The following is a 57,671-nucleotide window of genomic DNA, read 5'->3' on the forward strand; positions in this document are numbered from 1 at the left end:
ATCCCCGCCTCGCTGGGCGGTCCGGGTCCGTCGCTGTCGATCGGCTACAACTCGGGCAGCATCGACGGCCGTACGGTCGCCACCTCGCAGCAGCCGTCGTGGGTGGGTGACGGCTGGGACACCGGTTCCAGCTTCATCGAGCGCACCTATGTGGCGTGTGCGGAGGACCGCAAGGCGGGCAGCGGGTTCAACAACCCCACCACCCACCCCACCGGTGACCTCTGTCATGGCCCTCCGATGGTCACGATGTCGCTGAATGGCTCGTCCACTTCCCTGGTCCTGAACGACGCGGACAAGAAGTGGTACCCGGCCAACCAGGACGGCTCGAAGGTCGAACTCCTCACCGGCGCCGAGAACGGCGACAAGGAGAAGGAGTACTGGGTCGTCACCAACAGCGAGGGCGTGAAGTTCCACTTCGGCCTCAACCGCCTGCCCGGCTGGGCCAGCGGCAAGCCGGAGACCAACTCGGCGCTCAATGTCCCGGTGTACGGCAACCACTCCGGCGAGCCCTGCTACAACACGTCCTACGCGTCGTCGGTGTGTGACCAGACCTACCGGTGGAACCTCGACTACGTCGTCGACCCGCGCGGCAACGCGCTGACGTACTGGTATGCCAAGGAGCGCAACTTCTACGGCTCCAACGTCACCACCACCGGCACCTCCACCGCCCGCGGCTATGACCGGGCCGGCTACCTCAAGCGCGCCGCGTACGGCCTGCGCTCGGACGACCTGTTCGCCCCGGCGCCGGCCGAGGTCACCTACAAGGCCGAAGAACGCTGCATCGTCACCAGCACCTTCGACTGCGCCGAATCCAAGCTGACCTCGACGGCCGCCTACGAGGTCGCGAAGAACTGGCCGGATGTCCCGGCCGACCAGCTGTGCGCCTCCGGGCAGACCTGTACCGACCGCTACACCCCCACCTTCTTCACCCGCAAGCTGCTCAAGAGCATCACCACCCGGGTGCTGAAGAACGGCGTGTCCACGCCCGTGGACACCTGGACGATGGCCCACTCCTTCCAGTCCACCGGCGACGGGGCGGTCAACGGCGAGTACCCGCTGTGGCTGAAGAGCATCCAGCGCACCGACGAGAACGGCGGCACCCTGGGCCTGCCCGCGGTGACCTTCATCGGCGTGCAGAAGCCCAACCGGGTCGACAACGACACCGACGGCAACCCCCCGTATCTGCGCTGGCGCATCACCCAGATCAACACCGAGACCGGCGCGCGCACCATGGTCGTCTACGCGCCCACCGAGTGCTCCAGCACCCCGGGCGCGGTGAAGCTCCCCAGCTCGCCGGACAGCAACACGATGCGCTGCTTCCCGGTCGTGGTGGAGACCAACGATCCGACCGATCCGACGGGGCTGAAGAAGAAGTACTCCACGGACTGGTTCCACAAGCACCGGGTGGACCAGGTCCGCGAGGAGGACAAGAACGGCACCTCGCCCACCCGTGAGGTCAACTACACCTACCTCGGCAGCCCGGCGTGGGCGTATGACGACGCCAGCGAGCTGACGAACAAGCCGGCCCGTACCTGGTCGGTCTACCGCGGCTACGGCGAGGTCCGCACCGTCCACGGCGTCGCCCCCGACGTGTTGACCCGTATCGAGACCCTCTACTACCGCGGTCTGGACGGTGACCTGAAGGCCGACGGCACCCGCCGCGACGTCTCCATCACCGCCTCGGACGACAGCACGGTCGACGACCACCGCATGCTCGCCGGCCAGGCCAGGGAGGTGCGCTACTACGAGGGCGTCAGCGGCGCCCTGCACTCGGCCACCATCACCACCCCCCACCTGCAGGGCCCGGTCGCCACCCGCGACCGCTCGGCGACGGGGGCGTCGGATCTCGAAGCGTGGATCCAGGGTCAGAAGTCGACGTCGTCGCGCACGATCCTGTCCGGCGGCCGTGGTGAGCGGAAGACGGCCGTCGAGCACGGCTACGACGCCGAGGGCCGTCTGGAGTGGACCTGGTCCAAGGGCGACCTCGCCAAGTCCGATGACGACACCTGCACCCGCTTCGAGTACCTGAACGACACCGAGAAGTGGTTCAAGTCCCAGCAGACCCGGGTTCTGACCGTCACGGCGGCGTGCAACACGCCGATCATGTTCGGCCCGGACAATGTCGTCTCGGACTCCAAGGTGGAGTACGACGCGGCCGGCAACGTCGTCAAGACGCTGTCGCTGTCGGGGTTCACGAACAACGTGCCGCAGTACACCACGCAGGGCGCGGCGACGTTCGACGCCTACGGCCGCATCACCTCCGCGACCGACGTCTACGGCAAGACCACCACTACCGCCTACACCCCCGCCTCGGGCGCGGTGGTGACCAAGACGGTCACCACCAACACCCTCGGCCACACCGCGACCACCGAGGTCGACCCCGGCCGCGGCCTGCCGCTGGTCCAGACGGACGCCAACGGCCGCAAGACCGTCATGGAGTACGACGCGCTGGGGCGGATGAGGAAGGTCTGGTCCCCGGACCGCGACCCGCTCACCACCACCCCGGACGCCGAGTTCGAGTACACGGTGGGCCGTGACGCCCCCGTGGTGATCACGAACAAGCGTCTGCTGGAGGACGGCACCTACCGCGTCTCCTACGACTTCTACGACGGCGCGCTGCGCCTGCGCCAGACCCAGAACCCGGCGATGAACGGCGGCCGGGTCATCACCGACACCTTCTACGACAGCCTGGGCCGGGTCTGGAAGGAGAACGGCGGCTACTACAACAGCGCCAGCGGCCCGGTCGCCACCATGTTCCCGCCGACCGACAACTCCGTGCCGTCCTCCACCGTGACGACGTACGACGGCGTCGGCAGGCCGACCGCCACCATCGCCCGCAGCAAGGGCGTGGAGACCTGGCGCACCAGCCTGACCTACGGCGGTGACTGGACGGCCGTCGACCCGCCGGCCGGCGACACACCCACCATGTCGATCATGGACGCGCTGGGCCGCAAAACGGAGCTGCGTCAGTTCAAGGGTGCGGGTCCGTCGGGTGACTACGACAAGATCACCTACGAGTACACGCGCAAGGGTCAGCTGGAGAAGGTCACCGACCAGATCGGCAACGTCTGGTCCCAGACCTACGACATCCGCGGCCGCGTCAAGACCATGACGGACCCGGACAAGGGCACGTCCGACCTCACCTACGACCAGGGCGACCGCGTCGTCTCGATGACCGACGGCCGCAGCCCGCGCCGCACGATCGCGATGGCCTACGACGCGCTGGGCCGCGTCACGTCCACGCACGAGGGCTCGCTCTCGGGCACGAAGCTGACGTCGCAGACCTACGACACCGTACCCGGTGCCCTCGGACTGCCCGCCGCTTCCACCCGGTATGTCGACGGCAACGCCTACACGCAGGCGGTCACCGCCTACGACACCGAGTACCGGCCCAAGTCGACCTCGGTGACGATCCCGGCCAGTGAGGGCAAGCTCGCCGGCACCTACACCTACACGAACACCTACACCCCCCGCACCGGTCTCCCGCAGACCACGACCCACCCCGCGGTCGGCGGCCTGCCCTCCGAGCGCATCTCCATCGGCTACAACGCCCTGGACACCGTCAACTCGATGGCGGTCGCGGGCCTGACGTTCGTGGCGGCCACCGAGTACACCTCGCTCGGCGACGTCGTCCGCACCAAGGTCGATTCGGCGGGCCGGGCGCTGATCACCAGCAACCTGTTCGACGAGCAGACCCGCCGGGTGACGCGCACGACGAACCACCAGGAAGTCGGCACGGTCGACACGGTCACGCTCAACGACGTGGTCACCGACTACGACGCCTCCGGCAACGTCATGCGCATCACCGACAAGACCGGCGACAACCCCACCGCCGCCACCACCGACGTGCAGTGCTTCGCCTACGACCACCTGCGCCGGATGACCGACGCGTGGACGGCGTCCGACGCGTGTGCGCTCAAGCCCGAGGCATCCGGACCGGGTTCGGCGCCGAAGGTCGGCGGTCCGGACGCCTACTGGCACTCGTACACCTTCGACGCGGCCGGCAACCGTCTGAGCGAGACCAAGCACGACCCGCTGGGCGACACGGCGAAGGACGTCAAGCGCACCTTCACCTACGCCACCGGCCTGCCCACCAAGAGCCGTCTGGCCAAGGTCACCACCACCGGCCCGCAGGGCCAGCGTGAGGACCTGTTCGGTTACGACGACGCGGGCAACACCACCACCCGCACCATCCAGGGCAACACCCAGAACCTGACCTGGGACCTGGAAGGCCACCTTCAGAAGGTGACCGCCGGAACCAAGGAGTCGTCCTACGTCTACGACGCGGGCGGCAAGCGCCTCATCAAGCGCGAGGCGACCGGCACCACCCTCTACCTGCCCGGCACCGAGCTGAAGCTCGATGCCGCCGGGAATGTCGCCAAGACCACCCGGTACTTCGCCCACCCGGCGGGCCCGGTCATGGTCAAGGTCGCCGAGGGCGGCACGGTCACCAAGTCGTACCTGCTGGCCGACCGCAACGGCACCGCGACGACGGCCGTCGACGCGGCGACCAAGACGGTCACCCGCCGCAAGCTGACCCCGTTCGGCGAGGACCGCGGCACCGCGCCCTCGATGTGGCCGGACGACAAGGGCTACCTCGGCAAGACCAAGGACGACACCGGGCTCACCCACATAGGCGCCCGCGAGTACGACCCGGCGCTGGGCCGGTTCATCTCCGTCGACCCGATGATGGACATCGCCGAGTCGCAGACGATGAACCCCTACGCGTACGGCAACAACAGTCCGATCACATTCTCCGACCCCTCCGGTCTGGCGATGTGCATCGACGAGAAGTGCACGCAGAGGGTCCAGACCGAGGGCAAGACCTTCGACCAGATCATCGAGGACGTCAAGGACTACTACCAGGCCGTGCCCCCGCCGCCGGCTAAGCCGACGACAACGGTCAGCGAGGCCGACGTCAAGAAGGCCACCTTCATCCGGCAGAAGTCCAAGGCCGACATCATCCTCGAGATCGCCGTCGAGGTCGCCAAGGGCATCAGCGGATTCGACGACATCAAGGCCTGCCTCGGCGGCGACGTCTGGGCCTGCGGCGCCCTCGCACTCGACGCCGCCATGCCCTTCGCCGGAAAGGCCAAACGCACCCTCAAGGCACTCGAAACCGCCTGGAAGATGTACAACCGCTGGGAGGACGAGGTCCGCTGGGCCGTCGGAACCCTGCGACGCGCCGACGACGAAGCCGCCGCCATGGCGAAGTACGCCGAGGACTACGCCGCCTGGGAGAAGAGAGCCGACGCCGCCAAGGCGGCGGCGAAGAAAGCCGACGACGCGGCAGCCGACGCGGCGAAGAAATCCGACGGCGGCGGAGGCGAGACCTGCCCTATCAGGAACAGCTTCACCCCCGACACCCACGTCCTGCTCGCCGACGGCACCAGCAAGCCGATCAAGGACCTGAAGCCCGGCGACCAGGTCATGGCGACCGACGAGAAAACCGGTGAGACCACCGGCAAGAACGTCGCCGCCACCATCACCGGCGACGGCGAGAAGCACCTCGTCCGCATCACCCTCGACACCGACGGCGACAAGGGAACCGCCACCGCCCCCATCACCGCCACCGACGGCCACCCCTTCTGGGTCCCGGCCCTGGACAAGTGGGTCGACGCCAAGGACCTCAAGCCCGGCCAGTGGCTCCGCACCAGCGCCGGCACCCACGTCCAGGTCACCGCCGTCCAGGCATGGACCCAGACCGCGAGCGTCCGCAACCTCACGGTCGCCGACTTCCACACCTACTACGTCCTCGCGGACACCACCCCCGTCCTCGTCCACAACTGCGGAACGAACGGGGAATCGATCCCCGTCACGCGAGGCAGTGGAAGGGTTTCCACGAATCCGGGCGAGTTCGGCGACATTCCGGACCCGCAGTCGGGTGGCTACGTCAGGCCGCGTGGTACGCGGCTCACGGAGGCGTCCGGTACGACGCGACGGGCCAGTCAGGAAGTGGGCGACGAAGCGCAGAGCCGTGCGTCGACCGTTTCGAGGGTGCCGACCTACGCGAACAAGATGGCAGATCTGGCGGACTCCACGGGTGCTTCGAGTGGCGTCGTAGAGTCAGTGGCTGCCGTGAGCATGGTGGCAGCAAGGTCCTGGCAGCTCTTCAGGAATTGGTGGAATGGACGCCGTACGTAGTTCAGCAAGGCGGATTCTGGATGAATTCCGTCAGTATCGCAGGCTGTCCCCGGATTCCCTGAGGAATGCGGGCTGGGAAAGTCTCCCCGGAGACACCACTCCGGCCACCGTGCTTCTGTTCGCGGCCAGGGCGGTTCTGCAGGTGCGTCAGGAGACGGGTGCCGATCCGCGGGAAGTGGTGAGCGCGGCCATCGGTGACGAAGCGGAGCGCGTGGGGATGGAATCCCTCGCGCAAGCGCTCGTCGGTGACATGGCGGCGGCTCGTGCCGCACGGCAGCACGGTGTCCGAGCTCTGGAATCCGTGGTCGCCCTGCTCGCGGCGCTGATCGAACTGGAAGGGGTGAGAGAGGAGGAGATCGACGAACTCCTGGCCCATGCGGCTTCGTTCGCCGAAGAGGCGGCGTCCGAGGAAAGGGGTACTCGTGTGAGTCGCCGCGGATCGGAGGCAGGCCCTTGGGACGAGAGCGAGGCCGGTGCGCGGGCAGGAGAGCTGATCGATCTCGGCGGCCTGAGGATCCCCCGTGAGACGGGCATCAGCGTCGAGCTGAACGAGGGGGGAACACCACCTCGGCCGCTGGCCGTCACGGTCCGCAAGGGGAGTACGGCACTGCAGATCCAGGCCTACTACTCCTCCGGCGAACCCCAGTGGGCGGCTGCCCGGGATCGCATCGCCCGGGACGTGCTGTCCCGGGGCGGGGAGGCGAAGGAGTGGTCGGGCAGGATCGGTCCCGAGCTGAGGTGTGTGGTGCCCGTCGAGACGGACAGCGTGAGCACGCGGCACATGCCTGTGCTGATGTTGGGCTGTGACGGTCCGGGCTGGCTGCTGCGCTGCATGGTGACGGGCTCGGACGCGGAGTCGGGTGCCCAGGAGACCTGGGCGTACTCCTACGTGGAACGGGTCGTCGTGGTGCCCTCGTACGTGCCACGGGAACGGCCCTCGCTCTCGCCGACGGGCTTCGGGTTCTCGCCGGTTCGTCCCGTCGAAGGCCCCATCCCTCTGCGGATGCCCGGATAGCTCGTCGACGATCCCTTCGAGTGCCGCCGCGCCGGGTGTGGGCAGCGGCGCTCGAAGGATCCTGCCCGTAGGAAGGGGGGCTCGTTCGCCTGTGTCATGAGGCGGGCGAGCCCCCTTTCGGTTCACTCGAAACCCCCCGGGCCGCCGTCGGTCCCACCGGACCGACGGCGACCCCGCCGGTTCGTTCGTCCCGCTTCGTTCGTCTCCGCCGGAGCGTGTCAGGGGAGGGGCGGGGGACCGAAGGCCCGGCGGGCGTGTGTGAGGAAGGCGCGGACGGCCGGGCTGTGGGCGGGTCTCCAGACCAGGGCGAGGAGGGCGGGGACGTCCACGTCGCGGAGGGGGAGGGCGGTGAGGCGGTCGGTGTGGGAAGCGGCCATCGAGGCGCTGAGGACGGCGACGCCGAGGCCGCGGACGGCGAGGTCGGCGATCGCGTCCGCCGCGCCCGCCTCCAGGGCGACGGCCGGGCGGAGGCCCCGCGCCGCGCACGCCTGGTCGAGGACGGCGCGCAGACCGGTGCCGGGGGGCATGGAGACGATCGGGTGGGCCGTCAGCTCGCGGAGGGAGAGGGCCTCCCGGCCGGCCAGGGGGTGACCGGGCGGGACGGCCGCGACGAGTCCCTCGCTGACGATCGTGAGCGCGTCGAGCCCGTCGGGGGTGGTCGCGGCGGCTCCGAGGAGCGCGAGGTCGAGGGTGCCGCCGCGGACGCCGTCGGCGAGCCGGGCGGAGGTGTCCTCCTGGAGCAGGAGCTCCACGCCGGGGTGCGCCCCGTGGAAGGCGGCGAGGGCGTCGAACAGCGGGGTGACGGTGCAGCCGACGACCATGCCGACGGTCAGCCGGCCCCGCACCAGCCCGGTCACCTCGTCCACCGCCCGGCCCACCGCCTCGGCCGAGGCGAGCGCCGCGCGGGCGTGCGCGAGCGCGGCCTCCCCGGCGACCGTGAGGGTCACCGCGCGGGCCGAGCGGTCGAACAGCTCCGCGCCCAGCTCGTGTTCGAGCCGCCGGATCTGCGCGCTGACGCCGGACTGGCTGATGTGCACCCGCTCGGCGGCCCGGGTGAAGTTCCGCTCCTCGGCGACCGCGACGAAGTACTCCAGCTGCCTCAAGTCCATGACCATAGATTCTAGTAGGCAGCAGAACCATCTGTTGGACTTCTGATCGGCCCCGCGTGAGGCTGGAGGCACGGAAACGAGGAAGCAGCCCAGGAGGAAACCGTGCAGGAGTACGAGAAGGCCATGCGGCCCGAGGACATCACCCGCCTCTTCGTCGAGCGGTCCAACGCCGGTGACGCGGCCGGGGTCGCCGCGCTGTACGCCGAGGACGCCGTGCTGGCCTACCCGCCCGGCGAGCTGACGGTCGGACGGGAGGCGATCCGCGAGCTGTGGGCGAAGGTGCTGGCCCACCGGCCGCGCTTTGAGCCGGAGGAGCCGCTGCCCACCCTGGTGAACGGCGACGTCGCCCTCACCTCGACCCCGCCGCGTGACGGCGCCGGCGCGCGGGCCCAGGTCGTCAGGCGCCAGACCGACGGCAGCTGGCTGCGGATCCTCGACCAGCCGGAGTTCGTCCCGCCGGCGCGCTGAGGCGGACGCACGCGCGCGGGGCGGTCAGGTGCGCCACCAGGGCTCCCGTACGAAACGGCTCCCCGTGCCGGTACAGCCCAGGCCGTTGGAGATCTCCTCCGCGTCCAGGTTCCAGCCCACCACCCCGTCGCCCTTGCGGCTCAGCTCGATCAGCCGCGCGTCGGCGGTACGGCTCCCGTCGGTGACCCGGCAGGCCACGATCGAGGTCCACGCCTGTCCGTCGAGCGCGGAGACGAGGAAGAGCGCCGGCAGGACGGCCACCGTGAGGAGCAGGGCCACCCACTGCTCCGCGCCCGCCGCCCGGCGCAGCCACGGCGGCGGGCGGTAGTCCGGATCGTGCGCAGTGCCGTGTGAAGTGCCGTGCGGGTCGTCGCGCGCGGTGCCGTGCGGGCGGTGCGGCCGCCGCCGCCCCGTCCGGTACTCCACGACCACGCCCTTGCGGAGCGCGTACGCGGCGAGCGCCGTGCCCAGGCCCCACCACGGCCCGAACAGGCAGGCGTCGATGACGCCGACCGCCAGCGGGTTCAGGACGGTGATCCCGGCCCTGCGCAGGTGCGCGAGCGGCCCCCGGCCGGTGGGGACGGCGCCGCGCGCCGCGAAGAGGGCGAAGACGACCCGGGAGACCACCACGGCGAGGACCGAGCCGAGCAGCGGATCGGTGATCACCATGCCGAGCAGCACGTCCGGCCAGTTCGCCGGCTCCATGCCGACGAACACGTCCCGCACCGCGTCCCCGCCGCCCACCGTGTACGCCACCTTGGCCACCGGCACGGCGAGCGCCAGCGCGATGAGCACGGTGTGCCCGGGGCCGCCCTTGCGGTCGGCCCGGCGCTCCTCCTCCAGGTCCCGGTCGGCCCGGCTGTCGGCCGCCCCGGTCAGGAGCCGCCGCCCGCGCCCACCGAGAGGACGACGGCGGTGGTCCGGCCGAGGGGCGTCGCGTACGTGACGCTGTCACCGGCCGCGTGCCCGAGCAGCGCCCGGCCGAGCGGGCTGTCGGCGGTCACCAGCGCCGGATCCTCCGCGTCGGCCGACTCGCCGATGTGCAGGGTCGACTCCGTGCCGTCGTCGAACCGCACGCCCACCGTGCTGCCTACCCCGATCGTCCCGCTCGACGGCGGCCCGGCGGCCGCCGCCTCCCGCAGCCGCCCCTCGATCTCCTCGATCCGCGCGTCCAGCCGGTCGGCCTCCGTGGCCCGCTGCAACTCGTCGGCCTGATCGGCCCGGTCGCCCGGTTCGTCGGCGTCGCCGAGCGTGGCGGCGACGTTCGCCCGCTCGGTGCGCAGCGCGGACAGTTCGCGGTTCAGCGCCGCGCGGGCGGCCTCGCTCATGGGCTCCGGTCCAGCGGTCATGACTGCTCCCGTCGTGCGGTGGCGGGGACGAAGAACGACGCTCACCATTCCGACACCACCGGAAAAGTCCGTCAAATCGCGCGAAGCGGTCGTGGGTGCGCCGAGGGCCTCGGAAAACCTCTGGCGCCCCCGGCGCCGGGGGCGTTAGCGTGATCGCGATGATCACTCACTCCTCACGCCGATGGGGGGTCCTCACCGCGCACGGAGCGTCCTGATGGACACATCCGTGCGGGAGGACACCCGCCTTTCCCTCTGGCGGCGCGTGCGTGCCTACGCCGTACCGCCCACCACGATCGAGACCGCCACCGCCCGCCGCCTCGCCGGCGACTGGGCCGGCGCGTGCGCCGCCGCCGGCGTCGACCTCTACCTGACCCCCCGGACCCTGGCCCGCACCCACGGCACCGACCTGGCCGCACGCGTCCGCGCCGACCTCCGCCGGCTCGCCCCCGACCTGCTCCGCTGGCACCTGCCCAGAACCGCCCCGGACGGCCTGCTCCGCCCCGGGACGACCCTCACCCTGGCCGTCTACGCCGACCACGAGGAACCCGGCGGGCACAGACCGCGCCCGGTCCACCTCGTGGCCCGCACCGCGCCCGCCTGGGCCGACGCCGGACAGCGGATCTCCCTCGCCCTCTGGGACGGCCCGCCCGCCGGCCCGGACCCGCGCCGGCGGAGCACGTACGACCCCGCCGCCGCGCCGCGCCGGCGGAGCCCGTACGGCCCCACCGCCGCACACCCCCACCCGCACCCCAGCCACCGCTTCCGGCTCGACCTCCACCGGCACCTGTGGGACGCCACCCGCGCCGGGGAACTCCGCGCCCGGTCCGGCGCGGACCTGCTGCCCGCCCTCCCGCCCTCACCGGGCGGCCCCCCCGGGCCCCGGCTGGGCCGTGGACCGCTGGGCGGCCGAGGCCCGCCTCCTGCTCGCCGCCGACGGCCGGACCACCGGCCCCGTCCTCGTACGCCTCGGAGCCCGGCACCGGATCCTCCTCACCCCCGAGCCGGACGGCACCGCCCGCACCGAACCCGCGCCGCCGGGCCGGGGACGATACGGACCCCGGGGCGACGGGACGGCCCGCCGGCCGGCCGTGCTCCCCGACGCGGCCACCTGGACCCCACCCGACCTCGCCCTGCTCCGCGCCGGACTGCTCACCCCCGACGACCTGCACCCGCTCGTCGCGCAGGCGCTGGCGCCCGGCCACGGGACCGGCCGCCGGACGGCCCGCGAGGACGGGCGGCGGCTCGTGGAGTGCCGGGGGAGCCGGCACCGCATCGGCCTCGTCGACGGCGTCCTCGTCCCCCTCGACCACGACCCCTCCGAACTCCGCCGCGAGGAACTCCTCATCGCCCTCGGCGGCACGCCCCTGCCCTGCCTGCGGGCGATCGACACCGCCCACCGCAGGCCCGACAGCCTCACCGGCATCCGCGAACGCCTCGCCCACGGCGACACCGCCGGCGCGCTCGCCGCCGTCGAGGCCCTCCTCGGACCCGGCGCTGCCCTGCGCGACGGCCCCCTGCGCGAGGCCCTCGAACGGGCCGCCGAGCGGAAGGTCCTGCACGGGCTCTACCGCACCGGCCTGCGCGCCACCGGCCCCGCGAACGCCGCCGAACCCCCGCCCGCACCCCGACCCGACCCGGACCGGGGCCGACTCCGGCGCCCCCGCGGCACCGGGTTCGGCGCCCGGGAGGCGCGCCGGGCCCTCACCCACCGCGCCCACCCGCGCCACGCCCTCACCCGCTGACCTGCGGCACCCGGCGTACCCGCCGTGCCCGCCGTGCCTGCCGTGCCCGCCGTGCCTCCGTACTTGCTGCACCCGCCTCACCCGCCGTACCTGACGCACCCGTCCACCGACGGCACCGTCTCCGCCCGCTTCCCTCCGCCGCCGTGCTCCGGCACGCCCGCACCCACCCCAGGTGATCACCCATGCGCACCCAGGCCACCCGTGCCACCCACTCCTCCGACCCCGCCCACATCTCCGACCCCACCCGTCCCTCCGTCCCCACCCACGCCACTCGCCCCCTCCCGCACCCCGTCACGGACGAACCCGCTCCGCTCGACGTCGCGGCCGACCTGCTCGCCCTCCTCGGCGACACCCGCACCGAGCCCCGCGCCGACGACCAGCTGGAGGCGCTGACCCTGGCGGTCGCCGCCGACCTGCCCGTGCTCCTGTGGGGCGAGCCCGGCATCGGCAAGACGGCGGCCCTCACCCGGCTCGCCGAGGAACTCGACCTGCCGCTCACCACCGTCATCGCCAGCGTCCACGAACCCACCGACTTCTCCGGACTGCCCGTCCTCGGCGACGACCCGGCCGTACGGGGCGTGGCGATGGCGCCGCCCGACTGGGCCGTCCGCCTCGTGCGGGAGGGCCGCGGCCTGCTCTTCCTCGACGAGCTGTCCACCGCCCCGCCCGCCGTCCAGGCCGCCCTCCTCCGGCTCGTCCTGGAACGCCGGGTCGGCGCCCTCACCCTTCCGCCCGGGGTGCGGATCGTGGCCGCCGCCAACCCCCGCGCCTCGGCCGCCGACGGCTGGGAACTGAGCGCCCCGCTCGCCAACCGCTTCGTCCACCTGCGCTGGACCCACGAACACGAGGTCGTCGTCCGCGGCCTCGGCGGCACCTGGCCCCGCGCCACCCTGCCCTGCCTCGCCCCGGAGCGGCTCCCCGAAGCCGTGGACCACGCCCGCCGGGCGGTCTGCGGACTGCTCGGCAGCCGCCCCACGCTGGTCCACCGGCTGCCGGGGGAGGAGACCCGCCGGGGCGGCCCCTGGCCGTCGCCCCGCAGCTGGGACATGACGCTGCGACTCCTCGCCTTCGCCGCCGTCGCCGGCTCCTCCCGCGACGTCCTCTCCCTCCTGGTCCGCGGCACCGTCGGCGACGGCCCCGGCTTCGAACTCCTCGCCTGGCTCGACCGGATGGACCTCCCCGACCCCGAGGACCTGCTCGCCGACCCGGCCGGGGCCCCGCTCCCCGAACGCGGCGACCGGCGCCAGGCCGCCCTCGAAGGCGTCGTGGCCGCCGTCCGCGAGCGTCCCGACCGCGACCGCTGGGACGCCGCCTGGGCCCTGCTCGCCCGCGCCGCCGAGACCGGCCCCCCGGACCTCGTCGTCGTGCCCGCCACCACGCTCGCCGCGCTCCGCCGTGACGACTGGGACGTCCCCGTCGCCATCGACCGCCTCGCCGGAGCCGTCGACCTCTCCCGGCGCGCGGTCCGGCCCGTCGCGGCCCGGGGGCGCCGGTGAACGCCCCCGTCCCCGCCCCCGCGGGCGTGGTCCCGGCCGCGGAGGCCCTGGACCACGACAAGCTGTACACCGCCCGCCTCTACGCGGTCCGTGTCCGCCCCTACCTGGCCACCGCCCTCTTCGCCCTCCGCGTGGTGCCCTCCCGGTCCGTCCCCACCATGGGCGTCGACCGCCACTGGCGGATGTACGTCTCCCCGGCCTTCGTCGACCGGACGCCGATGCGCGAACTCGCCGGCGTCTGGGTCCACGAGGTCGCCCACCTGCTCCGCGACCACCACGGCCGGGGCGACCGCCTCGCCCGCGACCTCGGCCTCGACGGCGAGGCCGACCGGCACCGGATGAACATCGCGGGCGACTTCGAGATCAACGACGACGTCTACGGCGCCGGCCTCCCGCGCCCCGCTGGCGCGCTGCGCCCCGAGATGCTCGAACTGGCCCCCGGGCTGCTCATGGAGGACTACGTCCGGGCCGTACGGATCACGCCGAACAGCCCGGGGATGGCCTGGCTCGACTGCGGCAGCGGCGCCGACGGCCGGGACCGCGCCTGGGAACTCGGCCCCGACGGCGCCGACGGCCTCACCCCGCAGGAACGCGCCGCCGTCGTGCACCGCGTCGCCCAGGGCATCAAGGGCCGCCCCGGCTCGGCCCCCGAGGCCTGGGAGCGCTGGGCCGAGGAGGTCTGCCACCCGCCCCAGCCCTGGCGCGAACTCCTCGGCGCGGCCCTCGGTGCCGCCGTCGCGGCCGGCACCGGCGGCGACTACACCTACCGCCGTCCCTCCCGCCGTGCCACCGTCCTCCCCGGCGTCGTCCTGCCCAGCCTCCGCCGCACCCCGCCCCACGTCGCCGTCGTCATCGACACCTCCGGCTCCGTCTCCGACACCGAACTCGGCAGCGCCCTCCTGGAGGTCGCCGCCCTCACCCGCGCCCTCGGAGGCCGCCGCGACCTCGTCTCCGTCATCGCCTGCGACGCCGCCGCCCACTCCGCCCAGCGGCTTTGCGCCGGCGCCGGCATCCCCCTCCTCGGAGGCGGCGGCACCGACCTCCGCGCCGGCTTCGCCCGCGCGCTGCGCCTGAACCCCCGGCCCGACGTCCTCGTCGTCTTCACCGACGGACAGACCCCGTGGCCCGAGGCCGCCCCTTCCTGCCGCACCGTCGTCGGCCTCTTCCCCCGACCGCCCGCCCCGGACGGGGAGGACGAGACGGACGGGGAGGACGACTACCTGACGCGACCGCCGGAGTGGGCGCGGGTGGTGGAGATCGGATGAGCCGGATGAGCCGGACGGGGCGGCTGGATCCAGCATCCAGCCTCCCGGATCCAGCACCCCGGATCCAGCACCCCGGATCCAGCACCCCGGATCCAACATTCCGGATCCAACATTCCGGATCCAACATCCCGGATCCAGCACCCTGGAACCGGACGAGGTGGCTGGATCCAGCATCCTGGATCCCGGATCCCGCCGCGTAGCCTGAACTCCATGAGGCAGGACGCCGATCCCGGGCTCTTCGGTCCCCGCTCCGTCACCTGGCAGCTGCACGGCGACCCGGTGATGTGGATCGCCGGGGTGCGGGCCCTGTACCTCCAGGCCCTGCACCCCGTCGCCGTGCGCGGGGTCATGATCAACAGCAGCTTCCGGGAAGACCCCTGGGGGCGGCTCATGCGGACGGCCGGCTTCGTCGGGACGCTCAGCTACGGGACCCGGGAGGCCGCCGAGGCCGCCGGCGCCCGGGTACGGCGGATCCACCGGCTGCTCGGCGTCGACGACCCCGCGCTGCTGCTCTGGGTGCACTGCGCCGAGATCGACTCGTACCTCTCCGTCGCCCGCCGCTCCGGACTGCCGCTGACCGGGGCGCCCGCCGACCGGTACGTGGACGAGCAGCGCACCTCCGCACGGCTCGTCGGGCTCGACCCCGCGGACGTGCCCGCCACCGAGGCGGGGCTCGCCGCCTACTTCGCCTCCGTCCGGGGCGAACTCGGCGCCGGCGAGGACGCCCGCGCCGTCCTCGACTTCCTGCGCAGGCCGCCCGTCCCGCCCGCGCTGCTCGCCGGACGCGCCCTGGTCTGGCGGCGCGTCAGCTCACTGGCGTACGACACGCTGCCGGACTGGGCCCACGACCTCTACGGCCGGCCCGCCCCGCCCCCGGCCGCCGTCACCCGGCGCCTCGCCTCCACCGCCCGCCTGCTGCGCCGCGTCCCCGCCACCCTCCGCTGGCGGCTCCCGCCCCGCCACATCCTCCGCGCCATGGACCGGCTCGGCCCGGACACCCGGCCCGACCCGTACACACTGTCCGACCCTGCGGCCATACTGGACGGGCCGGAGAGCGTGCACGAGGACGACGGGGGCGACGGCACACGATGGGGGACATCAGACTGATCCAGGGGCGCTACCGCCTGCACGAGGTCATCGGCCGCGGCGGGATGGGCGAGGTGTGGCGCTCCACGGACGAGGCGCTGGGCCGCAGGGTGGCGGTCAAGTGCCTCAAACCGCTGGGCCCGCACCAGGACGCCGGCGTGCAGACCGTGGTCCGCGAGCGGTTCCGCCGCGAGGCCCGGGTCGCCGCCGCGCTCCAGCACCGGGGCATCACCGTCGTCCACGACTTCGGCGAGTACGAGGGCGTGCTCTTCCTCGTCATGGAGCTCCTGGAGGGCCAGAACCTCAGCCAGCTCCTCGCCGCCAACGCCCGCAGCCCGCTGCCCGTCCACGAGGTCGTCGACATCGCCGACCAGGTCGCCGACGCCCTCGAGTACACCCACCGCGTGGGCATCGTGCACCGCGACCTCAAACCCGCCAACATCATGCGGCTGCGCGACGGCACCGTGAAGATCTGCGACTTCGGGATAGCGCGCCTCGGCGCCGACATGGGCTTCACCTCCCGGCTCACCGGCACCGGCATCGCCATGGGCACCCCCCACTACATGTCCCCGGAGCAGATCGGCGGCGGCGACATCGACCACCGCAGCGACCTGTACTCGCTCGGCTGCGTCCTGTACGAACTCGCCACCGGGGCACCGCCGTTCGACCTGGACGACTCCTGGGCCGTCCTCGTCGGCCACCGGGACACCGTGCCGAGCCCGCCGCGCGCCCTCCGCTCCGAACTGCCCGACTACTTCGACCGGCTCGTCGTCGACCTCCTCGCCAAGGTGCCCGACCAGCGCCCGCGCGACGCCTCCGACCTGCGCCGCCGCATCGTCACCGGACGCACCCTCGGCGGGGAGTCCCGCGTCCTGCCGCCGATCCCGTCCACCCCGCCGCACCCCACCGACGGAGCCGGCACCCTCCCCCCGTCGGAAGCCGGCTCCACGCCCGCGTGGGCCCGGACCGTCACCGGCGGGCCGCGCCCCGCCCCGCCCGGAGCGCCCCGCGCCGCCGGCCACGACCCCGCCGCCGCCGTCCTCACCACCGAGTGGACGACCGCCGGGGCGCCCGCCGAAGGCCCCGCCCGCCCCACCACGGACGCGACGCCCGAACTGCTCGCCGTGCTGGCCGCCCGCCACCGGGCGGGACTCGGCCTCGGCCGCCTCGGCCGCTGGGCCGAGGCCGAGGACCTGCACCGCTCCGTCGCGGGCGACCGCGTCCGCGTCCTCGGCCCGGACCACCCCGACACCCTGGCCAGCGCCTACGAGGTCGCCTTCGCGTGCGGCCGCCTCGGCCGCACGGCCGAGGCCCTGGAGGCGTTCGAGCGCGTCGCCGAGGCCCGCGCCCGGGTCCTCGGGCCGGACCACCCCGACACCCTGGCCGCCCGCCAGGAGCGGGCCTTCACCCTCGGCCGCCTCGGCCGCCACGCCGAGGCGCACGCCCTCTACGCCGACGTCCTCGCCGTCCGCGAGCGCACCGCCGGCCCCGACCACCCCGACACCCTGCGCTGCCGCCACAACCTCGCGTACACCCTCGCCCGGCTCGGCCGCCTGGAGGAGTCGTACCGCACGGGCCTGGCCGTCGCCGACACCCGCACCCGGCTGCTCGGCCCGGACCACCCCGACACCCTCGTCACCCGTCACGAACTCGCCCACACCCTCGGCCGCCTGGGCCGCGCCGAAGAGGCCCTCGACCAGTACCGCGCGGTGGCCGAAGGGCGGGCCTCCTCGCTCGGCCCGGACCACCCGGACACCCTCGCCGCCCGCTACGAGACCAGCGCCTGCCTCGGCCGGCTCGGCCGGGCCGCCGACGCGCTCGCCATCTGCCGGGACCTGGTCGCCGTCCGCACCCGCACCCAGGGCGCCGACGCCCCCGAGACGCTCCGCGTCCGGCACGCCCTCGCCCTCCACCTCGCCCGGCTCGGCCGCTGGCAGGAGTCGCTCGACACCGTCCAGGCCGTCCACGCGGCCCGCCGCCGGGTGCTCGGCCCGGACCACCCCGACACCCTGCGCAGCCGCCGCGAGGCCGCCGTCGTCCTCGGCCGGCTGGGCCGCTGGGACGAGGCCCTCGCCCCGCTGCGGTCCCTCGCCGAAGCCCGCGCCCGGGCCCTCGGCCCCCTCCACCCGGACACCCTCTCCGCCCTCGCCGACCTCACCCACTGCCTCGACCGGCTCGGCCGCCACACCGAGGCCGACGCCGTCCGCCGGGGCGGGGCCGCGGCCCCCGGCGGCCACGGCGGACCAACCACCCCCGGAACGCCCTGAGTCCGCCCCGACCGCGCTGATTTAATGACCGACGTGATCACCGACCGCCCCGGCGACCCCGCCCCCGAGTCCCGCACCCACACCCCCGAGACCGCCCCCGGCCCCGGCCGGGTCGACGTCGACCTGTGGCAGCTGCGGGTGGACCACCTCGCCGAGGACGACCTCGACCCCTCCGAGCTCGACGCCGAGGAGCGCGACCGCCTCGCCGCCCCCCTCCGGGTCGCCGACCGCCTCCGGTACGGCATCGGCCACGTCGCCCTGCGCCGCCTCCTGGCCCCGCGCCTGGGCGTCGGCCCGGCCGCGGTCGCGTACCGCCGTGAACCCTGCCCCGGCTGCGGCGGCCCGCACGGCCGCCCCGCCGTCGACGGCCCGCCGGGGGCCCCGCACTTCTCCCTGTCGCACAGCGGCGACGTCGTCCTCATCGGCATCGCCGCCCGGCCCCTCGGCGTGGACGTCGAGAGCTTCCCCAAGGCCGCCACCGTCCGCGAGGTCACCTCCGTCCTCCACCCGGCGGAACGGGCCGAGATAGCCGGGGCCGGGCACGCGCCCGACGCCTTCGCCCGCATCTGGTGCCGCAAGGAGGCCTACCTCAAGGGCATCGGCATCGGCGTGGCCCGCTCCCTCGACAAGGACTACCTCGGCGAGCGCGACCCCTCCGCCCTCCCCTCGGGCTGGGACGTCCGGGGCGTGCCCACCGCCGGCGGACACGCGGCGGCCGTCGCCGTCGAAGGCTCCATGGGACGCGTCCGTACGAGTTGGCTTCCCGCCGCCTTCGTGACCGCCGGAACCGCCGGCGAACCCTCCTGAACAGCGGCGACGTCCCGGCGTGAAGCTGAACTGCGAGCGCGCTTAAGAAAACCTCGATGGACCGCGAGCCCCCGGTACGGAAGATTCGTCTCCGAGGATCTTGGGCACGCGCGCGTGCCCTGACCCGTACATCACAGGACACGCACGTCGGGAGCCGTGGCATTGAAGGCGTTGGTCAAGCTGAAGGCGGAGCCGGGACTCTGGCTCACGGACGTGCCCGAGCCGGAGACCGGTCCGGGGGACGTACTGATCAAGGTCAAGCGGACCGGGATCTGCGGTACCGACCTGCACATCCGTTCCTGGGACGGCTGGGCGCGGAAGACCATCGCGACCCCGATGACCATTGGCCACGAGTTCGTCGGCGAGGTCGTCTCCGTCGGGCGTGACGTCTCCGACATCGCCGTCGGCGACCTGGTCAGCGGCGAGGGCCACCTCGTCTGCGGCAAGTGCCGCAACTGTCTCGCCGGCCGCCGCCACCTCTGCCGCGCCACCGTCGGCCTCGGCGTCGGCCGCGACGGCGCCTTCGCCGAGTACGTGGCGCTGCCCGCCTCCAACGTGTGGGTGCACCGCGTCCCCGTCGACCTCGACGTCGCCGCGATCTTCGACCCCTTCGGCAACGCCGTCCACACCGCGCTCTCCTTCCCGCTCGTCGGCGAGGACGTCCTGGTCACCGGCGCCGGCCCGATCGGCATCATGGCCGCCGCCGTCGCCAAGCACGCCGGCGCCCGCAACGTCGTCATCACCGACGTCAGCGAGGAGCGCCTCGACCTGGCCCGCAAGACCGGCGTCTCCCTCGCGCTCAACGTGGCCGAGAAGACCATCGCCGACGGCCAGCGCACCCTCGGGCTCAAGGAGGGCTTCGACGTCGGCCTGGAGATGTCCGGCAACCCGCACGCCATGCGCGACATGATCGCCAACATGACCCACGGCGGAAAGATCGCCATGCTCGGCCTGCCGAGCGAGGACTTCGCCGTCGACTGGGCGAAGATCGTCACCTCGATGATCACCGTCAAGGGCATCTACGGCCGCGAGATGTTCGAGACCTGGTACGCGATGTCCGTCCTCCTGGAGGGCGGGCTCGACCTCTCCCCGGTCATCACCGGCCGGTACGACTTCACCGACTACGAGGCCGCCTTCGACGACGCGGCCTCCGGCAAGAGCGGCAAGATCATCCTCGACTGGACTGCGGGAGCCTGACCCATGTTCGATTCCGTACGCGACGACATCCGCGCCACCCTCGACGAGATCCGGGCAGCCGGCCTCCACAAGCCCGAGCGGGTCATCGGCACCCCCCAGTCCGCGACCGTCGAGGTCACCGCCGGCGGCCGCCCCGGCGAGGTCCTGAACTTCTGCGCCAACAACTACCTCGGCCTCGCCGACCACCCCGACGTCGTCGCCGCCGCCCACGAGGCCCTCGACCGCTGGGGCTACGGCATGGCCTCCGTCCGCTTCATCTGCGGCACGCAGGAGGTGCACAAGGAGCTGGAGGCCCGCCTCTCGGCCTTCCTCGGCCAGGAGGACACGATCCTCTACTCCTCCTGCTTCGACGCCAACGGCGGCGTCTTCGAGACCCTCCTCGGCGCGGAGGACGCGGTCATCTCCGACGCCCTCAACCACGCCTCCATCATCGACGGCATCCGCCTCTCCAAGGCCCGCCGCTTCCGCTACGCCAACCGCGACATGGCCGACCTGGAGCAGCAGCTCAAGGAGGCCACCGAGGGCGGCGCCCGGCGCAAGCTGATCGTCACGGACGGCGTCTTCTCCATGGACGGCTACGTCGCCCCGCTCGCCGAGATTTGCGACCTGGCCGAGCGCTACGACGCCATGGTCATGGTCGACGACTCGCACGCCGTCGGCTTCGTCGGCGCCGGCGGCCGCGGCACCCCCGAGCTGCACGGCGTCATGGACCGCGTCGACATCATCACCGGCACCCTCGGCAAGGCCCTCGGCGGCGCCTCCGGCGGCTACGTCGCCGCCCGCGCCGAGATCGTCGCCCTGCTGCGCCAGCGCTCCCGCCCCTACCTCTTCTCCAACACCCTCGCCCCGGTCATCGCCGCCGCCTCCCTCAAGGTCCTCGACCTCCTGGAGTCCGCCGGCGACCTGCGCGACAAGCTCAACGCCAACACCGCGCTCTTCCGAGGCCGGATGACCGAGGAGGGCTTCGACATCCTCCCCGGCGACCACGCCATCGCCCCCGTCATGATCGGCGACGCCTCAGAGGCCGGGAAGATGGCCGAGCTGCTCCTGGAGCGCGGCGTCTACGTGATCGGCTTCTCCTACCCGGTCGTCCCCCAGGGCCAGGCCCGCATCCGCGTCCAGCTCTCGGCCGCGCACTCCACGGAGGACGTGAACCGCGCGGTGGACGCGTTCGTGGCGGCGCGCGCGGAACTCCAGGGCTGAGCCAGGGGGTCTGGATCCGGGATCCAACCTCCCGGATCCACCCCCTTGGGTCCAACCTTCCGGGTGCAAGCTCTTGGATCCAAGCTCCCGGATCCAACCTTCCGGATCCAACCTCTTGGATCCAACCTTCCGGATCCAACCTCTTGGATCCAAGCTTTTGGATCCAAGAGGTTGGATCCCGCACCCTCTCTCCCCTGCCGGGGCCGTGGGCACGACCCCCGCCCCCGGCCTGGGAGACTGGGCGCATGATCGAAGCACGGCGGTTGCACATCCTCCGCGCGGTGGCCGACCACCGTACGGTGACGGCGGCGGCCGCCGCGCTGTACCTCACCCCCTCCGCCGTCTCGCAGCAGCTCGCCGCCCTGGAGCAGGAGACCGGCCACCGGCTGGTCGACCGCAGTGCCCGGGGCGCGAGGCTGACGCCCGCCGGCGAGATCCTCCTGAGCCACGCCAACGCCGTTCTCGCCCAGCTGGAGCGGGCGGAGGCGGAGCTGGCCGCGTACGGCTCCGGCGAGGCGGGCACCGTCACGGTCGCCGCGTTCGCCACCGGCATCGGGCTGGTCGTGGCCCCGGCCATCGCGGCGCTGGCCGGGACGGCTCCGGGCATCCGGGTCAGGGTGCGGGACGCCGAGGGGGACGAGAGCCTGCTGATGGTGCTGGACCGGCAGGTGGACGTGGCCGTGGCCGTCGAGTACCGGGGAGCCCCGGGCGAGGACGACGACCGGCTCACCCGGGTCCCGCTCTACGCGGAGCCCTTCGACGTGGTGCTGCCGCCCGGGCACCCCCTCGCGGCGGGGGAGCGGGTCGCGCTCGCCGACCTGGCCAAGGACGCCTGGGTCGGCCAGTCCGCGGGCAACCCCTGCCATGACGTGACCGTGCTGGCCTGCGAGTACGCGGGGTTCGCGCCCCGCTTCGAGCACGTCTCGGACGACTTCAGGGCCGTCGTCGCGCTCGCCGCCGCCGGCGCCGGCGCGGCGCTCGTGCCCCGCTCGGCGCTGCGCGGCATGGACCTCACGGACGTGGCGATCCGCCCCGCCGAGGGCGTCGCGCCCACCCGCCGGGTCTTCGCCGCCGTACGCCGGGGCGCCGAGGACCACCCGCTCATCGTCCCCGTGCTGGCCGCCCTCCGTACGGCGGCCGCCCCCGGCCCGGGCGCGCCCTGAGGGCTGCCGGGATCCGCGCCGGCCCGGCCCGGACCGGACCGGCGCGGACCGGCGCGGCCGGCTCCGCTTCCGTTTCCACTTCCTCAGTCGGCCGAGCGGTGCCACCCGGACGCCTCCAGACGGGAGGCGTCCGACGGGCGGGCCTCGTCGAAGAGGGGCCGGCCGGCGCCGTCCAGGAGCCGGATCCCGGTCACGTACACCCCGCGCCCGACGGCGGGGGAGGCGGTGTCGTACCGGAAGCGGAGCCGGAGGGCGGCGGCGGGCGGGAGGTCGGCGGTGAGGCGGTGCCAGCGGCGTCCGGACCAGCCGGTGGCGGTGCCGTCCGGATGGGGGAGCGGCTCCGCCGGGCGGTCGAGGGGGGCCGTGCGGAAGGGGACGGGCCGTCGGCCGGAGGAGGCCGCGGCCTCCAGGACGAGGCGGTCGGTGTCCGGCGCGGTGTCCCACCACAGGAGGCAGGTGAGGCGGGCCGCGCCCGGCCCCGTCGCGGGGAGGGTGAGGGTGGCGCCGGCGGGGGCCTCCATGCCGGAGAACCAGGCCGTGGGGCCCGCGCCGGCCGGAGGGCGTACCGGGATCGCCCGGGCCAGGCGGCGGGCGGCGGCCACCCGGGGGGCCGAGCCGGAGCGCCAGGTGCGGACGGGGTGCACCGCGTTGGCGAGGAGGATCAGGAACGCGTCGGCCTCGGGGTCGAGGACCAGGCTGGTGCCGGTGAAACCGGTGTGTCCCGCGGTACGCGGTCCGGACAGCGCGCCCATGTACCAGCGCTGGTCGAGTTCGAAGCCGAGGCCGTGGGCGTGGCCGGGGAAGTCCTGGTTGACGTCGGTGAGGAGGAGGCGCACCGACTCGGGGGAGAGGACGCGGGCGGAGCCGTACGCGCCGCCGTCGAGGAGGGTGCGGGCCAGGACCGCGAGGTCGCGGGCGCGGGAGAAGACGCCGGCGTGGCCGGCGACGCCGCCCATCGCGTGGGCGTTCTCGTCGTGGACCTCGCCCCGCACCATGCCCCGGTCGAGCCGTGCCCACGGCCGGCGCGCGTCCTCGGTGGCCGCGGTCTCCGCCCGCCACGAGGGCGGCGGGACGAAGCGCGTGCGGTGCATCCCGAGGGGGCCGGTGATCCCGTCGCGGAGCAGCGCCTCCAGACCGTGACCGGTGATCCGCTCCAGGAGCAGCTGCAGTGCGATCAGGTTGAGGTCCGAGTAGCGGTACGCCGTGCCCGGGGGGTCGACCGGCGCGTCCTCCCACAGCAGCCGCAGCCGCGCCTCACGGTCCGGCGCCTCGTACAACGGCAGTTCCGCCCGCAGCCCCGAGGTGTGACCGAGCAGCTGCCGGACCGTGATCCCCGCCTTCCCCGCCCGTCCGAACTCCGGCAGGTACGCCGCGACCCGCTCCCCGAGTTCCAAGGTGCCGCGCTCGACCTGCCGCACGGCCAGCAGGGAGGTGAAGAGCTTGGTCAGCGAGGCCACGTCGAAGACCGTGTCCGGGGTCATCGGGACCCGCAGTTCCGGCGCCGCCTCGACCGCCGTGTCGCGCACCTCGTCGTACGCGGCCCAGCGCGCCGCCCACCCCACCGCCCGGTGCAGCGCCACGGTCCGGCCCCGTCCCGCGAGCAGCACGGCCCCCGCGCACCACGGACGCACCGGCGAGGGTCCGAGGAACCGGCTCACGTCCGCGACCATCCCCTCCAGTTCCCGCCCGAGCAGCCCCGCCTCCGCCGCCGTCCCCCACCGGAGCACCGCGTCCCCGGGCCCTCCGCCGTCCGGTCCCCGACCAGCACCGGGCCTCCCTCCGCCGCCCGGCTCACCGCCTCCCTCCCTCCTGCCGCGGAGCCCGCCGCCGTCCGTCCCGCTCCCCGCCTCGCCCATCCGCCCGCCTCCCGTCACCACGCTCCGCCGCCGTACACCCCCACCCTCCCCGACACACCCCCTCCCGGCCCGCAGCGAACCCCTCGCGCCCCCGCCCCGCCCGCCCCACCGCCCTTCACCACCCGCACCCCCCTCCACCGACCCCACCACCCCTACTTCCTCCACCACCCACACCCCCTCCACCACTCCCACTTCCTCCACCACCCCCACCACCCCCTCACCAAAGAATCTGACGCACCATCAGAAAACCTCTTCCCTCCATCGCCCCGCTGCGGCATCCTGCCGCCCATGGAGACGGAGCTGAGTCGCACACTGGGGATCGAGCACGCCATCTTCGGCTTCACGCCCTTCCCCGCGGTCGCCGCCGCCCTCAGTCGGGCCGGCTGTTTCGGCGTGCTGGGCGCGGTCCGCTACACCGCGCCGGACGACCTCGCCCGCGACCTCGACTGGATGCAGGAGCACACCGACGGGCGGCCCTACGGCCTCGACGTCGTGATGCCCGCCAAGAAGGTCGAGGGCGTCAGCGAGGCCGAGGTCGAGGCCATGATCCCCGCGGGGCACCGGGAGTACGTCCGGTCGGTGCTGGCCAAGCACGGCGTGCCCGAACTCGCCGAGGGCGAGGCGTCGGGGTGGCGGATCACCGGCTGGATGGAGGAGGTCGCGCGCAACCAGCTCGACGTCGCCTTCGACTACCCCATCAAGCTGCTCGCCAACGCCCTCGGCTCCCCGCCGCCGGACGTCGTCGCCCGCGCGCACGAGCACGGCGTGCTCGTCGCCGCGCTCGCCGGCAGCGCCCGGCACGCCCGCCGGCACGCCGGGGCCGGCATCGACATCGTCGTGGCCCAGGGGTACGAGGCGGGCGGCCACACCGGCGAGATCGCCTCCATGGTGCTCACGCCCGAGGTCGTGGACGCCGTCTCCCCGCTGCCCGTGCTCGCCGCGGGCGGCATCGGCAGCGGCGAGCAGATCGCCGCCGGGCTCGCGCTCGGCGCCCAGGGCGTGTGGCTCGGCTCGATCTGGCTCACCACCACCGAGGCCGAACTCCACTCGCGCGCCCTCACCGCGAAGCTCCTCGCCGCCGGTTCCGGCGACACCGTCCGGTCCCGGGCGCTCACCGGCAAGCCGGCCCGGCAGCTGCGCACCGAGTGGACCGACGCCTGGGAGGACCCGGCCGGGCCCGGACCGCTGCCGATGCCGCTCCAGGGCCTGCTGGTGGCGGAGGCGGTGTCGCGGATCCAGAAGTACGAGGTCGACCCGCTGCTCGGCACCCCCGTCGGGCAGATCGTCGGCCGGATGAACTCCGAGCGCAGCGTCCAGCAGGTCGTCGACGAGCTGACCCGGGGCTTCGAGAAGGCCGTCGACCGGATCAACCGCATCGCGGGAAGGAGCGGGTCGTGAACGACGGGACCCCCAACGGCTTCTGGGCCCAGGCCGCCGCCGACCCGGACCGTACGGCGCTGGTGGCGCCCGACGGCGAGGAGTGGCCGGCCGGCCGGCTGCTCGCCGCCGCGAACCGGATGGTCCACGGGCTGCGCGCGGCGGGCCTGGAGCGCGGCGACGCCTTCGCGGTCGTCCTGCCCAACGGGGTGGAGTTCCTCACCGCCCATCTCGCGGCCACCCAGGCCGGTTTCTACCTCGTCCCGGTCAACCACCACTTCGTGGGCGCGGAGATCGCCTGGATCGTCGCCGACTCCGGCGCCAAGGTGCTCGTCGCCCACGAGCGCTTCGCCGGGGCGGCCGTCGCCGCCGCCGACGGCGCGGGCCTCGCGCCGAGCCACCGGTACGCCGTCGGCGCGGTCCCCGGCTTCCGCCCGTACGCCGAACTCCTCGACGGACAGCCGGAGTCGGCGCCCGTCGACCGGACGCTCGGCTGGGTCATGAACTACACCTCGGGCACCACCGGCCGCCCCCGGGGCATCCGCCGCCCGCTGCCCGGCCGCCTCCCGGAGGAGTCCCATCTCGGGGGCTTCCTCGGCATCTTCGGCATCCGCCCCTTCGACGGCAACGTCCACCTGGTCTGCTCGCCGCTCTACCACACGGCGGTCCTCCAGTTCGCGGCCGCCGCGCTGCACATCGGGCACCCGCTGGTCCTCATGGACAAGTGGACGCCCGAGGAGATGCTGCGGCTGATCGACGCGCACGCCTGCACCCACACCCACATGGTGCCCACCCAGTTCCACCGGCTCCTCGCCCTTCCCGAGGAGGTCCGCGGGCGGTACGACGTGAGCTCGATGCGGCACGCCATCCACGGGGCCGCGCCCTGCCCCGAGCACGTCAAGCGGGCGATGATCGCCTGGTGGGGCGGGTGCGTGGAGGAGTACTACGCGGCCAGCGAGGGCGGCGGCGCGTTCGCCACGGCCGAGGAGTGGCTCAAGCGGCCCGGCACGGTCGGCAGGGCGTGGCCGATCAGCGAGCTGGCCGTCCTCGACGACGACGGCAACGCCCTCCCGCCGGGCGAACTCGGCACGGTCTACCTGAAGATGAACACCGGCGGCTTCCGCTACCACAAGGACGAGGCCAAGACGGCGAAGAGCCGCGTCGGCGACTTCTTCACCGTCGGCGACCTCGGCTACCTCGACGAGGAGGGCTACCTCTACCTCCGCGACCGCAAGATCGACATGATCATCTCCGGCGGCGTCAACATCTACCCCGCCGAGATCGAGGCCGCGCTCCTCTCCCACCCGGCCGTCGCGGACGCCGCCGCCTTCGGGATCCCGCACGCCGACTGGGGCGAGGAGGTGAAGGCGGTCGTCGAGACCGCCGAGGGGTACGGGGAGGGGCCGGTGCTCGCCGAGGAGATCCTGGCCCACTGCGCGGACCGCCTGGCCGCCTTCAAGCGCCCGAAGTCCCTCGACTTCATCGCCGTCATGCCCCGCGACCCGAACGGCAAGCTCTACAAGCGCCGGCTCCGCGACCCGTACTGGGAGGGCCACGAGCGCCAGGTGTGACCCCGGCGGCCGTCCCGCCCCCGGCCGCCGCTCCGCCCACCCGGCCGCCGCTCCGCCCACCCGGCCGCCGCTCCGCCCACCCGGTGGCCGTCCCGTCCCCCTGGCGGCCGTCCCGTCCCCCTGGCGGCCGTCCCACTCGCCCGGCCGCCGTCGCCCCGGAACCCCTCGGCGACCTGCTCGCGGAAAACGAGCGAAGCGGACATTGTCGTGCCTTCCGGTAGCATCGATCGCGACAGATCCATTTGCTTTGAAAGCAAAGGCAAGCCGGAGGGGCCAGGGTGTCGACCGAGCGCGAGGGGAGCGGAGCCGCCGGACCGGACGTCGACGACGCCGTCCGTACGCTGCTGCTGCTCATGCCCCGCGTGGTGGGGCGCGCCAAGCGCGTCAAGGTGCCGGAGGAGCTGGCGTCGCTGACGCTGGCGCCCCGTCACCTCTCCCTGCTGGCCTACCTCCTCTTCGACGGCCCCCGGAGCGTCAACGAACTGGCCGCACGGCTGGGCGTCGCGCCCACCACAGCCAGCCTGATGGTGGGGGACCTGGCGAAGAAGGGGGTCCTGGAGCGCCATGAGGACCCCGCCGACCGCAGACGGAAGATCGTCTCGATCGCGCCGGAGCGCCGGGCGGCCATCGACGGCTGGCTCGGCCGCAGCGCCGGCGCCTGGCGGGCCGCCCTGGCCCCCCTGGGACCGGCCGAACGGCGGATGTTCATCGACACCCTCGCGGCGTACGAGCACGGTCTGGCCGAAGCAGAACAATGACGGAAACGGGCCGCGGTCCCCACGGCGGGAGCCACGGCCCCCTGGCAGGAAGAAGATGATGAGTTCGAGCACCAAGGCGTCGACCCGGGAGTGGACCACGTGGGGGCCGGTGGTGGCCCTGCTTGCGCTGGTCTTCGCCTGGGGGCGTGACCTGCCGGGCGTCGCCGTGGCCCTCGTCGCGCTCTGCCTCGCCGCCGCGGTCCTCGCCGCCGTCCACCACGCCGAGGTGATCGCCCACCGGGTCGGGGAGCCCTTCGGCTCGCTCGTCCTGGCCGTCGCCGTCACCGTCATCGAGGTCGGACTCATCGTCAGCCTCATGGCGGGCGGCGGCGAGAAGACCGCCACCTACGCCCGCGACACCGTCTTCGCCGCCGTCATGATCACCTGCAACGGCATCGTCGGCCTCGCCCTCCTGGTCGCCGCGCTCCGCAACCGGGTCGCGGTCTTCAACGCCGAGGGCTCCGGCGGCGCGCTCGCCACCGTCTGCACCCTCGCCACCATGACCCTGGTGCTCCCCACCTTCACCACCAGCAACCAGGGCCCCGAGTTCTCCGGCGCCCAGCTCGCCTTCGCCGCCATCGCCTCGATCGCCCTGTACGGCGTCTTCGTCGCCGTGCAGACCGTCCGCCACCGCGACTACTTCCTCCCCGTCACCCCCGAGGGCAAGGAGTGCTCGGAGGACGACCACGCCGAGCCGCCGACCAGGGCGGCCACCCTCGTCAGCCTCGGCCTGCTGCTCGTCGCGCTCGTCGCCGTCGTCGGCAACGCCAAGGTGATCTCCCCGACCATCGAGGACGGCGTCGAGTCCGCCGGTCTGCCCAAGGCCGTCGTCGGTGTCATCATCGCCCTGATGGTCCTGCTGCCCGAGACGCTCGCCGCCGTGCGCGCCGCCCGCCGCAACCGCGTGCAGACCAGCCTCAACCTCGCCTACGGCTCCGCGATCGCCAGCATCGGCCTCACCATCCCGGCGATCGCGCTCGCCTCCATCTGGCTGTCCGGGCCCCTGCTGCTCGGCCTGGGCCCCCTCCACATGGTCCTGCTCGCCCTCACCGGCGTGGTGAGCGCCCTGACCGTGGTGCCCGGACGGGCCACGCTCCTCCAGGGCGGCGTCCACCTCGCGATCTTCGCCGCCTTCGTCTTCCTGTCGTTCAGCCCCTGACGGGCGTCACCTCTCCCCGACCCGCACCACCTTCAGCGCGGGCGAGCGCAGGATGTCCCCCTCGCAGAACCGGGACGTCACCCAGCGTTCGCCCGCGTACAGCCTCGTCTGGTCGGCGAAGTGCGCCGAGGCCGGGTTCGAGGACTGGGAGTACGTGAGCAGGGTGCGGGCCACCGGGCAGCGCCCGCCGTCCCAGCCGACGGCCTGCACGTGGCTCGTGCCGTGCGCGACCTCGACGTAGCCGCCGCCCGCCGCGTTCCACACCGCCTCCGTCTTGTTCCAGACGCCCAGCGACTCCGTCCCGCCGCTCACCGGGATCCGCTCCCCGCCGCGCACCACGAACTGGTGGTCCCGCAGCGGCGCGTCCAGTGCGATCCCCGCCGTGCGCAGTTCCGTTGCCGCGTCCGCCAGCGCCTTCGCGAAGCCGGCCGTGCCGGTGTCGAGGCCGCGCGGGGTGCGGACCGGGTCCGCCGCCGAGAACGGCACCTTCCACTGCTGTGCCACCGGCACCGAGCCGGTGAACCTCCGCCAGAAGCGGTCGAAGAGCAGCGCGCCCCGGCTGTCCGAGTCCATCGTGCGGTCCCAGGCGGCGAGCACCCGGCACGCCTCCGGATCGGCCGGCAGCACGGCCGGGCAGGCCGCGGCCACGTCCGCCGCCGCCAGGCCGGCGGCCGGCACCCGGTTGGCGAACTGCTGCCGCTGGAGGTCGGCCACCGTGAGCCGGCCCCGCGCGGCCATCCCCGCCACGTCCTCGATCCCGCCCCGGGTCCGCAGCGAGCGCGGGGTGGCGAGCGTCCCGAAGACCCTCTCGTAGCCGGTCAGCGGCCGCTCCGCGTTGGTCAGCCACGCGCTGTCGTTGGAGTTCACCGCGTACGGCGCGTCCCGGAGGACCGGCATCCGGGACGGCCCGAAGACGCCGGGCTGCACCGCGTCCGGGTCCGAGCCGAGCGCGCACGCGGTCCGCGAACCGTCCAGGACGGCGACGCCCGAGGCCGGGTAGACGACCCGGCCGAGCGGGGTGGAGCAGCGCTCCGCGAGTTCGTCGGTGATCCGGGGCAGCACCTGTGCCTGGCTGAAGAAGCTGTGCCCGGCCGAGTCGGCCGCGACCGTGTTCACCCACGGCAGGCCCTGGGTGCGGCGCAGCGCCTCGGCGACGTCCCGGGTGGAGCGCGCCCTGGCGAAGCCCAGCGCGGTGTCGGAGCCGCGCAGGTTCGCCGTGTTGGGGTCGTTCAGCGCGTACGCGGTCGTCGACGTCCACGGCAGCGGGAGGCTCGCGCCGAGCCCGCTCGTCACCGGCCCGTACCGCGTCCACCACTGGGTACGGGTCACGGGCGCGCCGTCCCGGTCCGCCACCGTCACCTCGCGCGCGGTCATCCGCTCCGGCTTCCCGTCCACCAGGTAGGCCGTCGGGTCGCCGGGCACCAGCGTCAGCTGGTGCAGGTTCATCGGCACGCCGGTGGCCACCGTGTGGCTCCAGGCGACCTTGTCGTTGAAGCCGATGTTGACGACGGTGGTGCCGAGCAGGGAGGCGCCGGAGACGTTCAGTTCGCCGGGGATCGTCTGCTGCGACTGCCAGAACCGGCGGCCGCCCTGCCACGGGTAGTGCGGGTTGCCGAGCAGCAGCCCCCGCCCGTTCGCCGTCGTCGCGCCCGAGAAGGCGACCGCGTTGGAGCCCATGGTCGCGTTCTCCGCCGCGAACAGCGCCCGCGCCGCCTCCGCCGCGGCCCCGGGATCGACGTCCTGCTCCCGCGTCCTCGACGTCGCCGTCGCCGGGGCCGGCGGGCGGGCCGCCGTGATCCCGTCCACCGCCCGGCCCTGCCCGCCGAGCACCGAGACGGCGAAGCCGCGCCGGGCCACGTCCAGGGCCGTCACCGGCCGGACCCAGCCGGCGCCCGCGCAGGCCGGATCGGTGACCCGGTTCTTCCGCAGCCAGGCGTTGTACCCGGCCGCCCACCCGCGCATCAGCTCCTTCAGGTCGCGGCTCGGGCCCGCCGGGGCCGGGGTGCGCAGCAGCGCCTCGACCGTGCCGGCCTCCTCGACGCCCCGGAAGTACAGGTCGCTGGCGAGGTTCGTGGTGGCGGAGGAGAGCGAGCCGTCCGGGGCGCCGGAGGCGCCGAAGTGCCGCGAGCGTTCGCCGTTCACGGTCACGAAGCCGTCGGCGAGCACGCACACCTGGTCGGCGGCCTGTGCCCAGCCCGTGCCGAAGCCCAGGTCGGCGTAGCTCCCCGCGAGGATGTGCGGTACGCCGTACTCGGTGTACCGGATGACGGCGCTCAGTCCCCGGTCGGACGGCCGGTGCTCACGGTCCCGCCCGTCCGGACCGGCGGCCGCCGCGCCGGGCAGCAGCCCCGCGGTGACGGCGGCGAGCGCGGCGCCCACCAGGGCGAGCCGCCCCCGGGAGCGGCGGGGGATGAGGGTGCGGACGTGCAAGGTGCCTCCCAACGGACGTGCGGGCGGAGCAGGTCGGGCCATCCAGTCAGCACCCGCCCGCTCTGTCAACATGCCGTTCGGTATCCGAGGCGGGGAGGTGTGCGCTCCGGTCCGGGTACTTGACCCGCCGGAGCACCGCGCCGAGGATCCAGCCATGGAACGAGGACTCCTCACCCGCACCGTCGACGGCGTGCTGCGCGCCACCGCAGAGCGCGTCCCCGGCCGGACGGCCCTGCGCTACGCCGACCGTGCCTGGACCTACGCCGAGCTGGACGCCGCCGTCTCCACCGCCGCGGCCGTGCTGCGCCGCGAGCCCGGGCTCGTGCCCGGCGCCCGGGTCGCCGCCTACGGCCACAACTCCGACGCGTATCTGATCGCCTTCCTGGCCTGTGCCCGCGCGGGGCTCGTCCACGTCCCCGTGAACCACCACCTCACCGGCGACGACCTGGCCTATCTCCTGGACCAGTCGGGGAGTTCCCTCGTCCTCGCCGATCCCGGGCTCGCCGACCGGATCCCCGCGGGCGTACGGACCCGGCCCCTGCGGGACGCGCCGGGCTCGCTCCTCGACGCGCTCGCGGACCCGGAGCCGTACGACTCCGACAGCGACCCCCGCGACCTCGTGCAGCTGCTGTACACCTCCGGCACCACCGCCCTGCCCAAGGGCGCGATGATGACCCACCGGGCCCTGGTGCACGAGTACGCCAGCGCGATCGAGGCGCTCGGCCTCGCCGAGGACGACCGGCCGGCGCACGCGCTGCCGCTCTACCACTCCGCCCAGCTGCACGTCTTCCTGCTGCCCTACCTGGCGGTCGGGGCGGAGAGCGTGATCCTCGAAGGGCCGGACCCGGAGGCGCTGTTCGGGCTGGTGGAGGCGGGGCGCGCGGACAGCCTCTTCGCCCCGCCGACCGTGTGGATCGCGCTCGCCAACCACCCCGGCTTCGAAGGTCGGGACCTGTCCGCGCTGCGCAAGGCCTACTACGGCGCCTCGATCATGCCGGTGCCCGTCCTGGAGCGGCTGCGCGCCCGCCTCCCGGGCCTCGCCTTCCACAACTGCTTCGGCCAGTCCGAGATCGGCCCGCTCGCCACCGTCCTCGGCCCCGACGAGCACGAGGGCCGCATGGACTCCTGCGGCCGGCCCGTCCGGCACGTCGAGGCGAGGGTCGTCGACGAGGACGGCAAGGACGTCCCCGACGGCACCCCCGGCGAGATCGTCTACCGTTCCCCGCAGCTCTGCGAGGGGTACTGGGCCAAGCCCGAGGAGACCGCGGCCGCCTTCCGGGACGGCTGGTTCCGCTCCGGCGACCTCGCCGTCCGCGACGCCGACGGCTATCTGACGATCGTCGACCGGGTGAAGGACGTCATCAACTCCGGCGGCGTGCTCGTCGCCTCCCGCCAGGTCGAGGACGCCCTCTACACCCACCCCGCGGTCGCCGAGACGGCCGTCATCGGCCTTCCCGACGACCGCTGGATCGAGGCGGTCACCGCGGTGGTCGTCCCGCGCGCCGAGGTCACCGAGGCCGAACTCCTCGCCCACGCACGGCGGTCGCTCTCCTCCTTCAAGGCCCCGAAGCGGATCGTCTTCGCCGACGCCCTGCCCCGCAACGCCAGCGGCAAGATCCTCAAGCGGGAGCTGCGGGACCGCTACGCCTGACCCGCTCAGCGCCGGCGCAGCACCTCCGCGATCCGGGAGAACCCGTCCGCGCCGTGGCCGAGCGCCACGGTGCGGCGGGCCAGCCCCTCGACCGCGCGCATCACGCCCGAGTCGATGGCGTGGTCCTCGGCCGCGTGCACGATGTGCGCCATCGTCGACACGCCGGACGTCAGCGGGTTGATCGCGCCGGAGTAGGTGCCGTCCTCGATGTCCCCGGCGAACTCCTCGAACAGCGGCGGCAGGATCTGCGCGATGCCGATCGCGAACGGGGCCAGTTCACGCGGGGTGATGCCCTCCGCGTCCGCGAGCGCCATCGCGTGCACGTACCCGGCCATCGACGTCCAGAAGACGTCGAGCAGCGCGATGTCGAAGGCGGCCGCCCGGGAGACCTCCTCGCCGAGGTGGGTGTGGGTGCCGCCGAGCCCGTCGAGCACCGTCCGGTGCTCCTGGTACGTCTCGGACGGGCCGCTGAACAGGAACACCGCGTGCGGCGAGCCGACCGTGCCGGCCGGCGTCATGATCGCGCCGTCGATGTAGTGGATGCCGTGCTCCCCGGCCCAGCGGCCGGTGTCCCGGGCCCGCCCGGGGGTGTCGGCGGAGAGGTTGACGAGCGTGCGGCCCTTGAGCGCGGCCTCGGCCGCGTCCTGCCGCAGCACCGCGTCCGTGGCGTCGTAGTTGACCATGCAGATCACGGTCAGCGGGCTCGCGGCGATCGCCTCGGCGGCGCTCGCCGCCGTGACGGCGCCCCGCTCGGTGAGGTCGCCCTCCCGGCCGGGCGTACGGTTCCACACCGTGGTGCGGACCCCGGCGGCGAGGAACGCGCCGGCCAGCGCGCGGCCCATCGGGCCGAGTCCGAGCACGGTGACGGCGGGCTGGGACGGGGTGGACTCCGGGTTGACGGACATGCGTGAGAACTCCTGTGCAGAGAATGCGGATTAGGGTGGTGCGTACGGCGGCGCGGCGGACCGGCCGCGCGCGGACGACGGACGACGGAAGGGGAGGGGCGACGATGGCGCGTGTCCGCCTCGACGGGAGCGAGGGGATCTGCGGCGTGGCCGCCGCGATCTCGGTGCTCGACGGCAAGTGGAAGACCACGCTGCTGTGGCTGCTCGAATCGGGGCCGCACCGGCCCGGCGAACTGCGCCGGAAGGTGCCGCGGATCAGCGAGAAGGTGCTGACCCAGGCCCTGCGCGAGATGGAGGAGGACGGACTCGTGCACCGCGAGACGCACGACGTCGTGCCGCCCAAGACCGTCTACTCGCTGACCGGGCACGGCCTCGCGCTCTCGCGGGTGCTGGCCCCGCTCTCCGACTGGGGCCACGACCACCTCGACCGCCTGGCCGAGGCGCGGGCCGCCGCCTCCTGACTCCCTCCCTCCGGATCCGTGCGGCGCCGTTCCCCTTTGACGTCCTCACCCTCTCCCGGGCCCGGAAAAGCGACAAGTACCCACTAAAAAGTGGGTACTCGGTGGTCTCCGGGGAAGGCGCCGCGGTACGCCGGCCGCCCGGGCCCCCCGAGGGCAGGAGGACGCGCCTCGCGGGAGCCGACGAAGCGGTCTACTCGTGCGCGGCGAAGGCGTCGCGCAGGGCGGACAGGTCCGCCTCCCTCCCCTGCTCGTCCGCGTACCGGCCGTTCGCGTCCCGGAGCGCCGAGAGGGCCTCCGGGGTGAAGTCCTCGCCGAAGCGGTAGACGCCCAGGCAGTAGTCGAAGCCGGACTCCCCGAAGAGCTCCAGGTCCTCCTCGCGGCAGTACTCCGCCACGCCGTCCGCCACGTGCCAGCGGGCGCCGTCGTACCAGAAGACGCCGCCCGCGTAGTGGATCGTCCGGCCCGTCCCGGGGTCCGTGAGGTTCAGCGACTCGTAGTTCTCGGGACGGTCGCGGACCAGGGCGACGAGCGGCTCGGGTACCCCCTCGTAGAAGGACTCCTGCAGGGCGAAGTCGTCCTCGGCGTACAGGTTCAGCTCCGACTCGTGGTCGAAGGTCAGCAGCAGTACGCGGCCGTCCTCGGCGAAGTACCAGACGGCGGACTGGCCGCCGCCGTCGTTCCAGGCCAGGCGGCGTGCGCCGGGCACCGTCACCGGAGCGGCCCCGACGAGGCCGTCCACGACGGCCGCGCGGCGCCGCACTTCCGGGAGGGGCGTCGCCACCAGGGCGTCCCACGTCTTGTCACTCATTCCCGCAGGCTATCCCGCACCTCCGGCAACGCCCCCGCCGTCGGCCCCACCGCCGGCCCCGCGCCCCGGGGCGCCTTCACTCCGGCCCGCGGGACGACCCGGCAGGGGCGCCCTCCGCCCTGCGCAGGTCCACGATCCGCTTGAGCTTGCCCACCGAGCGCTCCAGCGTCTCCGGGTCGACCACCTCGACCTCGACCGAGACGCCGATCCCGTCCTTGACCGCCTGCCCGATCGCCCGCGCGGCCCGCTCGCGGTCCTCCGGGGTCGCGTCGGCGCGGGCCTCGGCCCGGACCGTCAGGGCGTCGAGCCGCCCCTCGCGGGTCAGGCGGAGCTGGAAGTGGGGGGCCACGGCGGGGGTCCGCAGCACGATCTCCTCGACCTGGGTCGGGAAGAGGTTCACCCCGCGCAGGATGATCATGTCGTCGCTGCGGCCCGTCACCTTCTCCATCCGCCGGAACGCGGGCCGCGCGGTGCCCGGGAGGAGACGGGTCAGGTCCCGGGTGCGGTAGCGGATCACCGGCACTGCCTCCTTGGTGAGCGAGGTGAAGACCAGCTCGCCCTCCTCGCCGTCCGGCAGCACCTCGCCCGTGACCGGGTCCACGACCTCGGGGTAGAAGTGGTCCTCCCAGATGTGGAGCCCGTCCTTGGTCTCCACGCACTCCTGCGCCACGCCCGGCCCCATCACCTCCGACAGGCCGTAGATGTCGACCGCGTCGATCGCGAAGCGCTCCTCGATCTCCTCGCGCATCGCCTCCGTCCACGGCTCCGCGCCGAAGACGCCCACCTTGAGGGAGGTCGAGCGCGGGTCCACCCCCTGCCGCTCGAACTCGTCGAGCAGCGTCAGCATGTAACTGGGCGTCACCATGATGACCTCGGGCTCGAAGTCCTGGATCAGCCGCACCTGACGGGCGGTCATGCCGCCGGAGGCGGGGATCACCGTGCAGCCGAGCCGCTCGGCCCCGTAGTGCGCCCCGAGACCGCCGGTGAACAGGCCGTAGCCGTACGCCACGTGCACCCGGTGGCCCGGGCGGGCGCCGGCCGCGCGCAGCGAGCGCGCCACCACGTCGGCCCACACCTCCAGGTCGCCCTCCGTGTAGCCGACGACGGTCGGCAGGCCGGTGGTGCCGCTGGAGGCGTGGATCCGGCGGACCCGCGAGCGGTCGACGGCGAACATCCCGAAGGGGTAGTGGTCGCGCAGGTCCGCCTTGGTGGTGAAGGGGAAGCGGGCCAGGTCGGCGAGGGACCGGCAGTCGTCCGGGTGCACCCCGGCCGCGTCGAAGGCGCGCCGGTGGAAGTCCACGTGCGCGTACGCGTGCCGCAGCGTGCTCCGCAGCCGCTCCAGCTGGAGCGCCGCCAGCTCCTCGCGCCCGAGCCGTTCGCCGCCGTCCAGCAGTTCCGTCATGCGCCGCCACTCCTCCGCACTCGTCGGCCGCACCCGTCGGGAAACGGACGACCGATCATTCGGTAGATACGTGTGGGGGCCAGTTAAACCTTCCGGGGGAGGGGTTTGGCAAGGGGCGGGAGCGGGCTTTCCGCACCGCGCCGCTCCCCGGCGAGTGGGCGTGCCGCCGTCACCCCATGGGGTGGGTTCCCGAAGCCGCACGCATACGGGCGGAGGGGCCCGGGGACCCGTGGGAGCATCCGGGGCCCCCGCGGCCCCGCACCCCGCCCCCGGGCCCGGGCCCCCGGGACCGGCGGGTCCGCCCGCGCGCCCGGACGAAAGCGAACGCCATGCCTGTCCCGCATCCGCCCACCCCCGCGGAGGTGGCGCCGTGACCACCACCGCCCCCGGAACCGCCGACACCCCCCAGGTGCACTTCTGGGCCGTGCCCGACCTCACCGGCCTCGACTTCGACCCGATGCTCGCCAGGCTCCTCCACGAGGACCCGGTCACCCGCGTCCGGCTCCCGCACGGCGAGGGCCACGCCTGGCTCGTCACCCGCTACGAGGACGTCAAGTTCGTCACCGTCGACCCCCGCTTCAGCCGCGAGGCCGTCTGGGGCCGCCCCGTCACCCGCCTCGCCCCCCACTTCATTCCGATGGCCGACGCCGTCGGCTTCGCCGACCCGCCGGACCACACCCGGATGCGCCGCGTCGTCGCCAAGGCCTTCAGCGCCCGCGCCCTGCGCTCCCTGCGCGCCCACGCCCAGGCCGTCATGGACGGCCTCCTCGACCGGATGGCGGAGCGGGGCCCCGCCGTGGACCTCATGGAGGCCGTCAACCGGCCCTTCCCGCTCGCCATGGTCAGCGAGCTCATGGGCGTCCCCGAGACCGACCACGCCCTCATGGCCCACTGGTCCGACACCATCATCTCGGCCGGCGCCGGCCGGGAGGCCAGCGAGCGGGCCAAGGACGAGATGGGCGCGTACTTCACCGACCTCATCGCCCGCGACCACGCCCCCGACAGCGACCAGCTCGCCGCCGTCCTCGCCGAGGCCGTCGCCGACGGCACCCTCACCGAGGACGAGGCCGTCGGACTCGCCGTCCTCATCCAGATCGGCGGCGCCCACGCCGTCCGCAACAACAGCGCCAACATGGTCTTCGCGCTGCTCACCCACCCCGAGCACCTCGCCCGGCTGCGCGCCGAGCCCGCCCTGATCCCGCAGGCCGTCGACGAACTGCTGCGGTACATCCCGCACCGCAACGCCGTCGGCCTCTCCCGGATCGCGATGGAGGACGTCGAGGTCGGCGGGGTCCGCATCCCCGAGGGCGACGCCGTCTACGTCTCCTACCTGGCGGCCAACCGCGACCCCGACGTCTTCCCCGAGCCGGACCGGCTCGACTTCGACCGCGCCCACAACCCGCACGTCGCCTTCGGCCACGGGCCGCACTACTGCCCCGGCGCCACGCTCGCCCGCCTGGAGTCCGAGATCCTGCTCGGCTCCCTGTGGACCCGCTTCCCCGGGCTGCGGCTCGCGGTCCCCGAGGAGGCCCTGCGCTGGCAGCGCGGCGCGCTCATCCGCGGCCCCGAGACCCTCCCCGTGACCTGGTGACAGGAGCGGCGCCCCGTGACAGCCATCGCCATCGGAGCCGCCGGCGGCCTCGTCGTACCGCCCGGCCACGGCCGCACCCTGAACACCGAGGCCCAGCACGTCACCTTCAAGGTGACCGGTGAGCACTCGCGTACGGCCTCCACCTTCGAGGTCGTCGTCCCGCCCGGTTTCGACGTCGGCGCCCACGCCCACGGGCACAGCGAGGAACTGTTCTACCTCCTCGAAGGCGAACTCGACGTCCTCGCCTTCGAACCGCTCGTCCGCACCCGTGACAGCTGGCGGGAGTGGGAGTCCGCCTCCGGGGAGCGGGCGGTCCGGGCCACCCCCGGCACCCTCATCCTCGTGCCGCCCGGCTGCCCGCACGCCTTCGCCAACCCGACGGGAGCCCCGGCCCGGATGCTCTTCCAGGCGTCCCCGCCGCCGGACCACGAGCGGTACTTCGAGGACCTGATGGAGATCCTGGCGGACGCGGGCGAGGGCGGCGAGGTCGACCACGCCGCCGTCGAACGCCTCCGCGTCCGCTACGACATCGACCAGATCACGCCCCTGCGGCACGGGAGGGGAGCCTGACCCGACGGAGCCCGACCCGACGGAGGCGGCCCCGGCCGGCCGGCCGCAAAAGGCGTTGCCCGCCCGCTGGCAGCGGTCTTCAATGGCCGGGATGAACGACGCACAGCACCTCCTCGACCTGTACGACGCCCAGCTGCGACGGGAGGCGCGCCCCGACGGGCCCGGCTGCCGCGTCGAGCGCGCCGGCGCCGTGGTCCGCCAGACCGGACCCGCCCACGCCTGGAACGGCGTCCTCTGGTCCGGCCTCGACGCCGACACCGCCGACGCGGCCATCGCCGCGCAGCTCGGCCACTACCGGGCGCGGGGCGTCCCCTTCGAGTGGAAGCTGTACGGCCACGACGGGCCCGCCGACCTCGGCGCACGGCTCGTCGCGGCCGGCTTCCGGGCCGAGGAGCCGGAGACCCTGCTGGCCGCCGAGGCCGCCGCGCAGGCCGGTGCCGCGGCGCTGCCGGACGGCGTCGAACTCCGCGAGGTCACCGACGCGGAGGGCGTGCGCCAGGTGGTCGAGGTCCACGAACGGGCCTTCGGCACCGACAGCTCCGACCTCGGCCGCCGCCTCCTCGACCGGCTGGCCGCCGACCCCGGCACGGTCCCCGCCGTCCTCGCCGTCGCCGGCGGGACCCCCGTCAGCGCGGCCCGCCTGGAGCTGTACCCGGGCACCGACTTCGCCGGCCTGTGGGGCGGCGGCACCGTCGAGGAGTGGCGCGGCCGGGGCCTCTACCGCGCCCTCGTCGCCCACCGGGCCCGCGTCGCCGCCGCCCACGGGCACCGCTACGTCCAGGTCGACGCGGCCCCCACCAGCCGTCCCATCCTCCAGCGCCTCGGCTTCGTCCCGCTCACCACGACCACCCCGTACGTTCACGCCTGAGGCCGCTGTCAGTGCCCCGGTGCATCATCGGGAGCGGTGACCACGCACGGGAGGGGACGGCCATGACGATCACGAACCGGAAGGTGGAGGAGTACGCGTTCCTGCGCGGCCTGTACGAGGACGGGTACTTCCCCGACCACGTGGTCGACAAGGGCCGCGAGATCCTGCTCCGCCTCTGCGAGCGCGTCGAGACCGAGCGCCCCGTCGGCCTCCCGGCCCTGTACGCCCTCACCCACGCCGCCACGGAGGAGTTCAACGCCCTGGAGGCCGAGTTCGAGGCCGCCGGCAGCGAGATCGAGACCGTGGCCCGCGAGGAGATAGGCGAGGACTTCCGGTTCGTCGCCACCGCCTACGGCTTCCCCGACGCAGACCCGGAGGAGCTGATCGCCACCAGGGAGTGGTGACCGGCCGGAGGCGCGGCCGCCACCGGGGCGCGGCGGCGACTGCCCGCGCCGGGGTCGGGGTGCCGCTCCCGGAGGGCGAGCACGACGACGTCGTCCGTGTCACCGCCCGCGTCCGGCCGGCACCGGGCCCGGAGGGGTGCGCGGCGGAGTACGGGCGCGGGCGGTGACGGCGCCGGACGCGCTCGCCTGAGTCCGGCCGGCTCCGGCCGGTTCAGGACGTCCAGTGCGAGGGACGCTCGAAGCCCCGGGGGAGGACGGTCGCGGCGTCGCCGCGCGCCGAGTTCAGCTGCGGCTGGGTGAGGAACAGCGCGTCCGTCAGGACGGCCCCGGACAGGTCCGCGTCGCGCAGGTCCGCGCCGATCAGGTCCGTGAGCGTGAGGTCCGCGCCCGTCAGGTCGGCGGCGATCAGCAGCGCGCCGCGCAGATCGGTCCCCCGCAGCTTCGCGCCGCGCAGCCGCTTCCCGATGAGGTCGGCGCCGCGCCGGCCGCGCGGCTTGCCGCCCGCCGTGGCACGGACCAGCTCACTGGTCCGCAGCAGCAGCGGGTTCACCTCGGCGCGCACGGGACCGACGTCCAGCTTCTCCAGGTCGGCGGCCGGCAGCGCGGCCAGCTCCTCGACCCGGCCGAGGGCCGTGCGCAGCTCGCCGTGGAGCCGGCGGGCGGCGGACCGCTCCAGGGCCTCGGTGAGGTAGCGCAGCAGTTCGTGGAGCTGCCGCACCACCGGGAAGACCTCGTACATCTGCCGGGCGGTCTCCGGCGCCTCCCGCCAGGACACGCCGCCGAAGGTCACCTGGGAGACCCGCTGCCCGGCGCCGAAGCAGTCGTACACCGTGCAGCCCTGGAAACCGCTCGGCCGCAGCCGGGTGTGGATCCCGCACCGGAAGTCGTCCCTGAGGTTGCGGCAGGGGTCGCCGGCGGACTTGTTCACGGCGAAATCGGCCGACTTCGCGAAGGGCAGCGCCACACAGCACAGACCGAAGCACTGCGCGCAGTCGCCGCGCAGGGCGGAATCCCGGGTGTCGGGCACGGTGGAACGGTTCCTTCGCGGCTCGGGGACGGTCCACCCACCGTATCGCGCCCCCGGAGCCCGGCCGCCGCCGAAGCCGTCACGCCGCCGGCGAAACCGATTGCCCCCACCGGCCCGCCCGACGATGATCACGACCGTGCCGACGTTCACGACACGCGACGGAGTCGCGCTCGCCTACCGGGTCCGCGGCGAGGGCCCCGGCCGGCCCCTGGTCTGCCTGACCGGAGAACCGGGCGATCCTGGGGATCCGGGCGATCCTGAGGAGCTGACGTGGCTCGCCGGGCACCGGCCCCTGGTCACGCTGCCCGCCCGCGACGCGGACGGGCGCCCCCTCCCGGCCGGCGCCGTCGAAGCCCTCCGCGACCACCTCGGCCGGGAGCGGATCGACCTCCTCGGCCACCTGACGGGCGGCGACCTCGCCGTCCGGTACGCCGCCGCGCACCCCGGCCGCGTCCGCTCCCTCGTCCTCGTCACCCCCGGCCCCGGCCCGGATCCCCTCTTCTCGCCGGAGCGGGCCCGGCGGGCGCTCGGCGCGTTCACCGCGCCGGTCCTCCTCGTGGAGCGGGAGCCCGCGCACGTCCTCGTCCGCACGGTCCTCGCCTTCCTCGACCCCGCCGTCCGCACGGTCGCCGTCGACGGCGTGCGGCTCGCCTACCGGGTCGCGGGACCCGAGGGGAGACGGCCCCTCGTCCTGGTCCACGGGCGCGGAGAGTCCGCCACGACCTGGGGCCCGGTCATGGAGGACCTGGCCGCCGACCACCGGGTGTACGCGGTGGACCTGCGCGGGCACGGCCTCAGCGACCGGCCGGGCGGATACGGCTTCGACGTCTTCCGCGACGAGCTGGGCGGTTTCCTCAGGGCCCTCGGCCTCACCGGCGCGACCGTCGTCGCCCACTCGATGGGCGCCGGCGCCGCGTGCCTCCTCGCCCAGCGCGAGCCCGCCCTCGTCGGCCGCCTCGTCCTGGAGGAGCCGCCGGCCTTCGTGCCGCTCGACCCGCCCCGCCCGGTGGCCGCGCCCCCCGAGGGCCGTCCCGCCTTCGACTGGGGGATCGTCCCCGCCACGGATGCCCAGCTGAACGCCCCGGACCCGGCCTGGCGCGCCGGACTCCCCGCGATCACGGCCCCCACCCTGGTCCTGGCCGGCGGCCCGGCCAGTCACATCCCGCAGGAGCAACTGGCCGGACTCGCCGCAGCGATACCGGACGCCCGCCTGGTCACCATCGAGGCGGGACACCTCGTCCACGAGGCCCGCCCGGCCGCCTTCCTCGCCGCGATCAGGGAGTTCGGCACGGCCTGAACACCGACGGGCGGCCCACCGGGCGGGCGCCGCTCAGAGGCGGCAGACGCCAAACGCCAGACGCCAGACGCCAGACGCCAGACGCCAGACGCCAGACGCCAGGGATCGGGCGCTAGGCGCGCCCCGCCGCGTCCGCCTCCGTCGCCACCGCCTTCGCCCAGCGGTAGTCCGCCTTGCCGCTCGGGGAGCGCTGGATGCGGTCGGCGAGGACCAGCTGGCGGGGCACCTTGTAGCCGGCGAGGTGGCGGCGGCAGTGGTCCTGGACGGCCGCCAGGTCCAGCGGCGCCGAGCCCTCGCGCTGCTGCACGACGGCGGCCACGTGACTGCCCCAGGTGGCGTCCGGGACGCCCGCGACCAGCGCGTCGTACACGTCGGGGTGCGATTTGAGGGCCTGCTCGACCTCTTCCGGATAGACCTTCTCGCCCCCGGTGTTGATGCACTGGGAGCCGCGGCCGAGGACGGTCACCACGCCGTCCGCGTCGACCGTGGCCATGTCGCCGAGCAGGACCCACCGCACGCCGTCCCGCTCGAAGAAGGTCTCCGCCGTCTTCTCCGGGTCGTTGTAGTAGCCGAGCGGCACGTGCCCGCGCTGGGCGAGCCGGCCGGTCGCGCCGGCGGCGACCGGGGCGAGGGTGACCGGGTCGACGACCTGCGTGCGCTCGTTGACGTGCAGCCGGAAGCCCTTCTCCGGGCCCGAGTCGTCGGTGGCCCGCCCGTTCGAACCGGACTCCGTGGAGCCGAAGTTGTTCAGCAGGATGACGTTCGGCATCAGCTCGCGCAGCTGCGCCCGTACGGTCTCCGACATGATCGCGCCGGAGGAGGAGAGGCTGAACAGCGCGGACAGGTCGGTGCCGCGGAGCGGTCCGGCGAGCGCGTCGATCAGCGGGCGCAGCATCGCGTCGCCCACGAGGGAGATGCTGGAGACCTTCTCCTTCTCGATGGTCCGCAGCACCTCCTCGGGCACGTACTTGCGGTGCAGCACCACCCGCTGGCCGTAGTGGAAGGCGATGAAGGTGGTGAGCGTGGAGGTGCCGTGCATGAGCGGCGGCGCGGGGAAGAAGGTGAGGCCGGCGCCGCCGGCGGCCACCCGCTCGGCCAGCTCCTCGGGTCGCTTGACCGGCTCGCCGGAGGGGTCCCCGCCGAAGAGCCCGGCGAAGAACAGGTCCTCCTGGCGCCAGAGCACGCCCTTGGGCATGCCGGTGGTGCCGCCGGTGTAGATGACGAAGAGGTCGTCGCCGGACCGGGGCGCGAAGCCGCGCCCGGGCGCGGCGGCCGCCTCCGCCTCCTCCAGCGGTACGGCTCCGAGGGCCGCGGCCCCCTCGGGAGGGGTTCCCACCCGCACGAGGTGCCGCAGCTTCCCGCACCGCGGCAGGGCCGCCGCCACGCGGTCGGTGAACTCGGCGTCGTACACCAGGGCGGTGAGGTCGGCGTCCTGGTAGAGGTAGACCAACTCCTCTTCGACATAGCGGTAGTTGACGTTCACCGGCACGATCCTGGCCTTCAGGCAGGCGAGGACGGTCTGGAGGTACTCGACGCCGTTGTACAGGTGGAGCCCCAGGTGCTCGCCGGGGCGGACGCCCGCGTCGAGCAGGTGGTGGGCCAGCCGGTTGGCCGCCTCGTCGAGTTCGGCGTAGGTGAGCCGGCGCTCGGCGCCGGTCCCCGGGTGGTCGACGTAGACCAGCGCCTCGCGCTCCGGCACCACGTCCACGACCGATTCGAACAGGTCGGCAAGGTTGTACTCCACCGTTCCTCCTGACCCCGGCGCGTTCGGACTCGGGCGGTCATCAGAGCACCGACGGGTCGAGGTGGGAAGGGGGCGCGTCAAAGAATCTGACTGAGTGTCAGAAAACTATTGAACTGCCCGTGCCGCTCCTGCAACCTGTTCCAGAACTGGAGACGGGAGATGCCCATGGCCGGCACCGAACACCTCACCGTGCGGCGCGAAGGCGCCACGCTCGTCCTCACCCTGAACCGCCCCGAGGCGAAGAACGCCCTGTCGCTGCCGATGCTCGTCGGCCTCCACGACGGCTGGATCGAGGCCGACGCCGACGACGGGGTCCGCTCGATCGTCCTCACCGGAGCGGGCGGCGCCTTCTGCGCCGGCATGGACCTCAAGGCCCTCGCCGGGAAGGGCATGGCCGGGGAGGAGCACCGCGACCGGCTCAAGGCCGACCCCGACCTGCACTGGAAGGCGATGCTCCGCCACCACCGCCCCCGCAAGCCCGTCATCGCCGCGGTCGAGGGCGCGTGCGTGGCCGGCGGTACGGAGATCCTCCAGGGCACCGACATCCGGGTCGCCGGAGCCTCCGCGCTGTTCGGCCTCTTCGAGGTCCGGCGCGGCCTCTTCCCCATCGGCGGCTCCACCGTCCGGCTGCCCCGCCAGATCCCGCGCACCCATGCCCTCGAAATGCTCCTCACCGGGCGCCCCTACACCGCCGAGGAAGCCGCCCGCATCGGCCTGATCGGCCGGGTCGTCCCCGACGGCACCGCCCTCGACACCGCCCTCGACCTCGCCGAACGGATCAACGCCTGCGGGCCGCTCGCCGTCGAGGCCGTCAAGGCGTCCGTCTACGAGGCGGCCGAACTGACGGAGACGGAGGGCCTGGCGGCCGAACTCAAGCGGGGCTGGCCGATCTTCGACACGGCGGACGCGAAGGAGGGCGCGAGGGCCTTCGCGGAGAAGCGGCCCGCGGTGTACCGGCGGGAGTGACGTCCCGCCGGCCGGGAGCACCGCCCGGCGTCCCGGAACGGCCCCGGCCGAGCCCCCGAACGGCGGGCGGGCCCCCGGCCGGCCCCACCCCGTACCGCCCCCGCCCACCGCACCACCGACCCTCCCGCCCCGCGAAGGAAGGCCCCGCCCATGACCGTCACCCCCTCGCCCCCCTCGCCCCCCTCGCCCCCCGAGATCCTCCGCGCCCCCCTCGTCGTCGAGTTCCCCTTCACCCGCTCCCTCGGCCCCGTCCAGTCCGCCTTCCTCACCGGGCTGCGCGAGCGCACCGTCCTCGGTGTCCGGACCGAGGCCGGCGGGATCCTGGTCCCTCCCGTGGAGTACGACCCCGAGACCGCCGCCGAGCTGCGCGAGCTCGTCGAGGTCGCGCCCACCGGCACCGTCACCACCTGGGCCTGGAACCCCGAGCCCCGCCCCGGCCAGCCCCTCGACCGTCCCTTCGCCTGGGCCCTGGTCCGTCTCGACGGCGCCGACACCGCCCTCCTGCACGCCCTCGACGCCCCGGGCCAGGACGCCGTCCGCACCGGCATGCGCGTCCGGATCCGCTGGTCCGCCGGACGCACCGGCGCCATCACGGACATCGCCTGCTTCGAACCGTACGAAGGCGCCGCTCCCGACGGCGAACCAGCCCCGCACAACGGCGAGTTCGACGACCCCGTCACCGGCATCACCGCCCCCGCCCGCCTCGACTACACCTACAGCCCCGGCCGCGCCCAGACCCGCTACCTCCAAGGGCTCTCCGAGCGCCGGACGGTCGGCGAGCGCTGCCCCTCCTGCGCGAAGGTGTACGTCCCGCCCCGCGGCGCCTGCCCGACCTGCGGCGTCGCCACCACCGACCAGGTCGAGGTCGGCCCCCGCGGCACCGTCACCACCTTCTGCATCGTCAACATCAAGGCGAAGAACCTGGACATCGAAGTCCCCTACGTCTACGCCCACATCGCCCTCGACGGCGCCGATCTCGCGCTGCACGGCCGGATCGGCGGCATCCCCTACGACCAGGTCCGGATGGGCCTGCGCGTCGAGCCCGTGTGGAGCGACGACGGCCGCTACCCCGACCACTACCGGCCCACCGGCGAGCCGGACGCCGACTACGACACGTACAAGGAGCTGCTATGAGCGCCCCCGGCCGCGAGGTGGCGATCGTCGCCTTCGCCCAGAGCGACCACCGCCGCCGCACCGACGACCTCTCCGAGGTCGAGATGGTGATGCCGGTGCTCCACGAGGTGCTGCGGCGGACCGGCCTCAGGACCTCCGACATCGGCTTCACCTGCTCCGGCTCCTCCGACTACCTCGCAGGCCGCGCCTTCTCCTTCACCATGGCCCTCGACGGCGTCGGCGCCTGGCCGCCGATCTCCGAGTCCCACGTCGAGACGGACGGCGCCTGGGCCCTCTACGAGGCCTGGGTGAAGCTCCTCACCGGCGAGGCCGACACCGCCCTCGTCTACTCCTACGGCAAGTCCTCGCCCGGCTCCGTCCGCGACGTGCTGACCCGCCAGCTCGACCCCTACTACGTGGCCCCGCTCTGGCCCGACTCGGTCGCCCTCGCCGCCCTCCAGGCACAGGCCCTCGTCGACGCCGGGGACACCGACGAGGCGGCCCTCGCCGCGCTCGCCGCCCGCCGCCGCGCCGACGCCGCCGCCAACCCGCACGCCCAGGTCACCGGAGCCCGCCCCCAGGGGGAGTACGTGGTGGCGCCGCTGCGCACCGGCGACTGTCCGCCGATCGGGGACGGCGTCGCCGCCGTCATCCTGGCCGCCGGCGACCGCGCCCGCGAGCTGTGCGCGCGGCCCGCCTGGATCCGCGGCATGGACCACCGCGTCGAGGCCCACTCGCTCGGCGTGCGCGACCTCACCGACTCGCCGTCCACCCGGCTCGCCGCCGAGCGCGCCGGCGCCTTCGAACGGCCCGTGGACACCGCCGAGCTGCACGCCCCCTTCACCTCCCAGGAGGTCGTCCTCGCCAAGGCCCTCGGCCTCGGCGACGGCGTCCGGATCAACCCCTCGGGCGGCGCGCTCGCCGCCAACCCCGTCATGGCCGCCGGACTCGTCCGGCTCGGCGAGGCCGCCGCCGCCGTCCACCGCGGCGACTCCGACCGCGCCCTCGCCCACGCCACCTCCGGGCCCTGCCTCCAGCAGAACCTGGTCGCCGTCCTGGAAGGGGACCCCCGCCCGTGAACGACGGACGGGCGGCCGCCGGGCCGCAGACGAGAACGATGCCCGCACCTCCGCGCCGCACGGTCGGAGAAGTGAACAAGGAGACAGGATGAGCAAAGAGCCCGTCGCGATCGTCGGCGTCGGCCAGACCAAGCACGTCGCCGCCCGCCGCGACGTCTCCCTCGCCGGGCTCGTCCGCGAGGCCGCCGCGCGGGCCCTCGCCGACGCCGAGCTGACCTGGGCGGACGTCGACGCCGTCGTCATCGGCAAGGCGCCCGACTTCTTCGAGGGCGTCATGATGCCGGAGCTGTACCTCGCCGACGCCCTCGGCGCGGTAGGCAAGCCCCTGCTCCGCGTGCACACCGCCGGCTCCGTCGGCGGCTCCACCGCCCTCGTCGCCGCCAACCTGGTCGCCGCCCGGGTCCACCGGACGGTCCTCACCCTCGCCTTCGAGAAGCAGTCCGAGTCGAACGCCATGTGGGGCCTGTCCCTGCCGGTGCCGTTCCAGCAGCCGCTGCTCGCCGGCGCCGGCGGCTTCTTCGCCCCGCACGTCCGCGCCTACATGCGCCGCACCGGCGCCCCCGACACGATCGGCTCCCTCGTCGCGTACAAGGACCGCCGCAACGCCCTCAAGAACCCCTACGCGCACCTCCACGAGCACGGCCTCACCCTGGAGAAGGTGCAGGCGTCCCCCATGCTGTGGGACCCCGTCCGCTACTCCGAGACCTGCCCGTCCTCCGACGGCGCCTGCGCCATGGTCCTCACCGACCGGGCCGGCGCCGACCGGGCACCGCGCCCCGCCGCCTGGGTGCACGGCGGCGCCATGCGCAGCGAACCGACCCTCTTCGCGGGCAAGGACTTCGTCTCGCCGAGGGCGGGCTCCGACTGTGCCGCCGACGTCTACCGGCAGGCCGGGATCACCGACCCGCGCCGGCAGATCGACGCCGTCGAGATGTACGTGCCGTTCTCCTGGTACGAGCCGATGTGGCTGGAGAACCTGGGCTTCGCCGCCGAGGGCGAGGGGTGGAAGCTCACCGAGGCGGGCGTCACCGAACTCGACGGCGACCTGCCCGTGAACCCCTCCGGAGGCGTCCTCTCCACCAACCCGATCGGCGCCTCCGGGATGATCCGCTTCGCGGAGGCCGCCCTCCAGGTGCGCGGGGAGGCCGGCGAGCACCAGGTGGACGGCGCCCGCCGGGCCCTCGGGCACGCCTACGGCGGCGGCGCCCAGTTCTTCTCCATGTGGCTGGTGGGCGCCGAACCGCCGGCCTGACCCGGCTCAGGCGCGCAGGCTGTCGAGCACCCGGGTCGCCAGCGCCACCGGATCGCCCTTCGGGGTCACCGGGTAGGAGTCCCGCCGCAGGTTCCAGGCGTTCTCCCAGGAGAACCAGTCGATCGCGGCGGGCGCCCGCCCGGTGACCAGCGAGGTCTCCAACGAGTCCAGGTAGGCCGACCAGCGGGGCGCGTAGAAGCCCGACACGAGGCCCGACCACTCGCGGTTGGCGTAGTCGTGCAGCCCGGCCTCGCTGCCCGCCCGGTGCCCCCACGTGGTGATCAGCGAGCGGGCGTCGAACTCCAGGGCGGCCCGCTCCGCGTCCGAGCGGCCCCACGCGCGGGCGCCCTCCAGCCAGGGCCCGAGCAGGAACCGCCGGTCGGTGGCGAGGAGCTCGTCCAGCAGCGCCATGGACTGCCGCCACCGGGCCGCCCGCGCCCGGAAGCCGGCCAGGTCCTTCGCCTCGTACGCCGCCTTGATCTGCGGCAGCAGCACCCGGCTGCGGTTGGTGAGCGCCTGCCGGGCGGTGTCCACCAGGTCGAAGCGGTACGCGTCGGTGGTCCGTGGCGCCGGTGCCACCCGCAGCAGCTCGGCCAGCGCCCGCTCCACGGTCGCCGCGTCGTACCGCATCGCCTTCGGGCCCCAGGAGGCCGAGGTCCGCACGGTCAGGCTCGGCCGGGCCGTGAAGAGGCTGTCCTGGGACTCGCTCCAGCCGTTCGACCGCGTGCCGTACGGCCCCTTCCGCAGCCACTCCCAGGCCTGGGCGGCGTGCGGGTCGGGGGAGCCGTAGCGGCGGGCGGCGTACTGCGCGAACCACCCGGAGTGGTCCACCGGGGCGTCCCGCCACGCCAGTTCGGTGAAGAGAGAGAAGGCCACCGGGTTGGCGGAGGTGGCCTCCGGGAGGAAGGCGATGCCGCGCAGCGCGCTGCCCGGCTTGGTCCGCCACGCCTCGAACCGGTCCGTCCACACCGGGGTGTTGGCGCCGAGCGTGGTGTGCCCGCCGAAGTTGGGGATGGTGCCGAAGGCGTACGGAGTCCCGGACCAGGCCGTCTCCCGGTCCAGGCCGTCGTGCCGGTCGGAGAGCCCGTCCACCACGAGCAGCCGCGAGGTGTCGACGCCCGCGAGCAGTTCGGCCTTCGGGTTGCGCTGCCAGCCCAGCAGCACCCAGGTCGCGCCCCGCCGCGCGTCGTCCAGGGTCTCCATCACCCGCGCGGCGGCCTCGCCGACCGGCACGTCGCCCGGGTTCCCGCCCTCGTGCAGCAGGTCCATCTTGTACATCGTGGTGGTGCCGAGCAGCCGCGCCTGGTGCCGGTAGAAGGCCGAGGCGACGCGCGGGAAGAGCGGCCCGCGCGGATCCAGCCAGTCCGGCCGGTCGAAGCCGATCCACCGGCCCTGCGGCACCACCCGGCCCTGCGGGTTGCGCTCCGCGAAGCCCGGCGGCACCGTGCCGAAGTACCCGGGCAGCACCGGCGTCATGCCCAGCTCCCGCAGCCGGTCCACGATCCGCTTGCCCAGCGCCGCCCGCCGGGCGATCAGCTGTTCGGTGACCGGGCCGCCGAAGGACGACATGTTCTGCATCAGCCACCACGGCTGGTGCGCGGGACCCGGGATCCACTCCCGCAGCTCCGCGCCCGTGTAGCCGAACTCCTGGAACGCCGCGTGATAGGCCGCCTCGGCGCCCATCTGCACGAACACCTCGTTCACCCCGTGCAGGGCGAGGAGGTCGATCTGCCGTTCGTACGCGTCCCAGTTCCGGTACGCCCCCGAGTAGCCGTCGTCGGTGTCGTTGAGCGCGAACCGGTGCGGCACCGACGCCGACCTGGTGACCGTGCCGGACGGCCCGGGCAGCCGGTCCGGCAGCGCCGCGAGGCTGTCCCCGGGCGAACCGAGGTCCACGCCCACCGTGTAGGAGAGGTACCAGTGCACCCCGCGCAGCAGCACCGCCGGAGTGGAGCCCGTGACGACGATCCGCCCCGTCGAGCCCGACACCGAGAACCGGTCGGCGGTGCCGGAGCGGGGGGTCAGGACCAGCTCGAACTGGCCGGCGTGCCGGGGCAGCAGCCGCGCCAGCGCGGCCCGCGCCGCGCTCACCGAGTACGGCGCGGCCGCCGGAGCGACGGCCGCGCCGGCCGCCGGGGCGGCGGTCCCGGCGGGCTCCGCCGAGGCCGGGCCCGGGGCGGGCAGCGCGGTCAGCGCCGTGGCGCACAGGGCGAGGGAGCACACCGAGCGCGCGGCCCAGGACCGCGCACGGGAAATGGGAGGTCTCATGGTCGGCTCATCCCCTCGTCAGGACCACATGACGATCATGAAGTGACCGTCCGTCATATGGGAGTATTCGCAGGGATTCCGGTCAAGGACGACACGCTCCGCCGGCCGTGTCCCCGACTCCGCACATCTGTCCGTCGAACACCCCCCGACCTGCGGGTCGCCGAGGGCGCCCACCACGCCGAAGACCACCCGAACTGCTTGGAAGAATGCCGTTACACAAGGCTCGTTCCGGCGTACGCTGGACCTTTCGCGGGGTGATCGCCCCGGCGCCCCGACCGTGCGCCGGGCGCGCGCCCCCTGTGTGGGGGTGGAACGTGGCACGACAGGACGGCAGGCCGGCCCGCCTGGGCTTCGGCCTCTTCGAACGCGAGGCCGCGCTCGACGCCGCCGAGGAGGCGCTCGACCTGCTCACCGGCCTCGCACCCGAGCCCCCGTCCCCGCCCGAGCGCGCCGAGCGCGTGCCCGCCCCGCGCGACGCCCGCGTCGTCCCCCTGCGCGCCGCCCGCTCGGCCTCCGAGGCCCCGCGCGCCGCCGAACCGCCCGCCGCGCGCGGCGGAGTCCTCGTCTACGCCGCACCCGCGGGACTCGGCAAGACCACCCTCCTCGCCGAGATCCGCCGCCGGGCCGGCGCCCGCGGCTGCACCGTCCTCTCGGCCCGCGGCGGCGACCAGGAACAGCGCGTCGCCTTCCACGTCGCCCGCCAGCTCCTCCAGCCCCAGCTCGCCCACTCCTCCGACGCCGAACTCCGCGAACGGCTCGGCTCCTGGTACGACATCGTCGGCCCCGCCCTCGGCCTGCGCGCCGCCACCGCCGGCTCCTCGCCCGACCCCCAGGGCCTGCGGGACGGCCTCGACTGGATCCTCACCCACCTCGCCGTCCGGCGCGCCCCGCTCGTCGTGGTCCTCGACGACGCCCACTGGGCCGACCCCGAGTCCCTCGGCTGGCTCGCCTCCTTCGCCCCGCGCGCCGAGGACCTGCCGATGCTCCTCGTCGTCGCCTACCGGCCCGACGAACTCCCGGACGAAGGAGCCGAGTTCACCGGCCACCGCTCCGGGCAGCGCCCGCACGGCCTCGCCCCGCTCACCGCCGACGCGGTCGCCCAGCTGGTCCGGGACCGGATCGGCGCCCACGCCGACGACACCTTCTGCCGCGACTTCTGGACCGTCACCTCCGGCAACCCCTTCGAGACCGTCGAACTCGCCGCCAAGGTCCGCGACCGCGGCCTCGACCCCACCGCCGACGGCGCCCACGAACTGCGCGACCTCGCCGCCGCCCTCAAGGGCAGCGGCCTCATCAGCCGCCTCGAACGGCTCGGCTCCACCACCGTCCGGCTCGCCTGGGCCTGCGCCGTCCTCGGCACCGAGATCTCGCCCGCGCTCGCCGGAGCCCTCGCCGGCCTGGGCGACGAGGCCGTGGCCGACTGCGCCGAACGCCTCCGCGAGGCCCGGGTCCTCGCCGACACCGGCGACCCCGCCGGCCCGCTCGAATTCGTCCACCCGCTCATCGCCAGCGCCGTCTACCGCGCCATCCCCGACGGCATCCGCGTCGCCTTCCACGGCCAGGCCGCCGCCTGCGTCATCGACGCCGGACTCGGCCCGGCCGCCGCGGCCCGCCACCTCCTGGAGACCCACCCGGACGGCGACCCCGCGGTCGTCGCCCAGCTGCGCGCCGCCGCCCGCGAGAACCTCCGCGCGGGCGCCCCCGACGCCGCCCGCCGCCACCTGGCCCGCGCCCTGCGCGAACCTCCCACCGCCGACGAGCGCGCCGCCGTCCTCTTCGAGCTCAGCTCCGCGTCGCTGCTCACCGAGCCCGCCACCACGGTCAACCACCTGCGCGCCGCCCTGGAGGAGCCGATCTCCGACCAGGCCCTGCGCCACGGCATCGTGTACCGCCTCTCCCAGGTCCTCGCCCACAGCGACCGCCTGGTCGAGGCCTCCGAGCTCCTGGAGCACGAGAGCCGGCTGACCACCGACTCCCGCAGCCGCCTGCGCATGCAGGCCGAGCGGTTCATGTGGGACGCGCTCCGCTCCGACGAGCCGGAGTCGCCCGCCCGCTCCCGCCGCCTCTCGACCCTCGCCGACCGGCTCACCGGCCGCGACCTCACCGAGCGCTACATCATCGGGCTGCGCGCCTGGGACGCCACCCTGCGCGCCGAACCCGCCCCCGTCGCCCTCCGCCACGCCGAGCGGGCCCTCGAAGGCGGCCTCAGCTGGGCCGACGAGAGCCGCGGCTTCGAGGTCCCCGTCCTCGTCGCCCTCATCCACCTCTACGCCGACCGGCCCGGCCGCGCCGAGGAACTCTTCGCCGCGGGCACCGCCGAGTTCGAGAAGCAGGGCTGGCGCGGGGCCCACCTCTCCTTCGCGTACACCCTCCTGGGGTACATCCGCTTCCGGCGCGGCCGGCTCATGGAGGCCGAGGACTTCGCCCGCGCGGGCCTGCGCCTCGCCGAGCGCGTCGGCCCCCGCACCCCCGCCCTCTGGTACGCCACCGGCGTCATGATCGAGGTCCTCCTGGCCCGCGGCCGCACGGAGGAGGCCGAGCGGGTCGCCCGCGACCACGACTTCGGCGAGCCCTTCCCGGCCGCCGTCACCATCCCCGACTGCGAGACCGTCCACGCCGAGCTGCTCCTCGCCACCGGCCGCACCGAGGAGGCCGCCGCCGCGCTGGCCGACATCGGCCGCCGTCTGGAGCCGCGCGGCAAGCGCAACCCGTCGTGCAGCCCCTGGCAGCTCCACCTGGCCCTCGCCGAGGCCGCCACCGCCTCCCCGGCCAGGGCGCTCGCGACCGCCCAGGCTGCCGTCGCCCGCGCCCGCCAGTACGGCGCGCCCTCCGCGATCGGCCAGGCGCTCCGGGTGACCGCCGAGGTCTCCGAGGGCGCCGACCGGATCAAGCTCCTGGAGGAGTCCGTCGACTGGCTGGACCAGTCCCCGGCCGCGTACGAGCTGGCCCGCTCGCTGGTCGCCCTCGGCGCGGCGCTCCGCCGGACCGAGCGCCACGCGGAAGCCGCCGAGCACCTGTACCGGGGCCTGGAGACCGCCCAGGACTGCGGGGCCGACGGCCTCGTCGAGGAGGCCCGGGCCGAGCTGGCAGCCGCGGGCCTGCGCCCGCGCGCCCTGCACACCGCCGACGGCAACTCCCTCACCGCGCGTGAGCGGGCCGCCGCCGGGGCCACCGTCCGCGGTCTGGACCCGGCCGCCGTCCTCGGCGTCGACCCCACGGCCGCCGCCCGGCTGCTCTCCGCCGTCTACCGCAAGCTGGGCACCGACCGCTCCGGTCTCGCCCACGCGCTCGGCGATCCCGGTGCGCCGGACGGACCGGAGGAGACGCCCGGGGCGGCCGACCCGGTCGACTGAGGCCCCGGGAGGGCCGGAACGGCGCCGGAACGGCGGAGCCCGGCGCCGCGCCGCGCGCCCGGGCACGTACCATGGCCGTATGTCCTTCCTCCGCCGCCGCAGCGCCACTCCCGCTGGCCCGGACTTCGACGTCCTCGCCATGGACCCGGGCGACTGGCCCGGCAATCTCGGCGCCGGTCTGCTGCCCGCCCCCGACGGTTCCTGCCAGGGCGTCTTCCTGCGCTACGACCTCTTCGGCGGCCGCGGCCCCGCGATGATCATCGGCAACCTCCCGGAGGGCTCCCCGGCCCGGGAGCTCGCCGAGGGCCAGGTCCCCTTCGAGGTCGCCCAGCTCCTCGCCGCCCTCGAGAACGACGAGCCCGTCGAGGTCCTCGACACCGAGGACGTCCCCGTCATGCAGGGCGACAACCTCCTCATCGTGCGCCGCCTCAAGCTCTCCGAGAGCCGCATCTCCTGCGTCCAGTTCGACCGCAGCGACAACGTCCTGGTGACGATCGCCAGTTGGGACCGGCCGATCACCGACGACCTGTACGCGCTGCTCAAGCCGCTGCCCGCCGAGCTGTTCCAGCAGGGCTGAACGGGAGGCGGGGGCCGATGAGCGCACGCGTCGACGCCTGGATCTGGGCGGTCCGGCTGACCAAGACCCGCTCGCAGGCCGCCGCGGCCTGCCGGGCGGGACACGTCAAGGTCAACGGCGAGCGGGCCAAGCCCGCCCAGTCCGTGAAGCCGGGCGACGAGGTCCGCGTCTACGTGGCGGGCCGGGAGCGGATCGTCGAGGTCAAGGAACCGCTGACCAAGCGGGTCGGCCCGCCGGCCGCCGCCGAGGCGTACGTGGACAACAGCCCGCCCCCGCCGCCGCGCGAGCACGTCGCCCTCGCCGCCGTCCGCGACCGCGGCGCCGGCCGCCCCACGAAACGCGAACGCCGCGAACTCGACGACCTGCGCGGCCGCCGCCCCTAGGGCCCGTCCGACCGTTCCCGCCGGGTCCGGGCCGCACGCCGCTCGCACGCGCCGAACGACCCGGCCCGATCCGACGCCCATGGGCAGACAGGCCCTGGACCACGACCGGAAGGGCCGCCCCGGACTCCGGGGCGGCCCTTCCGCGCGTCAGGACGGGACGCCGGCGAAGGCGGTCGCGACGCGTGCCGCCGTGGTGCCGAGCCCGCGCGGCGCGGTCCAGTCCGGCACCGGAGCCGCGCCGTCGGAGCGGTCGCGCAGCAGCGGGCTCCCGGCGCCCGCGCGCACGTCGCCGGCGCCGTACCGCCGCACGCTCCGGTGCCAGTGCAGGACGCCCGCGAGCCAGTCCTCCAGCTCCCGCAGCCATGCCCCGAAGGCCGCCCGCCCGGCCTCGTCCAGCCCGAAGTGGGCGTACATCAGCGGCACCTCACGCTGCTTCAGGTGCTCGTACTGGCGCAGCCGTCCGCGCATCAGCTCGTGCACCATGCCGGCGGCCGTGTCCCGGTCGACGTCGAAGAACTTCTCCAGGACGAGCACGCCGTTGTGCAGCTCGCCCTCCACCTCGACCTCCTTCTGGTACGAGAAGAGGTCGTTGACGAGCGCGCCGTAGTCCGCCACCGCGTTCTCCAGCGCGCGGGCGGTGCCCGAGCGGAACACCTCCGGCGGCAGGGCGCCGCCCTTGCGCAGCCGGCCCATCAGCATGGTGAGTTCGGACCCGAAGGTGCTGCGGCGCATCTCGACGTAGTCGACCGGGTCGGGCACCCGGTGCTGCGCCTGGTTGTGCAGCTCCCACATCCAGCTCTCCAGCATCGCGTCGAGCGCGGTCCACAGCTCCGTACGGGCCTCCGGGCCCATCGGTCCCGCCGTGCGCGCCCACACGTCGGCGAGCGCCCGCTCCAGCGCGTTCCCGGCGAACCCCGGGGCGGAGGCGGGGTCGTCCACCGGCAGGCACGCCTTCAGCCGGGCGGTCTGCGCCCGGGCCCCCGCCAGGTCGCGGGGACGGCCGAAGACCATCGGGTAGTAGTCGTCGGCGTAGGTGCCCCAGGTCAGCCAGAGGGCGCTGAGCTCCAGCTCCTCCAGCGTGGCGTCGGGGTCGATGCCGGCCGAGCAGAGGGCTAGGTCGAAGCCCTCCATCAGCGGCCGGTCCCAGATGTCGCCGAGCAGGCCCATCGCGTCGGCCCAGTCCTCGGAGCGCCGCTTGGCCTCCTGGTGGTGGGGGCTGAGGGAGAGCGCGTAGGGGAGGTCGAAGCCGGGCAGCGGCAGGGGGCCGACGGGCCGGTGGGGCGTGTGGGTGAGGCTGCGCAGCCGCGCCTCGCCGGCCCGGCCGCCGAGCAGGTTCCGGACGTCGAGCACCGACATGCCGAGGGCGGGTGTTCCGGCGGACGCCTCGGCCATGCCCTCGTTCATGTACCGGCTGGAGCGCATGTGCCACTCGTGGCCGCCGGACTGCCAGTCCTGGAGTCCCTTGGTGTACGCGCCGATCGCCGCGATCTCCAGGGGGGTGAGGCCCTCCCGCACGGCCAGCGCGGGCACTTCGGTGAGCGCGGTGTTCTCGAACTGCTGGACCCGTGAGGTCAGCAGGTCGTTGACGGCGTCGGCGGCCTCCTGGGTGGAGCAGCCGAGGAAGTGCTCCAGGACGAGCACGCCGTTGCTGTTCTCGCCCTCGTCCTCGACCTCGCGCTGGTACGAGAAGAGGTCGTTGCGCAGGTGGACGGCGTCCGAGAAGGCGTCGCGCAGCACCCGGAGCGGCCGCGAGCGGGCCACCCGGTCGGGGACCTCGGCCCCGGCGGCGTACTCCACGAGCCCGGCGGACCAGGGGGCGCCGCCGACCTTGCGGCGCATCTCGACGTATTCGAGCGGGTTGGCGATCCGGCCGTCGTTGATGTTGTCGAGCTCCCACAGGGACTCGTAGAGGAGGGCCTCGGTGGCCTCGGCGAAGCGCAGCCGCCAGCCGTCGGACATCGCGGGGACGGTGCGCCGCCACAGGTCGGCGAGGCCGGCCTCCACCGGGTTGGCCGGCTCGGGCATGCCGGTGGCGGGGTCGGCCGGCATGAAGCGGGGCAGCCGGTCCAGGTACTCCTTGCCGCCCGCCCGGTCCTGGGTGCGCTTGAAGACCTCCAGGAAGTGGTCGTCGAAGAAGAAGACCCACGTGTACCAGTCGGTGACCAGGTTCAGCGCGTCCTCGTCGCAGTCGGGGTGGGTGTAGGCGCAGAGCAGCGCGTAGTCGTGCGCGTCGAGGTCGGCCGTCTCCCAGACCCCGGAGCCCTCCAGCATCCCCATCGCGCGGGCCCAGTCCCGGGTGTGCGTCCGGGCCGCCTCCACATGGGGGTTGAGGCGCGCCGGATACGGGACATAGAAATCCGGCATGACGAAGGGCTGAGGCATGTGCGGACAGGCCTTTCCGGTGGAGGGGTGACGTTCCGGCCCAGCCTTACCCCTGTCCCGGGCCCCGGACCCGCGCTCAGGAATAGTCGTACGAACACGGGAAGGGGT

41 protein-coding genes and 1 pseudogene are annotated in these 57,671 nt (G+C 74.1%); 30 read left to right on the top strand and 12 right to left on the bottom strand.

Features of this window, described 5'->3' with window-relative positions; translation table 11 throughout:
• Together ACF1ED_RS13485 and ACF1ED_RS13490 are read left to right on the top strand one after the other, a co-directional pair.
• On the top strand, positions 1-6,144 hold a 6,144-nt coding region (locus tag ACF1ED_RS13485), incomplete at its 5' end, for a polymorphic toxin-type HINT domain-containing protein (RefSeq protein ID WP_391759790.1).
• Positions 6,128-7,159 (top strand): DUF3710 domain-containing protein, encoded by a 1,032-nt coding sequence (locus ACF1ED_RS13490; RefSeq protein WP_391759792.1) that lies wholly within the window; start codon positions 6,128-6,130, stop codon positions 7,157-7,159. The genes ACF1ED_RS13485 and ACF1ED_RS13490, both read left to right, overlap by 17 nt.
• A gap of 218 nt (positions 7,160-7,377) precedes the next feature.
• On the opposite strand, the gene ACF1ED_RS13495 is transcribed toward ACF1ED_RS13490, so the two are convergent.
• Positions 7,378-8,268 carry a LysR family transcriptional regulator gene (locus tag ACF1ED_RS13495; protein ID WP_391759794.1) on the bottom strand — a complete coding sequence of 297 codons (891 nt, stop codon included), beginning with the start codon at positions 8,266-8,268 and terminating at the stop codon, positions 7,378-7,380.
• Between the two features lie 102 nt (positions 8,269-8,370).
• Between ACF1ED_RS13495 and ACF1ED_RS13500 the strand changes: the two genes are divergently transcribed.
• Positions 8,371-8,736 (top strand): YybH family protein, encoded by a 366-nt coding sequence (locus tag ACF1ED_RS13500; RefSeq protein ID WP_391759796.1) that lies wholly within the window; start codon positions 8,371-8,373, stop codon positions 8,734-8,736.
• Positions 8,737-8,760: 24 nt separating this feature from the next.
• Here ACF1ED_RS13500 and ACF1ED_RS13505 read toward each other — a convergent pair whose 3' ends face one another.
• Both ACF1ED_RS13505 and ACF1ED_RS13510 read right to left on the bottom strand, forming a co-directional pair.
• Positions 8,761-9,615, bottom strand: coding sequence for a hypothetical protein (locus tag ACF1ED_RS13505; protein ID WP_391760704.1), 855 nt, complete (start codon positions 9,613-9,615; stop codon positions 8,761-8,763).
• A complete protein-coding gene (locus tag ACF1ED_RS13510; RefSeq protein WP_391759798.1) occupies positions 9,612-10,085 on the bottom strand; it encodes a GreA/GreB family elongation factor in 474 nt (157 codons plus the stop codon). The genes ACF1ED_RS13505 and ACF1ED_RS13510 overlap by 4 nt, the downstream gene beginning before the upstream one ends.
• A 214-nt stretch (positions 10,086-10,299) precedes the next feature.
• Between ACF1ED_RS13510 and ACF1ED_RS13515 the strand changes: the two are divergent.
• From ACF1ED_RS13515 to ACF1ED_RS13555, 9 genes and pseudogenes are all read left to right on the top strand, one after another.
• A pseudogene (locus ACF1ED_RS13515) lies at positions 10,300-11,827 on the top strand (hypothetical protein).
• A gap of 182 nt (positions 11,828-12,009) precedes the next feature.
• Positions 12,010-13,323, top strand: a complete 1,314-nt coding sequence (locus ACF1ED_RS13520) for an AAA family ATPase (protein ID WP_391759800.1) — start codon at positions 12,010-12,012, stop codon at positions 13,321-13,323.
• A complete protein-coding gene (locus tag ACF1ED_RS13525) occupies positions 13,320-14,588 on the top strand; it encodes a VWA-like domain-containing protein (RefSeq protein ID WP_391759802.1) in 1,269 nt (422 codons plus the stop codon). Before ACF1ED_RS13520 ends, ACF1ED_RS13525 begins: the two co-directional genes overlap by 4 nt.
• Positions 14,589-14,798: 210 nt before the next feature.
• On the top strand, positions 14,799-15,695 hold the full coding sequence (locus tag ACF1ED_RS13530; protein WP_391759804.1) for an oxygenase MpaB family protein: 897 nt from the start codon (positions 14,799-14,801) through the stop codon (positions 15,693-15,695).
• On the top strand, positions 15,677-17,941 hold the full coding sequence (locus tag ACF1ED_RS13535; protein WP_391759806.1) for a tetratricopeptide repeat protein: 2,265 nt from the start codon (positions 15,677-15,679) through the stop codon (positions 17,939-17,941). Before ACF1ED_RS13530 ends, ACF1ED_RS13535 begins: the two co-directional genes overlap by 19 nt.
• Positions 17,942-17,974: 33 nt before the next feature.
• On the top strand, positions 17,975-18,748 hold the full coding sequence (locus ACF1ED_RS13540; RefSeq protein WP_391759808.1) for a 4'-phosphopantetheinyl transferase family protein: 774 nt from the start codon (positions 17,975-17,977) through the stop codon (positions 18,746-18,748).
• Positions 18,749-18,910: 162 nt separating this feature from the next.
• Positions 18,911-19,945 carry an L-threonine 3-dehydrogenase gene (gene tdh / locus ACF1ED_RS13545; RefSeq protein ID WP_391759810.1) on the top strand — a complete coding sequence of 345 codons (1,035 nt, stop codon included), beginning with the start codon at positions 18,911-18,913 and terminating at the stop codon, positions 19,943-19,945.
• Positions 19,946-19,948: 3 nt separating this feature from the next.
• Positions 19,949-21,148: a glycine C-acetyltransferase gene (locus ACF1ED_RS13550; RefSeq protein WP_391759812.1), complete on the top strand. Its 1,200-nt coding sequence runs from the start codon at positions 19,949-19,951 to the stop codon at positions 21,146-21,148.
• Between the two features lie 245 nt (positions 21,149-21,393).
• A complete protein-coding gene (locus ACF1ED_RS13555) occupies positions 21,394-22,311 on the top strand; it encodes a LysR family transcriptional regulator (protein ID WP_391759814.1) in 918 nt (305 codons plus the stop codon).
• A gap of 83 nt (positions 22,312-22,394) precedes the next feature.
• Here the strand turns inward: ACF1ED_RS13555 and ACF1ED_RS13560 are convergent, their stop codons facing one another.
• Positions 22,395-24,167: a serine hydrolase domain-containing protein gene (locus ACF1ED_RS13560; protein ID WP_391759816.1), complete on the bottom strand. Its 1,773-nt coding sequence runs from the start codon at positions 24,165-24,167 to the stop codon at positions 22,395-22,397.
• Between the two features lie 288 nt (positions 24,168-24,455).
• Between ACF1ED_RS13560 and ACF1ED_RS13565 the strand changes: the two genes are divergently transcribed.
• The 4 genes from ACF1ED_RS13565 (at position 24,456) to ACF1ED_RS13580 (ending at position 29,032) form a co-directional block, all read left to right on the top strand.
• Positions 24,456-25,565 (top strand): NAD(P)H-dependent flavin oxidoreductase, encoded by a 1,110-nt coding sequence (locus tag ACF1ED_RS13565; protein WP_391759818.1) that lies wholly within the window; start codon positions 24,456-24,458, stop codon positions 25,563-25,565.
• Positions 25,562-27,115, top strand: coding sequence for an acyl-CoA synthetase (locus tag ACF1ED_RS13570; RefSeq protein WP_391759820.1), 1,554 nt, complete (start codon positions 25,562-25,564; stop codon positions 27,113-27,115). The genes ACF1ED_RS13565 and ACF1ED_RS13570 overlap by 4 nt, the downstream gene beginning before the upstream one ends.
• A 353-nt stretch (positions 27,116-27,468) precedes the next feature.
• Positions 27,469-27,873: a MarR family winged helix-turn-helix transcriptional regulator gene (locus tag ACF1ED_RS13575; RefSeq protein ID WP_391760706.1), complete on the top strand. Its 405-nt coding sequence runs from the start codon at positions 27,469-27,471 to the stop codon at positions 27,871-27,873.
• A 58-nt stretch (positions 27,874-27,931) separates the two neighbouring features.
• Complete coding sequence (locus ACF1ED_RS13580; RefSeq protein ID WP_391759822.1) at positions 27,932-29,032, top strand: calcium:proton antiporter; 1,101 nt, start codon at positions 27,932-27,934, stop codon at positions 29,030-29,032.
• Positions 29,033-29,038: 6 nt separating this feature from the next.
• On the opposite strand, the gene ACF1ED_RS13585 is transcribed toward ACF1ED_RS13580, so the two are convergent.
• Positions 29,039-31,444, bottom strand: a complete 2,406-nt coding sequence (locus ACF1ED_RS13585) for a penicillin acylase family protein (protein WP_391760708.1) — start codon at positions 31,442-31,444, stop codon at positions 29,039-29,041.
• 172 nt (positions 31,445-31,616) lie between these two features.
• Between ACF1ED_RS13585 and ACF1ED_RS13590 the strand changes: the two genes are divergently transcribed.
• The gene (locus tag ACF1ED_RS13590; protein ID WP_391759824.1) at positions 31,617-33,113 is read left to right on the top strand and encodes a fatty acyl-CoA synthetase; all 1,497 of its coding nucleotides are present in this window, start codon (positions 31,617-31,619) and stop codon (positions 33,111-33,113) included.
• A gap of 5 nt (positions 33,114-33,118) precedes the next feature.
• On the opposite strand, the gene ACF1ED_RS13595 is transcribed toward ACF1ED_RS13590, so the two are convergent.
• A complete protein-coding gene (locus ACF1ED_RS13595; RefSeq protein ID WP_391759826.1) occupies positions 33,119-34,018 on the bottom strand; it encodes an NAD(P)-dependent oxidoreductase in 900 nt (299 codons plus the stop codon).
• A 104-nt stretch (positions 34,019-34,122) separates the two neighbouring features.
• On the opposite strand from ACF1ED_RS13595, the gene ACF1ED_RS13600 reads away from it, so the two are divergent.
• Positions 34,123-34,479: a winged helix-turn-helix transcriptional regulator gene (locus ACF1ED_RS13600; RefSeq protein WP_391759828.1), complete on the top strand. Its 357-nt coding sequence runs from the start codon at positions 34,123-34,125 to the stop codon at positions 34,477-34,479.
• 190 nt (positions 34,480-34,669) lie between these two features.
• On the opposite strand, the gene ACF1ED_RS13605 is transcribed toward ACF1ED_RS13600, so the two are convergent.
• A complete protein-coding gene (locus ACF1ED_RS13605; RefSeq protein ID WP_391759830.1) occupies positions 34,670-35,287 on the bottom strand; it encodes a hypothetical protein in 618 nt (205 codons plus the stop codon).
• Between the two features lie 76 nt (positions 35,288-35,363).
• On the bottom strand, positions 35,364-36,689 hold the full coding sequence (gene paaK, locus ACF1ED_RS13610; protein WP_391759832.1) for a phenylacetate--CoA ligase PaaK: 1,326 nt from the start codon (positions 36,687-36,689) through the stop codon (positions 35,364-35,366).
• 370 nt (positions 36,690-37,059) lie between these two features.
• Here paaK and ACF1ED_RS13615 point away from each other — a divergent pair, with 370 nt between their 5' ends.
• The 4 genes from ACF1ED_RS13615 (at position 37,060) to ACF1ED_RS13630 (ending at position 40,122) form a co-directional block, all read left to right on the top strand.
• A complete protein-coding gene (locus tag ACF1ED_RS13615; protein WP_391759834.1) occupies positions 37,060-38,280 on the top strand; it encodes a cytochrome P450 in 1,221 nt (406 codons plus the stop codon).
• A gap of 30 nt (positions 38,281-38,310) precedes the next feature.
• Positions 38,311-38,850, top strand: coding sequence for a cupin domain-containing protein (locus ACF1ED_RS13620; protein WP_391760710.1), 540 nt, complete (start codon positions 38,311-38,313; stop codon positions 38,848-38,850).
• 91 nt (positions 38,851-38,941) lie between these two features.
• Positions 38,942-39,718, top strand: a complete 777-nt coding sequence (locus ACF1ED_RS13625; protein WP_391759836.1) for a GNAT family N-acetyltransferase — start codon at positions 38,942-38,944, stop codon at positions 39,716-39,718.
• 62 nt (positions 39,719-39,780) lie between these two features.
• Positions 39,781-40,122 (top strand): DUF5713 family protein, encoded by a 342-nt coding sequence (locus ACF1ED_RS13630; RefSeq protein WP_391759838.1) that lies wholly within the window; start codon positions 39,781-39,783, stop codon positions 40,120-40,122.
• A gap of 211 nt (positions 40,123-40,333) precedes the next feature.
• On the opposite strand, the gene ACF1ED_RS13635 is transcribed toward ACF1ED_RS13630, so the two are convergent.
• Complete coding sequence (locus tag ACF1ED_RS13635) at positions 40,334-41,149, bottom strand: pentapeptide repeat-containing protein (protein WP_391759840.1); 816 nt, start codon at positions 41,147-41,149, stop codon at positions 40,334-40,336.
• Positions 41,150-41,285: 136 nt separating this feature from the next.
• Between ACF1ED_RS13635 and ACF1ED_RS13640 the strand changes: the two genes are divergently transcribed.
• Positions 41,286-42,446 (top strand): alpha/beta fold hydrolase, encoded by a 1,161-nt coding sequence (locus ACF1ED_RS13640; protein WP_391759842.1) that lies wholly within the window; start codon positions 41,286-41,288, stop codon positions 42,444-42,446.
• 112 nt (positions 42,447-42,558) lie between these two features.
• Here ACF1ED_RS13640 and ACF1ED_RS13645 read toward each other — a convergent pair whose 3' ends face one another.
• Entirely contained in the window at positions 42,559-44,190 is a 1,632-nt protein-coding gene (locus ACF1ED_RS13645) for an acyl-CoA synthetase (protein ID WP_391759844.1), read from the bottom strand.
• A gap of 165 nt (positions 44,191-44,355) precedes the next feature.
• Between ACF1ED_RS13645 and ACF1ED_RS13650 the strand changes: the two genes are divergently transcribed.
• The 4 genes from ACF1ED_RS13650 to ACF1ED_RS13665 all read left to right on the top strand — a co-directional run bounded on the left by ACF1ED_RS13650 (position 44,356) and on the right by ACF1ED_RS13665 (position 48,600).
• On the top strand, positions 44,356-45,156 hold the full coding sequence (locus ACF1ED_RS13650; protein WP_391759846.1) for a crotonase/enoyl-CoA hydratase family protein: 801 nt from the start codon (positions 44,356-44,358) through the stop codon (positions 45,154-45,156).
• Positions 45,157-45,306: 150 nt separating this feature from the next.
• On the top strand, positions 45,307-46,290 hold the full coding sequence (locus ACF1ED_RS13655) for a Zn-ribbon domain-containing OB-fold protein (RefSeq protein WP_391759848.1): 984 nt from the start codon (positions 45,307-45,309) through the stop codon (positions 46,288-46,290).
• Positions 46,287-47,348: a thiolase domain-containing protein gene (locus tag ACF1ED_RS13660; protein ID WP_391759850.1), complete on the top strand. Its 1,062-nt coding sequence runs from the start codon at positions 46,287-46,289 to the stop codon at positions 47,346-47,348. Before ACF1ED_RS13655 ends, ACF1ED_RS13660 begins: the two co-directional genes overlap by 4 nt.
• Positions 47,349-47,436: 88 nt before the next feature.
• Positions 47,437-48,600: a thiolase domain-containing protein gene (locus ACF1ED_RS13665; protein ID WP_391759852.1), complete on the top strand. Its 1,164-nt coding sequence runs from the start codon at positions 47,437-47,439 to the stop codon at positions 48,598-48,600.
• 6 nt (positions 48,601-48,606) lie between these two features.
• Here the strand turns inward: ACF1ED_RS13665 and ACF1ED_RS13670 are convergent, their stop codons facing one another.
• Positions 48,607-50,868, bottom strand: coding sequence for an alpha-N-acetylglucosaminidase (locus tag ACF1ED_RS13670; RefSeq protein ID WP_391759854.1), 2,262 nt, complete (start codon positions 50,866-50,868; stop codon positions 48,607-48,609).
• Between the two features lie 314 nt (positions 50,869-51,182).
• Between ACF1ED_RS13670 and ACF1ED_RS13675 the strand changes: the two genes are divergently transcribed.
• The 3 genes from ACF1ED_RS13675 to ACF1ED_RS13685 all read left to right on the top strand — a co-directional run bounded on the left by ACF1ED_RS13675 (position 51,183) and on the right by ACF1ED_RS13685 (position 55,181).
• A complete protein-coding gene (locus tag ACF1ED_RS13675; protein ID WP_391759856.1) occupies positions 51,183-54,221 on the top strand; it encodes an ATP-binding protein in 3,039 nt (1,012 codons plus the stop codon).
• A gap of 79 nt (positions 54,222-54,300) precedes the next feature.
• Complete coding sequence (locus tag ACF1ED_RS13680; RefSeq protein ID WP_391759858.1) at positions 54,301-54,798, top strand: hypothetical protein; 498 nt, start codon at positions 54,301-54,303, stop codon at positions 54,796-54,798.
• A 17-nt stretch (positions 54,799-54,815) separates the two neighbouring features.
• Positions 54,816-55,181: an RNA-binding S4 domain-containing protein gene (locus tag ACF1ED_RS13685; protein ID WP_391759860.1), complete on the top strand. Its 366-nt coding sequence runs from the start codon at positions 54,816-54,818 to the stop codon at positions 55,179-55,181.
• A gap of 147 nt (positions 55,182-55,328) precedes the next feature.
• On the opposite strand, the gene ACF1ED_RS13690 is transcribed toward ACF1ED_RS13685, so the two are convergent.
• Entirely contained in the window at positions 55,329-57,563 is a 2,235-nt protein-coding gene (locus tag ACF1ED_RS13690; RefSeq protein ID WP_391759862.1) for a germacradienol/geosmin synthase, read from the bottom strand.
• Between the last annotated feature and the right edge of the window lie 108 nt (positions 57,564-57,671).

Origin of the sequence: Streptomyces sp. NPDC014656, from assembly GCF_043084305.1 — a bacterium.
Lineage (GTDB): Bacteria > Actinomycetota > Actinomycetes > Streptomycetales > Streptomycetaceae > Streptomyces.

Bases quoted from the DNA above. Each gene is read 5' to 3' on its own strand.
- ACF1ED_RS13490 (WP_391759792.1), top strand. From the start codon at position 6,128: ATGGACGCCGTACGTAGTTCAGCAAGGCGGATTCTGGATGAATTCCGT.
- ACF1ED_RS13495 (WP_391759794.1), bottom strand. From the start codon at position 8,268: ATGGACTTGAGGCAGCTGGAGTACTTCGTCGCGGTCGCCGAGGAGCGG.
- ACF1ED_RS13510 (WP_391759798.1), bottom strand. From the start codon at position 10,085: ATGACCGCTGGACCGGAGCCCATGAGCGAGGCCGCCCGCGCGGCGCTG.
- ACF1ED_RS13520 (WP_391759800.1), top strand. From the start codon at position 12,010: ATGCGCACCCAGGCCACCCGTGCCACCCACTCCTCCGACCCCGCCCAC.
- ACF1ED_RS13530 (WP_391759804.1), top strand. From the start codon at position 14,799: ATGAGGCAGGACGCCGATCCCGGGCTCTTCGGTCCCCGCTCCGTCACC.
- ACF1ED_RS13535 (WP_391759806.1), top strand. From the start codon at position 15,677: ATGGGGGACATCAGACTGATCCAGGGGCGCTACCGCCTGCACGAGGTC.
- ACF1ED_RS13550 (WP_391759812.1), top strand. From the start codon at position 19,949: ATGTTCGATTCCGTACGCGACGACATCCGCGCCACCCTCGACGAGATC.
- ACF1ED_RS13555 (WP_391759814.1), top strand. From the start codon at position 21,394: ATGATCGAAGCACGGCGGTTGCACATCCTCCGCGCGGTGGCCGACCAC.
- ACF1ED_RS13560 (WP_391759816.1), bottom strand. From the start codon at position 24,167: ATGGGCGAGGCGGGGAGCGGGACGGACGGCGGCGGGCTCCGCGGCAGG.
- ACF1ED_RS13565 (WP_391759818.1), top strand. From the start codon at position 24,456: ATGGAGACGGAGCTGAGTCGCACACTGGGGATCGAGCACGCCATCTTC.
- ACF1ED_RS13575 (WP_391760706.1), top strand. From the start codon at position 27,469: ATGCCCCGCGTGGTGGGGCGCGCCAAGCGCGTCAAGGTGCCGGAGGAG.
- ACF1ED_RS13580 (WP_391759822.1), top strand. From the start codon at position 27,932: ATGAGTTCGAGCACCAAGGCGTCGACCCGGGAGTGGACCACGTGGGGG.
- ACF1ED_RS13590 (WP_391759824.1), top strand. From the start codon at position 31,617: ATGGAACGAGGACTCCTCACCCGCACCGTCGACGGCGTGCTGCGCGCC.
- ACF1ED_RS13595 (WP_391759826.1), bottom strand. From the start codon at position 34,018: ATGTCCGTCAACCCGGAGTCCACCCCGTCCCAGCCCGCCGTCACCGTG.
- ACF1ED_RS13600 (WP_391759828.1), top strand. From the start codon at position 34,123: ATGGCGCGTGTCCGCCTCGACGGGAGCGAGGGGATCTGCGGCGTGGCC.
- ACF1ED_RS13605 (WP_391759830.1), bottom strand. From the start codon at position 35,287: ATGAGTGACAAGACGTGGGACGCCCTGGTGGCGACGCCCCTCCCGGAA.
- paaK (WP_391759832.1), bottom strand. From the start codon at position 36,689: ATGACGGAACTGCTGGACGGCGGCGAACGGCTCGGGCGCGAGGAGCTG.
- ACF1ED_RS13625 (WP_391759836.1), top strand. From the start codon at position 38,942: ATGAACGACGCACAGCACCTCCTCGACCTGTACGACGCCCAGCTGCGA.
- ACF1ED_RS13630 (WP_391759838.1), top strand. From the start codon at position 39,781: ATGACGATCACGAACCGGAAGGTGGAGGAGTACGCGTTCCTGCGCGGC.
- ACF1ED_RS13650 (WP_391759846.1), top strand. From the start codon at position 44,356: ATGGCCGGCACCGAACACCTCACCGTGCGGCGCGAAGGCGCCACGCTC.
- ACF1ED_RS13655 (WP_391759848.1), top strand. From the start codon at position 45,307: ATGACCGTCACCCCCTCGCCCCCCTCGCCCCCCTCGCCCCCCGAGATC.
- ACF1ED_RS13660 (WP_391759850.1), top strand. From the start codon at position 46,287: ATGAGCGCCCCCGGCCGCGAGGTGGCGATCGTCGCCTTCGCCCAGAGC.
- ACF1ED_RS13665 (WP_391759852.1), top strand. From the start codon at position 47,437: ATGAGCAAAGAGCCCGTCGCGATCGTCGGCGTCGGCCAGACCAAGCAC.
- ACF1ED_RS13670 (WP_391759854.1), bottom strand. From the start codon at position 50,868: ATGAGACCTCCCATTTCCCGTGCGCGGTCCTGGGCCGCGCGCTCGGTG.
- ACF1ED_RS13680 (WP_391759858.1), top strand. From the start codon at position 54,301: ATGTCCTTCCTCCGCCGCCGCAGCGCCACTCCCGCTGGCCCGGACTTC.
- ACF1ED_RS13685 (WP_391759860.1), top strand. From the start codon at position 54,816: ATGAGCGCACGCGTCGACGCCTGGATCTGGGCGGTCCGGCTGACCAAG.
- ACF1ED_RS13690 (WP_391759862.1), bottom strand. From the start codon at position 57,563: ATGCCTCAGCCCTTCGTCATGCCGGATTTCTATGTCCCGTATCCGGCG.